Here is a 57,671-nt window from a genome sequence, read left to right as displayed (position 1 = left end):
GCGACCTGACGGTGGAGTCGGGGGTGTCGTTGACGGTGGCGGCCGGAACGGTGGTCAAGTCCTTCGATGCCCGGTTGCGGGTGGAGGGGACCCTGCAGGTCAACGGCACGGCCGACCAGCCGGTGGTGTTCACGTCGTTGCGGGATGACACCGCGGGTGGGGACACCAATCGTGACGGCAATGCGACCACGCCTGCCCCGGGTGACTGGGACGGCATCTACGCCTACGACGCGTCCTCGCCGCTGCCTGTGTCGCTGGACATCGATCGCGCCGATGTCCGGTATGCCAGAGTAGGTTTCGACGTCGACAGCGGCGAGGAGACGGGGCTGGACCCGAACTTCTCGTCGGTGTCGATCACCGACTCGACGTTCACCCATGGGTCGTCCATCTATGGGGACGTGCTCGGGCCGGTCACAATCACGGGCAACACCGTCACGAACCTGGCTGGTGAGTACCAGCCGGAGCTGATTGCGATCGAGCAGCGGGGTGCGCTCGCGTCGGTGTCACCCACCACCGTGTCGGGCAACAACGTGTCGGGCGGGCGCGCCTCGGGCAGCTCGGGGTGGAGTTCCAACGACTACGACCACACGGCGTACGGCCACGGGATTCATGTGCACCATGCGCCTTCGCTGGTCCCAACGTTGCAGCCACGAGTGCAGGACAACGTGGTGGCCAACGTCAACCGTGAAGCGTTGCTGGTGACCTCGCCGCAGTTGAACCCAGCCAGTCTGACCGGCAACGTCGCCCAGGCCAACACCGTCCAGCTGCTCGTGCTGCAAGGGAACCTCGTCGGTGATCTCACGCTGCCATTCGATGGGCCCGATGTCTCTCTAGGTTTCTTCGACCTGACGGTGGAGTCGGGGGTGTCGTTGACGGTGGCGGCCGGAACGGTGGTCAAGTCCTTCGATGCCCGGTTGCGGGTGGAGGGGACCCTGCAGGTCAACGGCACGGCCGACCAGCCGGTGGTGTTCACGTCGTTGCGGGATGACACCGCGGGTGGGGACACCAATCGTGACGGCAATGCGACCACGCCTGCCCCGGGTGACTGGGACGGCATCTACGCCTACGACGGTGGAGTCATCGAAGCCGTCCACTTGGAGGTGCGCTACGCAACCACAGGATTCTCCGCGGCAAGCGACTCCGCCATAGCGGTGGAGTCCGGGTCCGTGGTGAACTCGGACCGAGCGGTCCATGCAGGAAACGACTCGTGGGTCCTGTACCAAGGGGCAGTTCGAGAAGTTGCCGTAGGTGCGGATTGCTCTGGCGAATGCTCCGTAGACATGCGCTACGTGGACTGGAGCGACGACACCGGTCCTGCCCCATATGGAACCGGGCCGGTAGTAGCCGAGGGTGTACGCGTTATCCCTTGGGTCGGCTTCCCCGAGGACCAGGTCTACGGCTTCGATCCCCAGACTCCCGGGGACGGCACCGTGACCACCATTCCAATTGGAGAAGCCAGCCAGGTCACACTATCTGCCTCGACGGAGTTCGACGGCTTCCCCTTGGCCACAATCGACTATGACGCGACCACCGTCGGGGCCGCGGATCCCTCGGAGCTCACGTGTGACCGTGTCGACGAAGCAAGGGTCGACTGCCTCATGCAGCCGGCCAATGGCGGAAGTGGCTTCGTTTTCACGGCAACCATGCGATGGCCGAGCGGAGAGCCCTTTATCCGCTCCTTCCGCTACGAGACCGGCACGTTCACATATGACACCTACATCGCCCTCGGGGACTCCTATAGCTCGGGTGAAGGGGCCGTGGTCGGGTACGACGATAGCGGCGACTACATTGCTGGCACAAATGGGACAAGAAATCGGTGTCATCGTTCACAAAAGTCATACCCACAACTCTTGGCAGAGTCACTGAGTGTGGGGGCGTTCAAATTTGCAGCGTGTAGCGGGGCGGAGATCCCAAATCTGCGAAACGTCGGCTTCTCGAATTCGCCAGACTGCTACGCTGCATTGGGACCCAAATATGAGGAGCGCTGGAGTTCGCTAAGCAGCGAAGAGGCTCTGGAGCCCGAAGTTGACGGACTGGGCGGCCACTGTCGTCAATGGCCGGATGATCCTCTGCTTGACCGAGGAGAGGGGTCACCCGTCAATCAACTATCGCAGTTTGACCTCGTTGATGAGAACACGGACCTTATCACGATGACCATCGGCGGCAACGACTCAGGGTTTGCGGACACGGCGACGTACTGTTTCATCAATAGTTGGGTGGACCTACTTCAACAAGCCTTGGAGAGGGATGCGCTCGGCGCAGTATTCTCCTATCTCGTCAACCAGTGTCCGGAGGGGGAGTTCGACGCCGCTGTGTCGGCCATGCGCGCCCAGTTGTCGGCTGCGATAGTCGATCTCAGGGCGCGTGCGCCCGACGCAACCATTCTGGTCATGGGCTATCCGCGACTGTTCCCTGCAAACCCGTTGAATCACGATTTCTGCGCAGGCCTTAGCCTCGGATCGCGGATGTGGATCAATGACAAGACGCATGAAGTCAACATGGCGATCGCAGATGCCGTCCTAGGTGCTGGGTCTGGAGTGCTCTTCAGCAGCTTCTGGGATGATCTGGAAGGGTACGAAGCGTGCAGGCTCGGTGTCTCTTCCTCTGACGAGGCCCTTCATCTTTTGGTGGCCCCCTTCGACCCAGTGTGGCGCAGCCATACTCTGCATCCCAAGATTGTCGGACACGAACTTATGCACTCTCGGCTTCAGGCGATGCTCGCGCCCCGCGGGACCGGCGCCTCTCCAGCATGACAGTCCGCCTGTCGCGCAAACGTGATTTGGATTGGGGTGTGCCATTTGGCGATCTTCCAGAAGTGACGACAACCCAGTTCGGGAGAACTACCTGCACTTGGCACTCTCGGTGGGGCCGTCGATCCTAAGGAGGGAAGGCCTGGTCTGTGTGACTAGCTTGTTCTCATCGCTCGTTGGGATTGGAGGTCAGGACCGTTGTCGGTCACGACCTTTGACCGGATGCACCGTCCCGTCGGGCCCGGTGACATCGTCGAGCAAGCTGTGGCCCAGCAGCACGTCGACTTCGTCTAGGGCCCGCTGCACCGCCGCGACCGCCTCGGCGGAGTCGGGGCGATATGCCACCGGAACTCGAACTTGGCGCAGGAGTACGCGCAACGGCGATGCGCCGGCTCCCACATAGTGGTGATCTCGAACTCGGTGACGTCCAGCTGCCAGACCTGGTTGCGAGCCGTGGGCGGATCCACGAACGCGGCCCGGCGAGGTGGCGCAGGTCGGTGCGGTAGTCGACCGACTGCATTCCCAACGGCCTCTCTCTCATGGAACCTCATCGGGCGCGATGAGCATTGTGCGGCGGGGTTCCGGGAAGAGGACTATATGAGGCCGTCAGGTGCCCGCCCGTGGGCCGCCGTCGGGGCCGTGTGTGAGGCGTCGACTGCGGGGCCGGATGGCCGAGTGTGGTGAGGAGATGTGCGGCCGTGGTGGCGGTGCTGCCGTGCTGGTGACTGAGGACGATCAGTAGAGCGGCCAACCGGAGGGCGGCGGCCGCGGCGTCGCCTCCGTCGCCCGATCGTCCGGTGCGAACGATCGCTCGTCGGGCGGCCCATAGGCTGCGTGCGGCCGGACCGATCGATGCAGGAGGCCTGCGATGGCGGTCAAGTTCTGCGGCCGCGTGGTGCCATGGGCCCGTGCGTCGACGTTCTTGTGCCCAGGCGGAGGCGTCGAGGAGGTCGGCCAGGGTGTAGGCGATGTCGCCGGCGTGGCTTGGGTCCGCTGTCAGCTCGGCGATGGCCTGGTCGGCTGCGGCGGTGGTGGCCTGCCATGGGTTGCCGTCGGCAGGCTCGATGTCCCAGCGTTGTTGCAGTCGTGGCCAGGACAGGTCCTTGGCGAGTTTGGATCCGCCGTAGAGGATCTGGTGGCCGTCGGCGGTTCGGTCGCCGGGCCAGCCCACGGAGTAGCCGGTGATCTCGTCGTCGTTGACGGTGGAGTAGCGCAGCTTCACGACGATCCCGGCGTTGTCGAGGTGTTCGACGAACCCGTCCGCCGAGGCCGAGGCTGCCGCGGCCATGCGGACCTCCTGACGCAGCGAGACGCGCGGTTCGACGGGGCGGTTGTTGCGGGCTGCCTTTTCAGTCTCACCACGTGTGGGCCGTGACGGGGCGGTCCCGTCTGTCGGACCGGTCGGACGCAGCCCGTAGCGGTCTTCGGCAGCGTGGCGGGCCTTGGCGACGGCCCAGAAGTCGCCCCGGGCCGCCTCGACGGTGCCGTCTTCGTGGACGAGAACCGCGGCGATGTGGATGTGGTCGTCGGCGTGTCGGATGGCGACCCAGGGGCAGGCAGCTGTGCCATCGCCGGCGTCGAGCCCGACCCGTGCGGCGACGTCTGTCGCGATCTGGGCCCATTCGTCGTCGGTGAGCTGGCGGTCTTCGGGTGCGGCGCGCATGGCGCAGTGCCACACATGCTTGTCGGGCGGGTGCGTCGCGAGCGCCAGTGGCAGCCGCATCATCGCCTGGAGCTCCGCCAGGTCGTCGCCGACGTCGGGTCCGAGCCAGGACGCGACCACGTGCGGGTTGTCATGTTCCTCGGCACGTCCCGGGCCGAACAGGTAGGCCAGCAGGCCGCCGAGGCGGGATCCGCGTCGTGCGACCTTGCCGATCATGGCCGTGCTCCGACCCGACCGGCCGCATCTTCCGCGAGCGTCTTGAGGGTGGCGGTGGCGTGGGCCGCATCGACGGCTGCCTCGAGCAGTCCGTCGGGTGGTAGGCCGGTCTCGTTGAGCTTGTGGACAGCCTGGTTGAGGTTGGTCCCGATCCGGATCGCCTGGGTGCGTGCCTGGGCCAGCTCGGTCGCCAACTGCCGGTCTACCCCGGACGGGGCGGCCAGCCGCGAGTCCAGCAGCGCCAGGCAGGCTTGGGCGCACCATGCCGCCAGCGATAGCCCCGACGCGGCGGCAGCCCGGGCGATGGCGGCGTGTTCGTCGTCGGTGAACGACACGGTCAGCCGCCGCCGGAACGGCCCGTGCCGGCGTGGACGACGCGCAGCCGCCGGTTTCACGATCGCCTCTCGGGGTTGGGGTGTTGGGGTGCGCCCGCGCTCGGGCGCACCCGGGTCTTGGTGGTGCCACCCCGCGGGTGGCACCACCCTGCACAGGCGTCGCTGTCGCCCCCGTGGGGCGACAGTGATGCACTGTGCATATCTTGCTGCGCGGCCGTTTCGGAATGTTCGTGCCGGCTGGTGCCTGCGGGCTGGCCGGCCGCGCGGCACCGACGGTTCTGCATGAGGCGTTGCCCTGGCTGGCTGACGGGGATGGTCGAGGTCGTCATGGCCGAAGTCCCCCTCGTCGGGTCGTCTCGGGCGGGCTGGGTTGGGGGCTTGTGGTCCTGGTGAGGAGGTCGTGGATGCTCGGCGCCGGCGGTGGACGGTGGATGGCGACGCGGATGCCGCTGTTGCAGGCGTGTCCGACGGCGCCCGCGACCAGGCCGGCGTTGGTCGCGTCCAGACGCGGGAGCAGGTCGCCGAGGTTGATGTCGTGGCGGCCGGCCAGTGAGGTGGCCACGGCCAGGATTGCCCGTTCGGAGCTGGATGCGGCCGGGCCCTGGGCGCCGTGGTCGGCGAGTCGGTCGGCGACGGCGTCCCAGTCGACGGACGCCATGGCAGGCTGGTCGTGGGTAGCCGGCCAGGTGTCGACGTGCCCGTTGGCCAGCAGGCGTGGCGGCCAGCCACCGTGGCGGATGATCAGCTCGACGGCGGCTTCGGTGGGGACGTGGCCCGTGGCGCCGGCACGGAGCATGGCGGCGAGTTCGTCGGTGGACGGGTCAGAGACGGGGATGGTCATGACGGTTCCTTCCGGCAGTTCGTGGTCGGTTCAGGTGGGCGGTGATGCCGCAGGTCGTCCACATCTGCGTGGACGAGCATGCGCGACGACGGTCTGGGCGGGCATGCTGGGCTCGGCGGAGGAGCGTGTTGTGGGTGAGTTCGACAGTGACGAGCGGCGACGTCGCGAACGAGAGGTGGTCGACTTCCTCGAGCTGCTGCGCCAGGAGGGCGTGACGCTGTCGTCGCAGGTCGCCGCCGAGGGGGACGCGTCGGCGTTGGACCTGGCGGCGGTGGACGAGGCGCTCGAGCTTCATCGGTGGGCCGTGTGGCCGGCGCTACCGCCGGGGGAGTAGGGGCGGGTCTGGGAGGTCTGCAGGCGGGTCACGCCGAGTGCGGGCGGGCGTGGCATGGATCGGATCCGCAACCGCGGTGACATCACGGTGTCGATGACGGGCTGCTGGCCGGTGACGTTGACGCCGACGGAGAGCGGGTGGGTGCGGTCGCCAATGCGCACGGCCGCGGCGATGTCGATGCGGGGGTGGCCGGCCTGGATGTGGCTGGCGGTGATCGCGACGCGGCCGCGTCCGAGCGGTCGGGCGAGCCGGGCGAACTTGTCGGCCAGGCTTGGATGCAGGAGCGGGCCGACCGACCGGGGCGGGCGGATCCCGGCCAGGACCTCGGCGACCGGGACGGCATACAGGTCGATGATCTGTTCGTGGAGCTGCCGAGTCATCGACAGGCCCGGCGTGGTGACGGCGTCGGGGTGGGCGAGTGCGGGTTCGATGCGGGTGGCCCGGTAGGGCAGGTTCGGGTCGCGGACCGGGGAGGTCCAGATGTCGGCGCTGACCGGTTGGCCGTTCGCGGACGCGAGCCGGTCGGCGACTACGACGGCGTTGCGGCCGCGCAGCTCGACGGTGAGGATCTCGGGAAGGGTCGGGTGGTCTTCGACGATCAGGCATGCCCGGACCGCGTCGTCGGGCCCGGTGCGGTCGAGGGTGGGTCTGCCGGCGAGTTCGCCTGCGATGGTCTCCAGCCCCATCACCGCACCGCCCTGGCAGCGGGTGCTGCCGGTGGGAGTGCCCGGGCGATCGGCGCTGACGGGGCCGCCGTCGTCGGGGCCGTTGCGGCCTGGTGGGGTGGGCAGATGGTGTCGACGATCCGTCCGACCCGGTCGGCCAGGCCCGCGAGTCGGTCGGTGTCGTTGCCGACCCAGGACGCGATGTAGTGGCCGGAGGTGGCGGTGAGGTCGAACCCGTACAGCGCCGCGATGGTGTGGGCTGTGGCTTCGGCGACGGCTTCGCAGTCGGCCTGGTGGTGGCGGTAGTACCGCGGGTCGCGGGCGTCGAGCGCGTTCCGGAGCTGCGGGTCGTGACGGTGCGCGAGTTCGTGGGCGAGCGTGGCGACCTGGTCGCCGTGGGAGTCGCCGGCGTTGAGCGTGATCGTGTCGGTGGCGGGGCGCCAGTAGCCGGACAGGCCGGGCGGCATCCCGTCGCGATACTCCACCGCGACCCCTTCGGTGCGGCAGTGGTCGAACAGGTGCGCCGCAAGGTCGTCGGGTGCCCGGTTCGGGGCGGTCGGGCCGTCGTCGAGCGGGTCGCCTTCGGTCTGGGAGATGTCGAAGACGTAGCCCGTCCCGAACGCGATCTTCTCGTGGGCCCCGCCGGGTGGGAAGACGCCGTCACGGGGCGGCTTGATGCGCTTGCCGGCGTGGTTGACCCAGTACGGGCGGGGGACGTTGACGACGATGCCGCGTTCGCCCTTGATGACGGTGCGGCCGAGGGAGTTCCACGTCTTGACGGAAGCCACCCGGGTGGCGTCGGGTCGTTGGGTGGCGATGAGTTGGCGGTTGCCGGGGGAGTAGGTCCGGAACCTGGCCATGCGGGTGCACCAGGCGGCGAAGTCGCCGGACTCGACGATGCGCTTCAGCTCGGCGGTCAGCGTGTCGAGGGCGGTCTGGTGGCGTTGCTTGCGGGTCGCCATGGCGGTCACCTCCTGGGGTTGCGGCGGGTCGGTGTGGTGATGGATGCGAGGACGTCGCCGGCGATGCCGGCGGTGTCTTCGCACAGGCCGGCGAGGAGTTCGAGGTGTTCGGCCAGGTCGACCAGGGCGGACCCGCCGGCCACACCGTTGCGGAGGCGACGTTCGGCTTCGCAGGCGGCCTCGGCGGCGAGGTGGCGGACCTCGAGACACCACGCCGCGGTCTCGCCGGCGATATGGCCGGTGAGCCGGTCGACCCGTTGCGGCCCGGTCATCGCGACACCCCCCGCCGGCGGGCTGGTTCGCCGGCGAACGGCGACGGCCCGGCCGGCTGGGCGGGTGGGGTCGGGGCGTGCGACACGGTTTCGGGCAGTGATCCGAGGGCCTGGTCGTAGCGCTGCCGATACAGAGCCGCCTCGAAGCTCTTTGCCGGCGACAGCAGCCCTTGGCGGGCCAGTGAGGTGAAGCCGTGGTCGCCGATGACGACGTGGTCCAGCAGTGGGACGTCCATGAGCTCACCGGCCGACACCAGCCGGCGGGTCACCGCGATGTCGTCCGCCGACGGGGTCGGGTCCCCCGACGGGTGGTTGTGGGCCACCACTGCGGCTGAGGCGCCCATGGCGATCGCGTCGCGGTAGATCTCCCGGGGCGACATGAACGTGTGGCTCACCGACCCGATCGACACCGTCACCACCCCGAGCGGGCGGTGGCGGGTGTCGACCCCGACCAGCAGACAGTGCTCCCGGTCACGGCCGGTCAGCCGATCCGACAACAGGGCAGCGACCGCGTTGGGCGACGTCAACGCGTCCACGTCAGGTCCGGCGGGGGTGAACCGCTGGGCGAACTGGGACAGATCCGGCGGCATCTGGTCGGTCATGGCGTCACCGCCTGACCGGACGGGTCCACCAGGGCCCGCAGCTGGCCGATCGTGGTGTCGTCGTCCACACCGAGCCACCGCTGCCACACCGCCAGGGCGGCGAGGAAGTCGTCGCGGGGTGGTGGGGCCGGGGGGTGGCCGTCGTAGGGCGGCAGGTCTTCCATGTCAGCTCCTTGCAGACACACCGGCATCGGCCGGTTGGGGGGAACGGCCCGCCGCGACGGCAAGCCGGACATCAAGCGCCGCCGGACTCGCGTCCGGCGACTGATGGGGACACGGCGGCAGCTCGCCAGGCAGCTCGAGGTCGGCCAGACGCGGCCGGGCTGCATCGATCGCGTCGGGCAGCGACAGGTCAGGCCGGGCGAGATGAGCCGCCGCGAGGCGGCCGGCGATCCGGGCGCGCAGCAGCCTGGGGCCAGCCAGGGCAAACCCGGCCAGCGGACCGCGGGTCTCGGCCGCGACGAAGCAGGCAAGCGTCTCGTCGTCGAGCAGCTCGGCGGCAGCAGCAGCCCACACGTCGCCGCGCCGGGCCTGGACGTCCGGGGCCGGGTCGTCGTCGCCCGGCTCGTCGACCGGCGGGGGAGTGGGCCGACGGGGAGGGGAGGGCTGCGGCTCGAGACTGTCGGTGGCCGGGATTTCCCAGCCGCGAGTCAGTGCGGCGACGACCCATCCGGCGGGGCTGCGGACCCCGTCGCCGTGGGCAGCCGCCACGGCGTCAGCGACCCGTGCGGCGCCGTGGTCGTCGACTAACTGGCGGGCGCGGTCGGCAGGGATGCCCAGGGCGACCAGGTCGTCACGCAGCCGGGCGGTGTCGCCCGCGTCTTCGTCGACGTCGGATTCGGCCTGTTGTTGTTTCTCTTCAGGAACAACAACTTCTTTGTTGTTGTGTCCCAATCCACGGTGTCCCACAGATTGGGACACGGTCGCGGCCACCGTGTCCCAAGAATTGGTACACGGTCCGAAACCGTCGTCTGAGGCCGTTTCAGTCCGATCCGTCGATCCGGAGTTTTCCACAGGGCTGTGGACAACATCGGTGGTGGGGGTGTGGGTGAACCGCTCGAGACAGGCCGACGGGTCCAGGACGTACCGCGACGTGGAGTAGTAGCCAGAGTCGTCGGCACGGTGCTCCTCGTGCAGCACGAACCCGTTGTCGCGCAGCCTGGCGAGATGCTTCGCCACGGTGTTCTTCGACAACCCCACGTTGTCGGCGATACGGCGGACGTGGGTGTCGGCCACCAGCCGACCCTCGACATCCAGCCGGGCATCCAGCGCGATGTCTTCCAGGATGGCCCAGGCCATCACCCCAACCGCACGCTTGACCCCCCGCGACGACGCAAACACCTTCGCGAACGGCTCAGCCCGCCCAACGATCTGACCGTCCGACAACACCCGGCCAAACTCCTGGCCGAACGCCACCACGTCCCGCGCCTGGAGCCTCTGGTTCGCTGCGTCCGGGGGGCTCACGATGAGCCCCCGAGTCGCTCTCGCGTGGGCTGTCGTGTCAGCCGTGCTTGGACCCCACTAGTGATACACGACTGATACACGGTGACGTGAGGCGTGCGTCTGAGGGCGCCACCGCGCGGCACGGCCGATCCATGTATCCCCTGCTCAAGGGCACTTTGGGCTACTGGCGATAACGGGGCGGCACGGGCCACACCGCCCTCGAAAGCGGGTAGGCCCTTACGGGTCTCGAGGGTTCAAATCCCTCTCCCTCCGCCCACGACCGGGGCGTCCATTGGGCGCCCCGGTCTGTCGTTGCCTCTTGCCTCCGGCCCTGTGTGGGACTCGCGCACACCACGCCTGGACTCGGCCCCAATCCGGACGTCGATTCTTCGGAGTGCGGCCTTCGAGTTTGGGAGAGCACGGGACATCGACACCATGGGGTGACCCCCGAAACCCCCGGGGATCGTTCGGTATCGACACCTCCTTGGACGGCTTGGAACGACACGGGCCACCGGTTGACGTGAACGGGCCGGTGTGCCGATGCGGCCTCAGCACGTCGTCCGTGCCCGCCTTGGGCGCCGTGGTTGTTGATGATGGGTCGTTCCGCTCGGCCGTGTGGCCCCCTGAGGACCAACGCACGGGCGGTACCGGGTTCCGAGTGCCGCGCGGGGGACGAAGGCGTGGCACTCCAGGCGGTCTGGTCGCCTGCAACCGGACTGCTTCCGAGGGTGTCTAGGGTGAGACGATGCCGTTGGGGCAGCAATGGCGTCCGTGTGACGTTCTGCAGGGGGTCGGGGCGCCCCGGGGCGGTGGTCGTCCCACGGGTTGCAGGGAGTCGCGATGGACGTGCAGATGTTGGGGACGTTGCGGGTCCTGGAGGGTGGCGTCGAGCTGAGCCTGGGTGGTCCTCGTCAGCAGCTGGTGCTGGCGGTGTTGGTCCAACGGGCAGGCACGACGGTTGCGACGTCGACCGTTGTCGACGGCGTGTGGGGGCAACGGCCGCCGTCGACGGCACGCAAGACGGCCCAGGTGTACGTATCGCGGCTGCGTGGACAGCTGGGGGCGGACCGAATCGTGAGCGAGCAGGGGGGATACGTCCTGGTGTTGGCCGACGAGGAGGTCGATGCACACCGGTTCGAGAAGCTGGCAGAGCGAGGACGGGACCGGATGGCATCCGATCCGAAGGGCGCCCGGACGCTGTTGGAAGAGGCGCTGGGGCTGTGGCGGGGGATGCCGTGGGGTGAGCTGGGCGACGAGCCGGTGCTGCAGACGGACGTCGTGCGGCTGTCGGAGCAGCGACTCGTGGCGCTCGAGGACCGCATCGAGGCCGATCTCGAGCTGGGGCGGGCTCGCGCGATCGTGGGGGAGTTGGAAGGGTTGGTAGCGGGCCGGCCGCTGCGTGAGGGGCTGCGGGGTCACCTGATGGTGGCGCTGCACCAGTCTGGCCAGTCCGCACGGGCCCTGGAGGTCTACGAGGAGGGGCGACGGGTCCTGGGTGACGAGCTCGGGGCCGATCCCTCGCCGCTACTGCAGGGCCTGCATGCCCAGATCCTGCGCCAGGACCCCGGGCTGGCAGCGCCCGGAGGGTCCCGGTCCGTGCCGTCGGTAGGAGCGGTCGCCAACCCCTACCGGGGTCTGGAGCCATTCCGCCGTGAGGATGCGGCGTTGCTGCACGGCCGCGACGGGCTGGTCGAAGAGATCCTGGTTCGACTGGAAGAACAACGCCTGGTCGCGGTCGTGGGTCCCAGCGGCAGTGGCAAGTCCAGCGTGGTCCGAGCTGGGGTGCTGCCGGCGCTCGACAACGCGTCGTCGGACTGGGAGGTGGCGACGTTGGTGCCCGGCAGCGATCCGTTCGCTGCCCTGGCCCGCGCGCTCGCCCGGGTCTCGCCTGCCGGGGCCGACGACCTCCTGCGGGCCATGAACGGTGACGTGCTGGACGTGCTGCGGGTCGTGCTGGCCACGCGCCACCACAGGCGGTTGTTGCTCGTCGTGGACCAGTTCGAGGAGCTGTTCCTGGTCACCGACGAGGCCATTCGCGAGCGGTTCGTGCGGGGGCTGGTCGAGGCCGTGGACGACCCGGCCAGCGACGTCTCCGTCCTGGTGACCCTGCGGGCGGACTTCCTGCACCGGCCGCTGGCTGACCCGGCCCTGGGTGGACGCATCCGGGCTGGGCTGGTCACGGTGGCCCCGCTGTCGGCTGCCGGGGTCGAGCAGGCCTGCACGGCCCCAGCGGCAACGGTCGGCGTGAACGTCGAGCCCGAACTGGTCGCCGAGTTGGTCGCGGCGGTCACCCACCAGCCCGGCGGGCTGCCGCTGTTCCAGTACGCGCTGACCCAGGTGTTCGACGAACGCGCCGGTTCCCTGCTCACCAAGTCCGCGCTGGATGGCCTGGGCGGCATGCAGGGCATCCTGGCCCGCCGTGCCGAGGACGTCCACGACGGCCTCGACGAGCCGCAACGCGCCCTGGCACGACAACTGTTCCTGCGGCTGGTCGTCCTGGGCGAGGGAGCCGAGGACACGCGACGGCGGGTTCCCCGCCGCGAGCTGGGGCGACTCCCGGCCGGCCGGCAGGCGGTCGACCTCGTGCTCGAACGGTTCGGCCGGGCCCGGCTGGTGACCCTGGACCGCGACGACGCGACCGGGGAACCGACCGTCGAGGTCGCCCACGAGGCGCTCCTGGAGGCGTGGCCGCGCCTGCGCCGGTGGATCGACGACGCCCGCGACGACCTGCGACTGCACCGGGCACTGTCGACGGCCAGCGCCAGCTGGGAGGCCGCCGACCGCCACCCCGACTTCCTGCTCACCGGCGCCCGCCTCATCCAGTTCGACGACTGGCAACCGGAGTCGCGGGTCGACACGACCGTCGACGAGGATGCGTTCCTCGCGACCAGCCGCGCTCATCGTGACGACCTCGCCCGCCAGGAGGCGGACCGTCGCGACCATGAGCACGCCCTCGAACGCCGCAGCGTCCGCCGCCTCCGCGCACTGGTCAGCGTGCTGGTCGTCGCGCTGGTCATCGGGGCCGGGCTCACGACGGTCGCGCTGGCCCAGCGTCGCGACGCCCGCCAGGCCCAGGGCGCGGCTCTGCAGGCTGAAGGCGCGGCCAACATCGCGGCCGAGCTGGCGCACGCTCGAGAGTTGGCGGCCACGGCGGTGGCCAACCGGCAACGGGACCCGGACCTGGCGCTCAACCTCGCCCAGCACGCCGTGAACATCGTGGCCCTGGCGGGCGAGACCGTCCCGACTGACGTGATCGCCGCCCTGCACTGGGCGCTGCAGTCCGCCGACGCCCCCTACCCCGACCCGCACGCTCCCGTGGCGGTGCTCGAGGGACCCGACGGTCCTCGTGGCGTGTTCGACGTGGGGCCGGCTGCCACGGTGGCGATGGCCGAGGCGGCGACAGCTCGCGACCTCCGCCCCGACGAGTGCGTGGAGTACTTCGACGACCCGAGCTGTCCCGACCTGGACACCGCCGAGATGGCGGCGGTGGACTGGGCGCCGCTGGAGACTCCGGGCGACCCGACCCGGCCGCTGGCCGGCACGACCGTGCGGGTGCTCTCGAACAGCGACGACGAACTGTTCGCCGAGCATGGCATCCATGCCGTCCTGGCCGCGACCGGGATCCAGGTCGAGTACGACTTCGAGTTCTCGTTCTTCGACGTGGCCCTCGAGACAGGCGCCATCATCGAGCCCGACATCGACCTGGGCGCCGTCCCCCAGCCTGGCGCGGCCGTCGAACTCGGAAGGAACGGCCTGCTCATGGACCTGTCCCAGTGGTTCGACGTGTCCCAGCTCCACCGGGACCTCTCCGAACACCTCGTCGCCGTGGCGAGCGACGGGGCCGACAACGCACGGGCCACCGACGATCACGTGTGGGGCGTGCCCCACGAGCTCGCCAGCAAGAGCCTCGTGTGGTACCCGGTCCCGGAATTCACTGAAGCCGGCTACGAGGTTCCCACGACCTGGTCCGAGCTCGAGGCGCTGGTCGAGCAGATCCAGGCCGATGGGCGCACGCCCTGGTGCCATGGTGAAGAGGACGACGAATTCAGCGGCTGGCCGGGGACGGACTGGATCGAGGAAATCCTCCTGCAGACCGAGGGCCCCGAAACCTACGACGCCTGGGTCGCCGGTGAACTTGCCTTCTCGGACCCCCCCGTCCGGCGGGCGTTCGAGCGCTTCAACCGGCTGGTGCTCGCCCCGGGACGTGTCTGGGGCGGCCGCGACAATGCCGCGGAACGGTCGCACGTCGACGCAAGCAAGGCGCTCCTGGACGATCCGCCACCCTGCTGGCTGGTGCACAAGGGCACCTTCACCTACGACATCGAGGACTGGGGATCCGACGTTGCGTCGTTCGCGGTCCCGCCCCTGGGGGAGGAAGCAACCAGACGCGTCCTGACCGGCGGGGACTACTTCGTGGCGCTGTCCGATCGGCCCGAAGTCCGCGCAGTCCTGGAATTCGTCATGGGCCCTGAGTGGTCGAACGCGCGCCTCGCCGACGGCAGGTTCCACCTGTCGCCGCATCGCGACGTCGACACCTCGCTGTACGCCGACGAAGCCCGCCCCGTCGCGGAGGCCCTGCGGGCCGCCGTGGCCGACGGCAACGGGGTGCGCTTCGACGGCTCGGACCTCATGCCGGCAGCGGTCAACGACGCCTTCTGGGACGGGATGGTCACCTTCGTCGGCGACGGGCCCGACAACCTCGACGAGGTGCTCGCAGGCATCGACGCCGCATGGGCGGGACTCGATGACCGCGGCCAGGACCGTCGTGGCTGACCGCCGGAACCGCGGCGACCGCGGTGACACCGACACGGCTCCCCGTCCCATCTGCTGCCCGCCTGCAGCCTGGCAGCGACGCCCTGCTGCCCTCCTGCAGCCGCGCGCTCCCGCATCGCTCCGATCTTGCTGCCCCCGGTGTGCACGGTGGTCTCGCACTCGACACCACGACAAGGCGAAACCATGCAAACCACCACGACACGACCCACCACACCCACCGGCGTCGCGACGCCGGACCCCGGACGCCGCGCCCGCGACGTCACGACCGTCGGAGCACCAGACCCCTCGCGAGACCGCTGGTTCCTTCGCACGACGGCGATCGCCGCCGTGCTGACCATCGCCGTCGCCACGCTGTGGGTGGCGGTGCGTCCAGACACGAACGACCCGTCCACCGGAGCTGCCGAGACGGCCCAGGTCACCCAGGACGAGGCGCTGCGACGCCTGGTCGCCCGGGGCTACCTCCCGCAGCAAGCGCTCGAGCCCAGCGTCGGGACCACGACCCTCGGCGCCACCGGCGCCGGAGCACGTGCACCCCTGTACACGCCCGAAGAGGAGTGGGTCATCCACCTGGTGCGTACCGGGCAGTTGCCCGCCGAGTTGCTCGACAGCGAGGTGTTCGTCACCAAGCAGCTCATCAATCGCGGCCTGGTCCCGGCCGGATCCGCGCGCTGAAGATCCCCGCATCCAATGGGCCGACCGGCGCTGCAGCGGCCAATGCAACGCCCATGCTCCAGGGGTTGCCCGCCCGTCAGCCAGGGGGCACATCCCACTCCTTCCGACGTCCTTCCCCCAGCTCAGCCCGACGGGCTGCTCGAAGGCGTCTTCCGCCCGGAAGGCGCCTTCGTGGATTCCCGGGTCACGTCATGGCCACCACGAGTCGAGCCAACAGCGAGGTCAGGGCCGGCCGGTGACAGCCCGGACCTCGAGCGTCCGGCCGGACAGTCGCCCGATGATCACGCGTGGTGTCGTGGTCCAGGTCGTGTCACCGGTGGTGGCGGTGCCGGGCAGCGTGGAGAGCTCGATCCCGGACACCGGGATGGTGGATCCGCCTGGCTGGGGTGGGAAGGTCTCGCCGAGGCGATCGCAGAGCACGGTGTGTCCGCCCTCGTCCACCAGGTGGCCACGCACCGTGACGTCCTGGTCCGGGGTCGGCGGGTCGGCGAGGAGGCCTCGGACGGTCCGGGCCTGGTCGTTCACGGGTGGGCGCTCTTCCATGCCCGGTAGTTGTCGAAGGCCGGCCGCGTGATCCGCGTGGCCGAGTTGAACGGGCTGGGCCCGGTCCCGTAGGCATGGATGCCGAAGGCGGTGCGGTTCCCGGACGAGATCCGGTACACCGCGCTGCCGCTCTGCCCGCCGAACGTGTCGATGTCGTAGTACACCTTGCGGGTTCCGACGTCGGTGACACGTCGCGCCATGTACCACTGGGTCCCGGAGGGCTTGTCTGCCGGGTACCCGGCGAGGTTGCCGTACAGCCCGTCCAGGGTGCTGTCGCTGTAGGCGCCGAAGCCCAACCACCCGGTCTGGGACCCCAGGGGGTCGGGCAGCACGATCGCGCCGTAGTCGAACTCGTCGTCGCCGTCGCGGGTCCAGCCCCGCACGCTGTGGAAGCGGGTCGAGGTCGACGACCCGTACGGGAGGTCGGACCCGTCACGGCCGGGCATCACCTGGATGGAGCGTGCCCACCCGTGCCGGGCGGGGTTGGACGACCGGATGAAGACACAGTGGCCCGCGGTGGCGAGGACGCGTGGCCCGATGAAGAATCCCGTGCCCACGTAGCGGGTGCCGTCGCGGGCAGTGATGAGCAGGCTGGCGTGCGCTCGCCAGGGGAAGCTGCTGGCCGGCGAGATCTGGCGTCGTTCATCCTCGCCGATGACGGACTCGGCCCGCACCACCGGGACGTCGAACGACGCCTCGGCGACGTCCGGGAGTCCGTCCAGGTTCGGTGCCGTCTCGACCGCTTCGGCGCTGGGCTCCGGGGTGGGCGGCTCGTAACCCTGGACGACTTCGAGTCCGTCCTCGCCCGCGGTCTCGACCCCGTCGGCGTTGCCGGTGTCGGACTCCGCCTCCACCTCGTCGAGCAGCAGGTCGCCGTTGGAGACGGGTTCGTCGCCGGCGAGTCGGACCGTGTCCTCGTGTGCCGTGTCACGCATCGATCTGCCTGTCCGTCGTTTCAGGGCTGCCTCGGAAACTGTGGAGTTGGCGGGCGGTGTCGTTGATACCTGCACGGAGGCCTCGACCTCGACCACCGACGAGATCGGTCCACGGGATCAGCGAGTATCGTCCGGTGGTCCCGTCGGTCCGACTCGGTGGTGGCCGACGGTCGGAGCCCGGCGCGTCCTCGAGGAGTCACCCACGATGGCACGATCCACCCGCTCGACGTCGACGAAGAAAGCCGGGTCGAGCACGAAGGCCACGTCCCGGCCCCGTCGACCCTGGTGGCGGGCGCGCCTGCCGCTGTGGAGCCTGCTCGCGGCCGTCGCCGTCGGCGCCCTGGTCACCTGGCTGCTGATGCGGCCGACGGGCATCGAGGCGCGGGTCGCCGAGCTGGAGGCCGAGCAGGCCGCCAACGACGCCACGGCCACCCAGGAGCTGTTGGCCGCGGCGGACGAGTCGGCCCCCCGGATGCAGGCCGTGCTCGACGAGATGGCACCGACGCTTCCACAGGTGGCCGACGGGCCGTTGGGGCCGGCGCCGGACGACAGCGCCACCACCGCGCCGGAAGCGGCCCCGGCCACCGAGGAGGACATCCAGAGCTGGCGGGACGAGGTGGCGTCGATCCGCGATCGCATGGCCTCGATCGGCTCGGCCGGCAACGAGGTGAACATCGGCCGGACCGCCCTGGTCAGTGCCGTGGACCAGCTCGGCGACGCCGTCGAGCTGTACGCGGTCGCCCTGACCCTGGACGAGGACCAGGCGGCTGCGGTGCTCTCCCGGGTCGCGGCTGCCCGGATCAACGTGGTGGAGACCTGGGTCAGCGGTGCGATCCAGGTCGACATGCTGGCCATCGACACCGGCAACGGTCACCTGCACGTGTCGCTGTCGGCCGTGCCGGGCCAGGAACCGCCGGACGACGGGGGCGAGGGATGAGCCGGGCCGGCGGGTCGGCGGACCGAACCGACGAGGGTCGGGACAGCTGATGCGCATCGTCAGCTGGAACATCGAGTGGATGAACGACTGGTTCGTCGGGGGCGGCGCGGTCGCCTGGCGTGACCGGCACACCGGCATCGCCGACGTCCACGCGCTGGCCGACCGGGTCGCCGGTGTGGTCGCCGACCTCGAGGCCGACGTCGTCGCCATCCAGGAGGGCCCGTCCGATCGCCGCGAGATGCAGCTGTTCCTGGACGACCACCTCGCCCCGGTCACCGGGACGGGCTGGCACCAGGTCGGCGGGCTCGACGGGGGCGCGCAGAAGCCCTACCTGCTCGCGCGCGACGGTGGGCCGTTCGGGGTCCCGATGCTGGCCGTCGACCCGGCGACGCAGGCGTTGTTCGAGCCGTGGCTGGTCGACGTCGACGGCGACCTGGCCCTGGCCGACTACCAGTTCACCCGTGACCCGCTGGTGGTCGACGGTGGTGACGGGCACGGAGGCGAGACGCGTCTGGTCGTGGTGCACGCCAAGTCCAAGTTCGTCAACCAGGCACGGGCCCTGTGGGAGGATCCGGCGCGACGGCCGATCTTCATCTCGGCCGCGGTCACCAACCGGCGCCGGATCTCGGCCGAGGCCATCCGTCTCCGGGACTACCTCGACGAGATCTTCGACACCGACCCGGACCACCAGGTCGTCGTGGCCGGCGACCTCAACGACGGGCCGGGCTTCGACTACTTCGAGCGCCACTACCTCACCCACGGCGTGGCGGACCTGGTCCTGGGATCGGTGTTCCGCAGCGAGACCCAGTACCGCCACGCCGTGGTGGACCGCTACCCGGCCGACCTGGCCTGGACCGCGATCTTCGACGACTTCGTCGACGAGATCCCCGACCGTCGCGTCCTGCTCGACCACGTCATGGTCTCGCCGTCCCTGGTGGCACGGCTCGGCGACGCGGGCATCGCCCACGACGCCTGGGAGGCGGCGATCGACCCGTCCCGGCCCGTCGAGGATCGCGACCACGTGGCCTCGGACCACCGCCCGGTGGTGGCCGACCTGGCCTGAGCCGGGCATGCGAGCCACCAGCGCGCGTCGCGACCTCGCTGGTGCCGCCCCTGCCGGTGATCGGGCTGACCCTCGAGTTCGTCCCCCGCGCGACCGTCGGTGGTTGACGAGTCGACGGGCCGAACGTCGCGGGCAGAGCAGGCCCTTCGCCCCTGCTGCGGGGCAGCTGCCCCCGCGACCATGGCGGTCGCCGGCAGGAGCTGTCGTCATGTCCAGGCCCTCGGACCGTCGACCACCCCGTGTCACCGCGCTGGTCGTGGTGCTCACGTTCCTGGGTCGACCTCGACGGCCTCGACACGGGCGAGGTGTCGACGGACCGGCGCCGCCCGGACGCGGGCCAGCCACGGCGGGATCGGGTAGGGCACATGTCGCGGGGAACTGAGGCCGTCGCGCGCCGTCGCACCTCGACGGACGCCACGGACGCCACGGCCGCCGACGTCGCGGCCGCTCGGGAGGTCGATCCCACGCGCGGGCTCGGCGTCGACGAGGCCGCGCGTCGGCTGGCCCGCCACGGCCCCAACACCCTGCCCGACGTCCGGCCGGTCTCGACGTGGCGCCGCCTGCTCGCCCAGGTGCGCTCGCCCCTGGTGCTGTTGCTGCTGGTGGCCGTGGTCGTCTCCCTGGTCGTCTGGCTGGCCGAGGGACGGCCGGGCGTCCCGGTCGACGCGGTCGTCATCACCGCGATCGTCGTGGCCAACGCACTGCTGGGACTGGTGCAGGAGCTGAAGGCGGGCCGGGCGGTCGCGGCCTTGCGACGACTCGCCAGCCCGACGGCGACCGTGGTCCGCGCCGGGGTCCGCGTGCGGGTCCGGGCCGCGGACGTGGTCCCGGGTGACGTGCTCGTGGTGTCGGGCGGTGACGTGGTGGCCGCCGACGCCAGGCTCGTGGGCGCCTCCGGCCTGCGGGTCGCCGAGGCCGTCCTGACCGGCGAGAGCGCGCCGGTGGACAAGGACGCGACGTCCGCTGAGCCGGCCACCCAGGCCAACGCGCCACTCGGTGAGCGGCGGGACATGGTCTTCGCCGGGACGGCGGTGGTCGAGGGTGACGGCACGGCCGTCGTCACGAGGACCGGCAGCGACACCGAGATGGGTCGGATCGCGGACCTGTTGCACCGCACGCCCAGCGTCCCCACCCCGTTGGAGGCGGAGTTGGCGAGGCTCGGGCGGATCCTCGGGGTCGGCGTGGTGGTCGTGGCGGCGATCGTGGTCGGGACCGTGTCGTGGTCGACGCCGCCGTCCGGCACCGAGGACCTGGTCGAGGTCCTGCTGCTCGGCGTCTCGTTGGCGGTCGCCGCCGTCCCGGAGGGGTTGCCGGCGGTCCTGTCCGTGGTGCTCGCCCTGGGGGTGCGGCGGATGGCCGCGCGCAACGCGATCGTCACGCACCTGTCGTCGGTCGAGACGCTGGGCTCCGCGACCGTGGTCTGCACGGACAAGACCGGGACCCTGACCCGCAACGAGATGGCGGTGGAGCGCGTCGTGACGCCCTCGGGGGAGGTGGTGGTCACCGGCAACGGGCTGGTGCCCGACGGTGCGTTCCTGCTCCCGGACGGGGCGCCGCTCGGTGCCGGAGCCCTGTTCGACGAGGTCGCCACCCTGCTCGGGGCGGCGGGCCTGGCCAGTGACGCCGACCTGCACGAAGACGACGGCCGCTGGGTGCTGGTCGGCGACCCCACCGAGGGTGCGCTCCTGGTCGCCGAGCGCAAGCTCGGGACGGCGGACGGTCGCCGGCAGCGGTTCGACCGGACCGACACGATCCCGTTCTCGGGTGCCCGCAAGCGGATGTCGGTCATGGCCCGTGACCGCGAGGGCGACGACGAGCGCCCCCTGCTGGTGACCAAGGGCGCACCGGACGTGCTGCTGGACCTGTGCACCCATGTTCGGGTCGGGGGCGCGGTGGCGGTGCTCGACGACCGACGGGCCGAACGGATCCGCGCCGAGATCGACCGCCTGGCCTCGGCTGCCTACCGGATCCTGGGCGTCGCGGCCCGGCGACTCGACGAGCCACCCGACCGGCTCGGCGATTCGCTCGAGCACGACCTGGCATGGCTCGGGATGGTCGGGATCATCGACCCGCCGCGGGCCGAGGCAGGGCCGGCGATCGCGTCGGCGAGGGCCGCCGGCGTGCGGGTCGTCATGATCACCGGTGACCACCCGTCGACCGGTCGGCGGATCGCCCGCGACCTCGGGATCGTGGACCGCGACGGGCCGGGCACCGGGTCCGGGCGACCGGTCGTGCTGACCGGGCCGGAGCTCGACCGGCTGGACGATGACGGGCTGGCCGACGCTGTCCGCGAGGTCGCCGTGTTCGCCCGGGTCGCGCCCGCGCACAAGCTGCGGATCGTCCACGCCCTCCAGGCGGACGGCGAGGTGGTGGCCATGACCGGGGACGGGGTCAACGACGCCCCGGCCCTCAAGGCAGCCGACCTCGGGGTCGCCATGGGTCGCTCCGGCACCGACGTCGCCCGCGGAGCGGCACGGATGATCCTGGCGGACGACGACTTCGCCACCATCGTCGCGGCGATCCGCGAGGGCCGGGGGATCTTCGACCACGTCCGCAGCTTCCTGCGCTACCTGCTGTCCTCCAACACCGGCGAGGTCCTGGCCCTGTTCGTCGGCGTGGTCGCCGCCGGATGGCTCGGCCTGTCCGGCCACGGCGACGGGATCGCCGCCCCGCTCCTGGCCGTCCAGATCCTGTGGGTGAACCTGCTCACCGACCTCGCGCCAGCCCTCGCCATGGGGCTCGACCCCGTGTCCGACGACGTGATGGATCGCCCGCCGAGACGTCGTGGTGACCGGGTGGTGGACGGACCGATGGTCCGCGACGTGCTGGTCATCGGCGCCGTCATGGCGCTGGTGACGCTGGCCGCGGTGGACCTGTACCTCCCCGGCGGGATGCTCCCCGGGACGGAGGACCTCGCCACCGCGCGGACGGCCGGGTTCACGGTGTTGGTCCTGGCCCAGTTGTTCAACGTGTTCAACGCCCGCAGCGCGCGACATGGCCCGTTCCACGGCCTGTTCACCAACCGGTGGCTGTGGGTCGCGGTCGTCGCGTCGGCGCTGGCCCAGGTCGCGGTCGTCCACGTGCCGGCACTCAACGTGGCCTTCTCGACGGTGCCGCTCACCGCTGGCCAGTGGATGGTCTGCGTCGGGCTGGCCTCGCTGGTGCTGGTCGTCGGTGTCGTGCGGCACGCCACCAGGTCGTGGCTCCACGGGTGACCGGCTGGCCCGGCCCGCGGCGGGTGTAGGGTTCGGGAACGGTCCGGTCGCCCCGTTCGGGGCCTCCCGGCCGTACGGCAGCCATGGCTGTCCAACGTCGATGCCGGGTCCCCGGTCGAGGCGTGGCCCGACGTGGGTCGCTCGCTCGGGAGGGACCCGCATGGTCGACCACGATGCACTGTTCACGGCGATGACCGCCTATGCGGACGCGATGTTGGGGCCCTACCGCGTGGGCGAGGTCCTGTACCGCCTCAGCGACCAGGCCGTCCGCGTGCTGGGCGTCGAGGGTGCCGGTGTCCTGGTGGTGGGCGAGGACGGGTCGTTGGGCTTCGCCGCCGCGACCGACGAGCGCGTCGCCCACATGGAGGCCACCCAGGAGGCGGGTGACCAGGGACCCTGCCACGACGCGTTCCACCAGGGCGCACCGGTGGTGGTCCCTGATCTCGGCGACGAACAACGGTGGCCGGTCTTCCGCCGGGTGGCGTTGCAGGAGGGCTGCCAGGCGGTGGCGGGGCTGCCGATGCCGGCCCGGGCCGACCGCGTCGGGGCCCTGAACCTCTACCACCTCCGGCCGCATGCCTGGACCGACGAGGAACTGCAGGTCGGCCAGCTCCTCGCCAACCTCGCCTCGGGCTACATCCTGCACCACGTCGAGATGTCCGACAGCAGGGACGTCGTCGGCCAGCTGCGACAGGCGCTGGACAGCCGCGTGGTCATCGAGCAGGCGAAGGGGATCGTGGCAGCCCGTCGTGGAGTTGCGCCCAGCGCGGCGTTCGACCTGCTGCGCACGCGCGCTCGCTCGACCCAAACCGTGCTGCACACGCTGTGCCAGCAGGTCGTGGACGGGGTCGACCCGGGGCCGCCGGCGACATGAGCCGCGCCTGCCGCCCCCACCGCCACGCCCCCCACCACCTCGCCCCGACGTCGGCAGCGCCGCGCCACGGCCGTTCGGGGGGTTGACCCCGAGGCCGGCGCGACGCATGATCGACGTGCTCCTTCTGGACCCCGAGGAGCGTCCTCCCAGACCTCGGGGATGTTCGTGTCGAGTTGGCGGAGCCTGCTCGACATCCGTGTCCAGAGCAGGAGTTGCATGATGTGTTGTCGTTTCCCCCTCTCCCCACGTCGCGCGCGTGTGCGCGACCTCCCCGCGCGGACGAGCGCCATCCCGGCGTCCGTCCGATGCCTGCACCCCGGCGTGGGAGGGCTCGCATGAGTGTCCTCCCCGGTGTCCGATGGGCCTTCGCCGACTGGATGGTCAACCATCGCCCCCATGACCACGTCGAGGTGCCGCTGCCGACGGTGATGTCGCGCCAGCGCACCGGTGCGTCCGTCGACCCCGCCGTCGAGTGCTGGACGGTCGACGAGGTCCTGCGTGCCCTCTGGGACGACCCCTCCCCGGCCCCCCAGAAGGTCGCGGTCCTGCTCGGCCTCCCGGCGGGGACCAGCCATGGACGGGTCGCTCGATTGCTCGCGCAGGCCCGGGCCGAGGATCCTCGCCGCAGCTGGCCCGACGTGGTGATGCAGGTGGCCTGTCGTCCGCTGCGGGCCGTGGCCGGTCGCCACGTCGGCGCGCCCCACGCGACGAGCGGCACCCGCTCGTCCACCGGGGCGACACGCCGACGGAGCCTGGAGGCGAGGCAGTGACCGCCATCGCCGAGGCCGACGAGGATTCCGACCTCTCCCGACGTCGGACGGTCGCAACACCCCGGCGCGACGACGCGCTGTGGACCTTCGCGGACCGGGACGGCGCGGCGCACTGCCTGCTGGGCTACACCGTGCTCGGCACCGACCGAAGGATCGGCCGTGTCACGGCCGTGGTGTACCCCGCGGGCCGTGCCCGCCTCGAGGTGACCGTGCGACGCCGACCCGCCACCGGCGTGCGGACCATCCCGGCCGGCGTCGTCGCCACGATCGACCATGCCGCCCAGCTGGTGCTGCTCAACCTCCCCCGGGCTCACGTCGAGCAGGCGCCGCGCGGCGTCCTGGCCCCTGACGGGGACCCCGGACGGGGTGTGCTCGGCGCGGGCCTGCGGGACCACTACCGGGACCACCTCCACCGGCCGACCTGGCCCGCCAGGTCGTGACCGGACCGGCCCCTTCGTTCGGCCACCGACCGAACGTTGGTACCTGTTCCGCAGATGATTCGTAGCGTGCAGGAGAAGACGGGGCCCGTGCGGCGCCCCGGACGGAGCGCGACGACGGCCGCCCGCCGCCTCGCGATCCGGGATGAGCAGGACCCGACCGAGCGAAGGACATCTCGTGCACACACGACGAACACTCACCTCCACCGTGCTGGCCGGTGCACTGGCCCTGGGCGGCCTCGGACTGGCCAGCGGGGCCTCCGCGGCGCCACCGGACGACGTCGGCAACGCCGACTGTGCCGGGCGTGGCCTGCCCGAGGCCAAGATCGGCGTCCAGCAGTACACGTACGGCCCGGTCCTGTTCAGTGAGGACCCGGCGATCGAGGACGTCATCGCGCACATGTCCGAGTTGGGCATGCGCAACGTCGAGCGCTTCGGCGGCACCTTCGGGCTGTCCATGGAGGAGTACGGCGACCTGTGGGACGACTACCAGGTCCGGCCGGTGGCGAGCCACAGCAGTCTCGACCTCGACACCTGGGACCAGACCCTGGCCGACGCGAAGGCCCTGAACCAGAAGTACGTCGGGTCCGGCGGCTTCGGTGGACCCGGGTTCGGCTCGCTCGAGGACACCCTGCAGACCGCCGAGAACCTGAATGAACTCGGTGAGCGTGCCCTCAAGCAGGGCCTGCGGCTGTACGTCCACAACCACGACCGCGAGTTCACCACCACCTACATGTACGACCTCGACGGTGACGGCGACCTCGAGGAGACGCCGGTCATCGAGATCGTCCTGGCCGAGACCGACCCGCGCTACGTGTCGCTCGAGCTGGACGTCCACTGGGCCCGCATCGGGCTGGCCGGCGGCCGTGGCAGCGACGACCTGGCCGACAACCTCGCGGACCCGTCGAACCAGGAGATGCTGGTCGACTTCATCGAGCAGTACGAGGACCGGATCGTGTTCCTGCACGTCAAGGACACCACGACCGATGGTGGCTTCGCGGACGTCGGTGAGGGCACGACCGACTGGGGCGACGTGTTCCGGGCGGCGACGTCCGTCGAGCACTACTTCATCGAGTACGACTTCCCGCCGGATCCCTACGCCTCGGTCGAGGACAGCTGGGAGTACCTCACCTGCCTGACCTTCTGAGGCAGCTGGGTCGGTTCGCCGTGATCAGCGGCGGGTCGGCAACGACGCACATGACGGGGCACCCGGCGACGGCGGGTGCCCCGTCCGGTGTGCTGTTCCCGTGCCGGCGCGGGATCCAGGACGTTGCTGCGGCGTGCCGCCGCGCTAGCGTGCCGACACAGTTCGCACGGCCCACGGTGGGGCGGGCCCCCAGCCTGCGCAGCCGAGCGCTCGACCGCCTGCAGAATCCCGCGAGGACGACCCATGCTCGACGACGACGCCACGATCCGACACACGGTCAGCTTCCGGCTGCGTCCGGAGGCCGACGAGGACGCCTTCCTGGCCCGGTTGGCCGCGCTCGCCGACATCGACGGGGTCGAGGACTTCCAGTTGCTGCGGGACGTGGGCGACAAGAACGACTTCAGCCACGGCGCGACGATGGTGTTCGCCGACCGGGCCGCCTACGACGCATACAACGACCATGCGGACCACCAGGCCTTCGTGGCCGACGTGTGGATGCGGGATGTCGAGGACTTCCTGGAGGTCGACCACCAGCGCCTGGGCGGCTGACGGGCCACCGACGACGGGCGTCGGTCGTCCAACGGACACCCCGCGATCGATCCGCGGGGGTTCGGCGATGCGGCATGCTGGGGTCGTCGGGACCCACCAGAGGCGAGGCATGACCATCCGCGTGTTCGTGGTCGAGGACCATCCGGTCATGCGCGAAACCCTGCGGGACTACCTCGGACTGGTGCCCGACATCGAGGTCTGTGGCATGGCCGGCAGCGCCGAGGCAGCGTTGCGCGACCTGCCGGACGCAGGTGCGGAGGTGCTGCTGCTCGACCTGGCCCTGCCGGGTCGCAGCGGACTGGAACTGCTCGTGGACCTGGGTGACTTCGCCGATGCGCCGGCCTCGGTCGTGCTGTCGGGTCACGCGGAGCGGAGCCACGTCGCACGGGCGCTCGAGGCCGGCGCGAACGGCTACGTCGTCAAGGGCGACCCGGCCCAGATCCCGGTCGCGATCCGCCGGGCGGCGGCCGGCGAGCGCTACCTCGCCGCATCGCTGGAGACCGGGGCCGCCGGTACGACCACCACGACGCGTGACCCCTGACCGACCTCCGGGACGCCGACCTCCAACGCGCCCCCCAACAGCCGCAGGCGTTCGCGCGCACTCGCGAGACCCAACCCGTGGCGTCCGTCCTGGTCGAGCTCGACCACGGTCGGGTCGATCCCGCGTCCGGCGTCGACGACCGTGACCCGCACCGTCCCGTCGTGTTCGTCGACGTGGACCTCTGCCCGGTCCACGCCAGCGTGCTTGGCCACGTTGAACAGCAACTCCCGCACGATCTGGAACACCACGATGCGTCGTGCCGTCGGCGTCACGTCGACGTCCCGGTCGGCGGTGATCGCGACGTGGAGGCCGTGCAGGTCTCGCATCTGGCTGCGGAGCCACTCCAGCGCGTCGGACAGCCCCTCGTCCCGAAGGAACGGCGGGGAGAGGTCCACGGTGAGCTCACGGGTCCTGCGGATCGCGTCGTCGAGGTGGTCCAGCGCCCGAGACGTCGCCCGGCGCACGCCGTCCAGGTCGTCGACGTCCGCCCGGTCCTGGACGAGGGTCATGCGCATCTGGATGCCGTAGAGCAGTTGCTGCAGGTCGTCGTGGAGCAGTCGTGACAGTCGCTCGCGCTCGCGCTGTTCGGCCATCGTCATGGACTCCGACAGGCGTCGGACCTGGCGGGTTCGGCGCTCCACCCGGTCCTCCAGCTCTTCGTGGAGCTCGGCCAGGCGGTCCTCGGCGCGACGTCGCTCGGTGATGTCCCGGAAGATGGCGGCGACCCGATGGTGTTCGGGCTCGTCGACCGGGAACGCATAGACCTCGAACCATCGGTCGCCCAGCTCACCGCTGTGCTCGACGAACCGTTCGGGCTGTCGGGTGCGGGCGATCCGACCGTAGATCGTGAACCAGTGGGACTCCATGTCCGGCTGGAACTCACGAATCGTGCGCCCGGCGGCGTCGTGCAAGCCGGTGTGGTTCGCGAATGCCGGGTTCACGTCGAGGAAGCGGTAGTCGACGGGCTCACCGTCGTCGTCGTACAGGACCTGGAAGACGCAGAAGCCGTCGTCGATCGCGTCGAACAGGGCACGCCGGCCCTCGCTCGGGGCCAGGGGAGGATGCTCCGACCTCATCGCGACCACCGATCGCGCGGGTGCGCCCTCACGGGCGGAAGTCGGTGTCGACGATCGCGCGGGCGACGTCGTGGAGGCGTGCCTCGTGCGCTCGCGCCCAGCCTCGCAGCACGCAGAACGCCTCCTCGACCCCGATGCCGCGGTCGGCGGCCACGAACGCCTTGGCCTGTTCGATCACGACCCGGCTGTCGAGGGCCCGCTGGAGCTGCTCGGTCAGCCGCTCGGTGTCCTCGAGCCGATCGCGCAGCGTGGAGGCGTCACGTCGCCTCCCCGCGAGGTTGGCGATCCGGGCCCGGAGCTCGGCGACGGCGAACGGCTTGGTCAGGTAGTCGTCCGCGCCGTGGCGCAGCAACCGGACACGGAGTTCTTCGTCGGTGCGTCCGGTCAGCATCACGACCGGGACGTCGGCCAGGTCGGGCTGGTGGCCCAGCGCCTCGACCAGCTCCTCGCCGCTGGCCCCGGGCAGGACGACGTCGCACACGACGAGGTCTGGCTGGACCAGTCGCACCCGTTCGAGCGCCTCCTCGGCCGTCCCCACCGACTCGACCCGGTACTCCTCGGCCAGGACGGCATCGAGGAGGGCACGCAGCTGGTCGTCGTCCTCGACCATCAGGACGACCGGCCGATCCGCAGGACAGGTCGTGTCGACCCGCGCCGGCGCCGGGCCCTCCGCGCCGTCCCGTCGGGCTGCGCCGCCCGCTGCCGCGTCGCGCGAGGTCCGGGCTGGTCGTCGTGACGACGCGACATCGCCATCCAGGACCGGGTCGGGTGACGTCGGGCCCGTCGGCGACGAGGGGGACGTGATCGGCAGGCACAGCTCGACCCGACCCGGAGCCATCGTGACGGAGCCGGCCTGGGCCGTGACGACCTCGTGTGCAGCCGCCACGAGTGGGCCGGCGGGCTCGGCCGCAGCGTCGCCCGGGCCTGAGCCGTCGCCACATGGTGTCCGGACCACGACCCTGAGCATGCCGTCGCTGTCGGCCGTGGTGGTGATGTCGATGCGCGCGCCGGGCTCGGTCCGCGCGGCGACGTCCTCGACCAAGACCTCCAGCGCCCAACCGACGGTCGCGTGGTCCAGCGAGGACTCGCCGGTGACGGGCAGGTCGACGGCGAGGCACCGGTCGTGGAGCCGGCACTGCAGGGGTGTCACGACCGTCCGGACCAGCGTGGCGACGTCGGTGGGCCTCGGTCGCAGGACCGACGGCCAGCAGGCCACCTCCGCGAGACGCTCGAATTCGTCCCGGACCCGCGCGACGTTGTCGCGCGCGATCGCCAGGTGGTGTCGCTCGCGATCACCCAACTCGGTCGCGGCGTCCAGGAGTTCGAGTGGGGCGGCCACGAGGCTCAAGGGTGTGCGGACCGCGTGGGCGACGGCACGCACGGCCCGTCGACGGACCTCGGCGAAGGGAACGGCCGGCCCGTGGTCGGCTCGGTCGGATCCTCCGTCCGGGCCGGGGACGGCGGTCGGGGGAACGACGTCGCCCATGATGTCACGGAGGTTCATGGCAGGCTTCCTCCAGCAGCGGAGTGCAACACGATGACTGCCCCAGTCGTACCCACCGGGGCGGCCTCGGGGTCCGGGAGGTCGCTTCCCCTTTCGGGGAGGATGATGATTCCCGATCCCGGCACGGATTTCAAGCCGGAGGACGGACCCGAACGCCCACCCGGCGCACGATCGCGGACGGGCAGGAACGAGGCGCCACCCCTACGTGGTCCGGGTCAGGACTTGAAGCCCTCGAAGGGCTGGCGACAGTCACGGCAGTAGCGCACGTCGCGACACGGCGTGGGCCCGAACATGCCGTCGCGCTCGGTGTCCGTCGAGCCGCAGTACGGGCAGGGTCGGGGCAGGTCCGGCGGAGCACCGACCGACGGCAGGACCGGCAGGCTCGGCAGGGACGGTCGGTCTGCAGGAGGCGCGATCCCGAAGCCTCGCAGGGCCTCGTGGCCCGCCGGCGTGATGCGATCGGGGGTCCAGGCGGGGGCGTGGAGGAATCGCACCGTGACCTCGGCCACGCCGGCCACCGCCGACACGGCCGCGCGGACGTCGTCGCCGATCACGTCGATGGCGGGACAGCCGGAGAAGGTCGGGAGCAGGTCGACGTGGACGGCCCGGTCGTCGAGGTCGACGGCGTGGACCATGCCGAGCATCCCCAGGGTCACCGCCGGCAGCTCCGGGTCGGGCACGGCCTCGACCGCCGCACGCACGTCGGCGAGGTCGGGCGCGGTCGCACGTCCCCCGGACGCGGCGGAGCGGCTCGACCGGTCGGTTCGATGGGTGCTCGTCGTGGTCACCACTGTGCTCCGGGGTGGGAACGGTAGAGGGTGGTCATCTCGGGCCAGACGTCGGCGGTGAAGTCGTCGGAGTGGACTCCGTGGCGGCCGCCGGGCCGGTCGAACAGCCCGTCGGCCGAGCCGGTCCGCAGGGAGCCCGGCGCGATGTCGCCCAGCCCGACCGCGTCCAGCGACGCGGCCACGAACTCCGCCCAGCGCGCGAACATCGTGGCGAACGACTCGGGCAGCAGCCCGGACTCCCGTGCGACGTCGGCCCCGACCGAGGGCTCGAACAGCCACATGGCCTCGGGCAGTGCCAGCTCCAGGCCAGCACGGAACCGGCGCCGCGGCTCGTCCCCGCCACCGGTGAGCCGACGGAACCACAGGTCCGCGTGCTCGAGGTGGTAGCGCTCCTCGTGGAGCAGCTTGGCGGCCACGGCCGCGACGTCGGGATCCGACGAGTCGACCAGGGTGGCGAGCCGGACGGTGTCGGCGTGGTCGTACAGCCAGTGGCGGGCCAGCGTGTAGGCGAAGTCCCGGGGAGGTCGCTCGCACAGCACCGCGTGGCGATAGCCGTCGGCCGGGCGTCCCAGCCCGAGGGCGTCCACCTCGGCGCGGTCGACCTCGCCGTTGTCGGGGGTCAACAGCACCTGGTACCAGACGTCGGCGTGGTTGACCTCGTCCTGGGCGATGGTCGAGAAGGCCAGGTCCTCCTCGATCGACGGCGCGACGCCGGTCCAGTGGCTGGACCGGTGCCCGGTCACCAGTTCGTCGTCGGCGATCGCCAGCAGCAGCTCCCGCCGCGCCGTCGTCGCGTCGACCTCGCCATCTCGTCGAGTGTGCTCACCACGGCCGTCGACGGCCGCGATCCGCTCACTCGACTGGGTCGGAGGCTGTCGGTCAGGGGTCCGGTCGGGCATGTCAGCTCCGTCCCGGGGCGGGTTGGTCGGCCAGGTGGCCGCGGCCGCGGGCACGGGCGGCCTCGCGGGCACGCTCGCGCTTCTCGCGGAAGCCCGAGTAGCCGGCCTGGAGGCGGTAGGTCATGTCGACCTTGCGGTCCAGGGTGGTGGGGTCGCTGACGAGGTGGAAGGCCTCGGACGCGACCACCGCGTACTCCACGCCCTCCTGGTGGCGGACGTGGGTCTCGCGGGCCAGCACCAGGGCGGACTCGGGGTCGGCGGCATGGATCGTGCCGGCGTGCTCCAGTCGGCTCTGCCAGTTGCGACGGGTGAACACCTCGAAGCTGGCGTGGGTCGTGGGCGCAGGGGACGCGGCAGGGTCGTCGTGGTGGCTCATGCGACCGTCACCACCCCGTCGTCGGCGCCCATCAGGACGTCTCGGATCCAGTCGTGGTTGTCGTGCATCAGCTGGCGCCACCACAGCCGGGTGCGGGTCGCCTCGGTGCCCTCGCCCTTGACGATCGCCTTGAGCCGGTCCCAGTCCGGCTCGGTGTAGATCCAGACCTCCTCGTCGGGGTCCCAGCGAAGTTGGTCGTCCGGCAGCTCGAGGCCCATGTCCCACATCTTGGGGATGTACTGGCTCATCCACGACTGACGCGAGGTCTCGTTGGTCTGCGGCTTGATGCCCCAGTGCATCGAGGGGTCGTCCTCGGCGGCCACGTCGGTGCCGAAGAAGTGCATGATCGGCTCCCACCAGCGCGTCACCGCCTCCTGGAGCATCGCGAACTGCTCGTCGGTGCCCGACGCCAGTGCGAGCATGATGTCCTCGCCGTGGCGGTAGTGCAGCGACTCCTCGGCGACGACCCGCTTCATGACCCGCACGTAGGGCCCGTAGCTGGTGTCGAGCAGGGCCCGCTGGGTCACGATCGCCGCCCCGTCGACCAGGAAGCCGATGCAGGCCACGTCCCCCCACGTGTGGGTCGGGTAGTGGAACACGTTGTGGAACGAACTGCGTCCGTGGACCAGGTCGTCGTACATCTGGCGACGTGGCTTGCCCAGCGACTCGGCGACCCGGTAGATCAACTGGCCGTGCCCGACCTCGTCCTGGACCTTGGCGGCCAGCGAGCGCTTGCGCTTGAGCGTGGGGGCCCGTGCGATCCACTCGCGCTCGGGCAGGGCACCCATGATCTCGCTGTTGGCGTGCATCTCGATGAACTTGAGGTTCAGGCGTCGGTAGGTCTCGGGCATCCAGTCGTGCGGCTCGACCAGTCGCCCGTTGTGCACCTGCTCGAGGAACTCCTCGACGCGCTTCGGATCCTCCTCCTCGGGGATGGCCGTCGCCCCGTTGCCTCGTCGAGTGTGCGCATCGCGGTCACCCGTGGCCGCGTTCGGCACGCTCGACGTGTTGTCGTCGGGGGTGCGGGTGTCGGGACGGGTGCCGGAGTCGGCGCGGGCGGCGGTCGGGACGGGCTGGTGCGTCGCGTCGAGGTTGGAGCGGTGCGGCGGCACGGTGCCGTCCGGGTCGGCGTCGGCGACGAGGCGGTCCCAGTGGGCCCACGCCGGGGCCTCGAGCGCCCGGTAGCGCGACAGGAAGACGTTCGCGGCCCGGTCACCGAGCCAGTCCTCGGGCAGCAGCGCGTCGGGCAGGCCGGGGTCCAGGAACAGGAACTTGCGCCACTGGTGCACCAGTTCGACCCGGGCGCGGAAGGCGGCCTGGTCGTCGCCCTCGTCGACCTCGGGCGGGGCTGCCGACAGGAACGCGGCGTGGGCCGTGCGCAGGTCCGACAGGTCGTAGGCGCGGGCGGCCAGGGCGGCGTCCTCACCCTCATGCTCGGCGGTGAACACCTCGACGTCGCCGGCCACCTTGTGGGCGTCGAGGACGACGTCCAGCCGGGTGCCGAGGTCCCACGGGCACACCCACGTGCCGCTGCCCAGCGACCCGAACCCGAGCCACTCCAGCTCGCGGCGCAGGGCCTCGCGGGCGCCGCGCTCACGTTCCGGGAAGGTGTACATCAGCATGCGCCACTGGCCGTCCCAGCCCAGGTCACGCTGGAGGTAGATCCGCTCGGCCGCGTCCTGGAAGCGTTGCTGCCCGACGTCGGTCAGGCGGTAGCGCGCGAGCCGGCCGTGGCGCGAGGCGGTGACGAGGCCCTCGTCGGACAGCCGTCGCAGTGCCTGGCGGACCGTGGTGTCCGACACGTCGAAGGCGGCCATGGCCTCGGTCAGTGCGCCGAGCCACGCCTGTCCACCGGACGGACGCACCACGTCGCCCAGGACCGTGATCAGCAGCGAGCGGGTCGAGGAGGTGGCGGACACGCGGGGGCGATCGGGCACCGGGCAGCCATCGGTCGGGACGGGGGTGGACGTCCCCAGCGTGTCGCGTCCTGTGACGCCTGTCAATCCCTCCCTCGGATTGGTGTCACACATTTGCGGGAGTGGGTTGGCGCCCTCGACCAGTCTCCGGTGACACCACCACCGTTCGTACACCGACCGTCCGCGTTCTTCGTCCGGTGATCGGCAGAACAGAAGGGGTCCCGGTGGGAATATTTGGACTTCTGTCGATTTGTGACCAAACCCCTTGAAGGTGTGGGAAGAAGTTCCTAGCGTGGAGAGTCGACCGCATCCCCCGACCGAGGTTGTCCCCCCGTGTCACGACGCATGCCCCTGCGCCTGTCCCTGTTCATCGCACTCGTCGTCGGGATGGTCGGGGCCCTGGTGGTCGCCGCGCCGGCGCCCGCCGCGCAGGCGCAGGACGCCGATGCGAGCGTGCTGGTGTTCTCCAAGACCGCCGAGTTCCGCCATGCCTCCATCCCCGACGGCATCGCGATGATCGAGCGCCTCGGCGAGGCCAACGACTTCACGGTCACCTCGACCGAGGACGCCGCGGTCTTCAACGACGACGACCTCGGCTCCTACGACGCGGTCGTCTTCCTGTCGACCACCGGGGACGTGCTCGACGGTGACCAGCAGGCCGCGTTCGAACGCTACATCCAGGCCGGCGGGGGCTACGCCGGCATCCACGCGGCGTCCGACACCGAGTACGACTGGGCCTGGTACGGCGACCTCGTCGGGGCGTACTTCGAGGACCACCCGGCGATCCAGGAGGCGACGATCGTCGTCAACGACCGCGTGCATCCCTCCACCGAGCACCTTCCGCTCCAGTGGACGCGCACCGACGAGTGGTACAACTTCCAGTCCAACCCGACCGGCGACGTCCACGTCCTGGCCGGCCTCGACGAGGGCAGCTACGACGCCGGTGCCGGGGCGATGGGCTTCGAGCACCCGATCGCGTGGTGCCAGGACTTCGACGGCGGTCGCTCCTGGTACACGGGGATGGGCCACACCACCGAGTCGTTCACCGACCCCGCCTTCGAGGAGCACGTGCTGGGCGGCATCCAGACCGTCGCCGGGTTGGTCGAGTCCGACTGTGGCGCGACCGTCCCGGAGAACTACGAGGCGGTCAAGCTCACCAGCGACATCGGTGAGCCGATGACCATGGACATCGCCCCGGACGGACGGGTGTTCTACACCTCGCGTCGCGGTGCGCTGCAGGTCTACGACCCCGACACCGGCCAGGTCACCGACGCCGCCAACCTCGAGGTCTTCAGTGGCCTGGAGGACGGCCTGATCGGGATCGCGTTCGACCCCGACTTCGCGACCAACCAGCAGATCTACATCCACTACTCGGTGCCGCCGGCCGACACCGACACCCGCCGCATCTCGCGCTTCGAGATGGACGGCAACACGCTCGACCTCGACTCCGAGATCCCGATGCTCGAGTGGTTCACCCAGCGCGACGTGTGCTGCCACACCGCCGGGGACATGGCGTGGGACTCCGAGGGCAACCTCTACGTCTCCACCGGTGACAACACGAACTCGATGGCCTCCGACGGGATGACCCCGATCGACGAGCGGGAGGGCCGCTCGGCGTTCGACGCCCAGCGCACCTCCGGCAACACCAACGACCTGTCGGGCAAGATCCTGCGCATCCACCCGGAGGACGACGGCACCTACACGATCCCCGAGGGCAACCTCCAGGACCTCGACTGGGCCGCGGACAAGGACCAGTCGCTGATCCGTGACGAGATCTACGTCATGGGCCTGCGCAACCCGTTCCGGATCTGGGTCGACCCCGAGACCGACTGGCTGTACTGGGGCAACGTCGGGCCGGACGCCACCAACGCGATCGGTGACCGCGGGCCCGCCGCCTACGACGAGTGGGACGTGGCCAAGTCCGCCGGCAACTACGGCTGGCCGTACTGCTCGGGCCCCAACACCCCGTACCACGACTACGACTTCGCGACCGGTGAGTCCGGTCCGGAGTTCGACTGCGAGGGTGGCCCGACCAACGACTCGCCCAACAACACCGGCGTCACCGAGCTGCCGCCGGCCATCGGTGCCGACATCTGGTACCCGCGCAACAACCCGCCGGAGCAGTTCCCCTGGATCGAGGCCGGTGGCGGCAACACCGCGATGGGTGGCGTGATCTACGACTACGACGCCGACAACGCCAACGAGACCAAGTTCCCCGAGTACTTCGACGGCAAGTGGTTCGTCTACGAGTGGTCACGCGAGTTCTTCAAGGTCCTCACCATGGACCCCGAGACCGAGTTCCCGATCCACGTCGACGACTTCCCCCAGGCCGACCCGCTGGTCCGGGGCATGGACATGGAGTTCGGCCCGGACGGCCACCTCTACATCCTGGACTACGGCACCGGCTACTTCTCGGGCAGCCCCGAGGCCGGACTGTGGCGCATCGACTACACCGGCGGCCGGGTCTCGCCCGTGCCGAGCATCGACGCCGAGCCGACCTCCGGCCAGGCACCGCTCGAGGTGTCCTTCGACGGCACCGGCAGCAGCGACCCCAACGGTGACGACCTGACCTACGAGTGGGACTTCGACGACGACGGCACGGTCGACGCGACCGGCGCCACCGTCACCCACACCTACACCGAGGCCGGCGAGTACGACGCGCGCCTGACCGTGACCGACCCCGCGGGCAACGACGGGACGATCACGACCAGCATCGTGGTCGGCAACACCGCCCCCGAGGTCACCATCACGACCCCGCCCGAGGGTGGGTTCGTGGCCTGGGGTGAGGACATCCCGTTCACCATCGAGGTCGACGACGCCGAGGACGGCTCGACCGCCGACGGCACGATCGACTGCTCGCGCGTCGAGGTCAGCTTCGTGACCGGCCACGACGCCCACGGCCACCCCCAGTCCACCGTCACCGGGTGCGAGGGCACCCTGTCGACCGGGGACCCGGGTGACGGCCACGGGCTCGACGCCAACGTATTCGGCATCGTCGCCGCCTCCTACACCGACGACGCCCAGGGCGAGGTCGGTGCGATCACGACGACCGAGACCATCCAGCTGCAGCCCAAGCACCGCCAGGCCGAGCACTTCGACGAGACCGGCTCGATCGACGGCGACACCACGGCCGCGATCATCGGGGCCGGTGGCGCCGAGGGCGACGCCCGCGTCGGTGACATCCAGGACGGCGAGTGGATCCGCTTCTCGCCCGTGAACTTCCAGGGCATCGAGTCCATGGACTTCCGGGTCTCCTCCGGTGGCGCCGGCGGCGACATCGAGGTCCGCGTCGACGCGCCGGACGGTCCGCTTGTCGCGACCGTCGCGGTCACCGACACCGGCAGCTACGACACCTACGAGATGGTGTCCGCCGACGTCACCGACCCCGGTGGCACGCACGACATGTACCTGGTCTTCACCAACCCGGACGCCGACGGTGCCCTGTTCGACGTGGACGCCTTCTGGGCCCGTGGCAAGGGCATCGCCGAGGATGCACTGCCGACCGTCGAGTCGGTGACGGCGAGCCCCGAGGTGGGTGCCGCACCGCTGGAGGTCGCCTTCGAGGCGGTCGCGACCGACCCCGAGGACACCACGCTGACCCATGCGTGGGACTTCGGTGACGGCACGACCGGCGACGGCGCCACGCCGACCCACACCTACGACTCGGGTGGCATCTTCGACGTGACCGTGACGGTCACCGACGAGGCCGGACTGAGCGCGACGGGCTCGACCACGGTCGAGGTCTACGCCCCGGCGGACGAGTGCCTGCGCACCGAGGACGGCTTCTGCGTCCTCGACGTGTCGGCCTACACCAACAACGACGGCATCGCCAGCGCCGAGGCGCCCGGCGACGGCAACTTCGACGGCGGTGGCTGGAGCTACCCGGCCGAGGAGATGCCCGGCGCCGGTGCCGTGACCCTGGCCGGTGTGCCGTGGGAGTTCCCGACCCTGGACGACGCGGTCACCCAGAACATCGAGGCGCGGGGCCAGACGATCGGCCTGCACCCGGATTCGTACGGGCAGCTGCACCTGCTCGCCTCGGCCCACAACGGGTCGGTGGACACCACCGCGACCGTCATCTACACCGACGGCTCGAGCAGTGAGGTGCCGATCCAGTTCACCGACTGGGCCCAGTCGCCCAGCTTCGGCGAGGACGTCGCCGTCGCGGCCGGCTACCGCTACAACTCGTCGGGCGAGACCACGCCACCGGTCAACATCTTCCACCAGTCCGTGCCGCTGGACCCGTCCCGCGAGCCGGCCCTGCTGACCCTGCCCGGTGACGACCGGTTCCACGTCTTCGGCGTGACCCTCGACACCGCGACGCTCACGCCCAACCTCGACCTGGCACCCGCGACGGGCGAGCCGGAGTTCGGTGACGACTACACCCTGACGGCCGAGCTGGCCACGGGTGGCGTCCCGATGGTCGGCAACGACGTGCGCTTCGAGGTCTACCGCCTCGACGAGGACGCGACGCCCCCGGCCGGCACCGATGGTGACGTCTACACACCGGTGACCGACACGACGTCGGCGACCGGCGACGACGGCACCACCACGTTCACCTACAGCCACGACGCGGCGGCCGACGACATCGTGGTCGCCTGCACCGGCACCGACGACTGCGTCACCGACGACGTGCTGGTCGTCGACGACGCCGGTGATCCCGTCAACCTCGCCAGCGACGCCGAGACGGTCGACACCGCCACGGTGACCTGGAGCGAGGGCCTCGAACTCGAGGAGGGCTTCGCATGGCTCTTCGACGGCAGCCAGGAACTGTTCGACGTGTGGCAGCAGGCCGGACCCGGCAGCTTCACGCTGGAGAACGGCGCGATGGTCAGCCAGGGCGGCCTGGGACTGTTCTGGTACCCCGAGCAGGAGTACGAGAACTTCACCCTCCGCCTGCAGTGGAAGGCCGAGGAGGCGACCGACAACTCCGGCGTCTTCGTCCGCTTCCCGGACCCGGGCGACGACCCGGGCGTGGCGATCGACGAGGGTCACGAGATCCAGATCTACGACGCGACGACGGGTGAGCCCCAGCGGACCGGCTCGATCTACAACGCCGACCGCGAGGACGACTTCAACTCCAACCCGCCCGGCTCGTGGAACGACTACGAGATCACGGTCGAGGGTCGTGAGTACACCGTCAGCATCAACGGCGAGGTGATCAACACCTACACCGACACCCAGGGCAAGGGGCTGCAGGGCTTCATCGGCCTGCAGAACCACGGTGACGCCGACGTGGTGTCGTTCCGCAACGTGCGGATCGCCGAGCTCGAGCCCAGCGAACCCGGACCGGTGCTGGACGCGGTCGGGATCACCGACCACGACCACCTCGGCAACGGTGCGATCCCGGGCACGACCAGCTTCGCGGCCGAGCTCGTGCCGGACGCGGACTCGTCCGAGCCGGCGCCCGACGACACCTACGACGACGTCGTGCTGCGCATGCCGGCCGACACCAGCGGTGCCGTGCCGAACGTGGCGGGCACCAACGGCCAGGTCCTGGAGCTGTCCGAGGAGGAGCAGGGTGTCTACGACAGCCTGCACGTCTTCGGCACGGCGACGGACGCCGGGCAGGGCACCGTGTCCGGTGACTTCGTCCTGGAGTTCGCGGACGGCTCCACCGAGACGGTGACGGTGACGCAGTCCGACTGGGGCTACCCGGCCCTGGACGACGCGTCCAACCATATCGCGATCGGACCGATGGAGTACCGCCACAATGCGGACGGCGACCAGTACGCACCCGTCCCGTTCTACGTCTACGACGCGGTCGTGTCGGTCGAGTCCGACCAGCCGCTGGTCTCCATCACGTTCCCGACCGACATCACCGCCACCGAGCCGGGTGGCACGCCCGAAGAGTTGTGGACGCTTGGCATCACCGGTGTCGACGGCGACACCCAGGTCGGCTTCGACCTGGCGGAGGACGACGGCGAGGAGCCCGACGAGACGGCCCCGACCGTCGAGGGCGCCCTCCTGGGCACCTTCAGCGGCGAGTTCACGCCCGAGCCGGGCGAGAGCATCTCCGGCACCGGTCAGCTGGTCGTCGCGGATGACGGCACCCAGATCAGCGTCGACCTGGCGGGCCTCGAGCCCGGCGCCAGCTACGCGGGCCACCTCCACGAGGGCACCTGCGAGGCCATGCCGATGGGCGGCCACTACCAGGACGACCCCGACGGGGCGGAGGCGCCCCCCAACGAGCTGTGGCTGGTCGACGACCAGTCGGACCCGGAGGCCGGTTTCACCGCCGACGGGTCGGGCGAGGCGCAGCTGAGCGGCCAGGCCACCTGGACGGCACGGGTCGAGGCCCGGTCCACCATGATCCATGGTGGGGACGCCGGGCTGCCGATCGCCTGTGTCACCCTCGACACCTCGACCGAGCCGGTCGAGATCGTGGTCGACGCGACCGACGACGTCGGCGTGGAGACCGTCGAGTACCGCCTGGCAACGTCGGGCGAGTGGGGTGACTGGACCATGTACGACGGCACGGTCACCGTCACCGAGCCCGGCGAGTACACGGTCGAGTACCGCGCGACCGACGCCGCGGGCAACGTCTCGGCGGTCGGCGACGCGAGCTTCGTGATCGCCGAGGTCGACGACGAGCCGCCGACGGTGGACGTCACGCTGGACCCGGCCGAGCCGAACGGCGACCCGGTCGGTGACTTCGAGGGGACGTACAACACCCCCGTGACGGTCACCGTGGAGGCCGACGACGGCGACGGCAGCGGGGTCGAGACCATCGAGTACGCACTCGATGGAGGCGACTGGACCACCTGGGACGGACCGATCACGGTCGAGTCGGAGGGTGAGCACACGGTCGAGGCCCGCGCGATCGACGCAGCCGGCAACACCAGCGAGGTCGAGGCGGTGTCCTTCACGATCCGTGAGGACGCCTGCCCGGGCTCGGACCTGTCCGACACCGTGACGGTCGGTGACGTCGACTCCGGCGTCGACAACCACCACGACGAGGACGGCTGCACGGTCGAGGACCTGCTCGACGACGAGGACCAGGACTTCGCCAACCACGGCGAGGCCGTCCGCCACGTGCGGGACCTCACCGCCGACCTCGTCGACGACGGGCTCCTCACCCGCAGCGAGAAGCGCGACATCGATCGTGCCGCTGCCAGGTCCGACCTCGGGAAGTGACCCGCGCCGCCGGTCCCGGTCCGGGGCCGGCGCACCGAGCCGATCGGCCCCGCGCCGATCGGCTCGGGTCGTTCCGGCCCCCCCGCGGCCCGGCCGTTCGGCGGTGCCGCGACCAGCCGGGCACGCCCCACCCTCGCACTCACGCGAAGGACCACTGATGATGACCGCACGACGCGCCACCCCTGCCCTGGCACTCGCCGGCGCCATGCTGCTCGGCGGGTGCACGTCCGGACCCGCGGCGGAGCCGTCGCCGGACTCGGCGTCGTCCGTCGCGGCCCCGTCCGCATCACCGTCGGCCGCCTCGCCGAGCCAGGCCCCCTCGGCGTCGCCGTCCGAGGCCAAGACGATCCCGCTCCCCAACGCGACCACCGGCGGTGGTGCCGGTGACAGCGACGACACCGCGACCGCGACGCCGGCCCCGGCGCCGACGTCGACGGCGTCGGCCAGCCCGTCGTCGGGCGCGTCGGCACCGGAGCGCTCGCTGGCCATCGAGGCACCGGCCGACGGCGACGAGGTGTCGTCTCCGTTGACGCTCGAGGTGGCGTTCGACGGCTTCGAGCTGGTCGAGCTCGGCACCAGCATGGAACCGGCCGAGGGGCACCTGTGGGCGTTCGTCGACGTCGAGCCACCCGACGAGCGGGTGCGGCTGCCCGACTCGACGTCGATCGTGAAGTCGGCCGAGCCCACGATCGAGCTGGGCGCGCTGGAGCCCGGCGAGCACACCGTCACGGTGCTGGCCTCGCACGGCTACCCGGTGCCCTTCGAGCCCCGGATCACCGACACCGTGACCTTCACCGTCACGGAGTGACGGGCGGGCCGACCGTCAGGCCGACCCGACGGCGTGGCTGACCGCAGGTTCGTCCCGTGCCTGCTCGGCGAGGCCCTCCAGTCGGCTCGCGACCTCGTTGACGAAGCGGTGGCAGGTCGCCTCCGCGATGCCGTGGGCGGCAACGGCATCGATCGCCGCGCCCAGGGGTCCCAGCGGCGGTCGGTAGGTCCCGACCAGCGCGACCTGGGTGAGCGGTGGGACCGTCGACAGGGCGGAGACCTCGAGGGTCGCGTCGAGGGTCGGGAACCAGGCGTGCCCACGGGCGGCGCGCCAGTGCACGGGCACGATGCTGCGCGTCAGCTCCACCGGGTCGAACTCCCCGAGCTCGATCACGACGTCGCGGTCGACCTCGATGCCAGCGACGTCGTGGTGCAGCTGACCGAGGACGGCATCGCCGTGGGCCGACGAGACGTCGGTGGCGTCCTGCAGGAGCAGTTCGGGATCGCCGGCCAGCAGGGCGACGGCATCGTCGAAGGCGACCCCGGCATAGGTGTAGACGTAGATCGGGCGGTCCATGGCGTCCTCCTCGTCCATGCGCGCGGGTGGATGTCCCGCTGGAGCCACCGTGCCGTGTCGACGCGGCCAGGGGCAGGGGACAACGGGGCGGCACGACCGGGCCGAACGGACCGACACGATCGGGCCCGACCGGAGGGGAGGTGGGTCAGCCCGTCGGCGCGGCACAGAAACCGCGTGCGGTCGCCGCGAGGACCCTGGCGCAGTCGACCGTGGATTCCACGTCGACCCACTCGACGGCCGCGTGGGCACCGTCGCCCACGGGGCCGAAGACCACCGTGGGGATCCCGGCCGCGGCCAGGAACGCCGAGTCCGCCCAGTAGCTGACGCCACCCACCTCGGCCGGGTGGTCGAGGACCTCGGCGACGTGGGTCGCGAGGACGTGGGCGATCGCGGTGTCGGGATCGGTGTCCAGCGGGTCCCTGGCCACCAGCGTGCGGTGCGAGACCTGCACGGTGGGGTCGTCCCGACGGCACCCGTCCAGCAGCTCGTCCAGCTCGCGCTCGACCGTCTGGAGGGTCTCGCCGGGCAGGGTGCGTCGCTCGACCGTGATGTGGCACACGGCCGGGATGGTCGAGGCCTCGACCCCGCCCAGCACCATCGTCGGATGGATGCTGGCGGGTCCCAGCAGGGGGTGCGTCCGGTCGGCGAGTCGGCGGTCGAGCTCGGCGAGGGCGACCAGCACCGGGCCGGCGTCGAGGTTGGCGTCCCGGCCCAGCTGTGGTCGCGACCCGTGGGCGGCCTGCCCGACGACCTCGATCTGGCTCCACACGAAGCCCTTGTGGGCGACGGCCACGGCCAGCTCGGTGGGCTCGGTGACGATGGCCGCGTCGGCGTGCAGGTCGGCCAGCAGCCCCCGGATGCCGAGGCTCGCGTGCTCCTCGTCGGCCACTGCCGCGACCACGACCTCGCCCCCGTCGTTGTCGTGGGCGAAGTCCCGGCACGCCACCAGCGCCGCGGCCAGGCCGGCCTTCATGTCGTAGGCGCCCCGTCCGTGGAGGCGCTGCCCCTCCCGGCGGGCGCCGAACGGGTCGTCCATGCCCTCGACCCCGACGGTGTCGAGGTGGCCACACAGCACCAGGGTCCGACCGCGACCGGGATCGTCACCCGGGCCGCTGCGGACCAGGACGCTGGTGCGACCTGGCGCGTGGGGCACCGCGGTCGCCCCCAGCCCCTCGGCCGCGGCCCACTCCACCACGAACTGGGCGATCTCGTCCTCCCCGGCCCCGTCGGCGGCCAGCGCAGGGTTCACCGAGTCGATGGACACCAGCGTGCTGGCCAGGTCGACGACGTCGGTGTCGGAGCGGGTGGAACGGGCCATGCACCCATGGTCGTGGACGGACGCCAGCCGGTCCAGTGAGAGTTTCCGATGGGAACCGTTCAGATCGTCGAACGGGTCCCGGGCAGGCGGAGCGCCGAGGCGACGTCGGCCATGGCCGCATCGTCGACCCGGAACCACGCCCACTTGCCCCGTTGTTCCCGGTGCAGCAGCCCGGCGTCGACGAGCTGCGACAGGTGGTGACTGACCGTGGACTGCGACCGGTCGACCGCCTGGGGCAGGTCGCAGGCACAGACCTCGCCGGCGGCGGCGGTCGCGACCAGGGAGAGCAGCCGCAGCCGGACCGGGTCCGCCAGCGACTTGAGCACGGCGGCCAGTCGCTCGGCGTCGTCCGTGGACAGGACGCCGCCGGCCAGCGGCGGGCAGCACGGTGTCGCAGGCATTGGCGGTCGTGTCGTCGGGGGTGGTGGGCTCGGCCATCGTATCGACAGTCGTCGATTCGTTCGATACGGTCTCGTATCGACATCCATCGAAACGAGGGCGGACCGTCCTCACGGACCACACGGAGTACGACCATGCGACTGCAACTCGCACTCGACGTCACCGACCTGGACGCGGCGGTGGACTTCTACCGCCGGCTGTTCGCCACCGAGCCGACCAAGCGCAAGCCCGGCTACGCCAACTTCGCCATCGCCGACCCGCCGCTGAAGCTCGTGCTGTTCGCGGGGGACGAGGACGGCCGGATCAACCACCTGGGGGTCGAGGTCGACCACGCCGACGACGTCGACGTCGCGGCCGAGCGACTGGCGGCCGCCGGGCTCGATCCCACGACCGTGGCCGAGACGACCTGCTGCCACGCCGACAAGGTCGAGACCTGGGTCCACGGCCCAGACGACACGCGCTGGGAGTGGTACGTCAAGACCGCGGACGTGGAGGAGGAGACCGGCACGTCCGGGACCTGTTGCGCGGCCTGAGGCGCAGCCCGGGGATCCGACGGGTCGCGGCGATCGTCCGTCCACGGCGGCCGGGATCGGCCTAGCGTTCGGGCCACACGCGGACGAAGGGACCGACGGTGGCGGACGGGGTCGAGCGCGGCGGTGAGCGGGTCGGTGCGGGCAGCGTGTCCGCCGCCCGCACCGGGACACGGACCTACCTGGGTCGCAACGACCGTGGTGACGAGGTGCGGATCGGGCCGGCCGACGCTCCCGGTCACTTCACCCCGGGAGAGCTGTTGAAGCTGGCGCTGGCCGGGTGTTCGGGCATGAGTGCGGACCGGGCGCTGTCCCGCAGGCTGGGCGACGACGTGGAGGTGACGGTGTGGGCCCACGGGACGTCGGACCCCGACACCGAGTCGTACCGTGCCATCGACGAGGAACTGGTCGTCGACCGTTCGCCGCTGGACGACCAGGCGGCCGAGCGCCTGGTGGCGGTCGTTGCACGGGCGATCGCCTCGAGCTGCACGATCGCCCGCACGGTCGATGGCTGCGTCACCCTCACCACGACCGTGGACGGCGTGGCGAGGTGACGGACGTCCCTCGTTGCACGACGGGCCTCGTCGACGGCTGAGTGCCTCGTCGTCGACGAGGCACTCAGCCTGGCATGGTCACTCGAGCAGTGCGCGCGCCCGCGACACGACGTGGTCGACGTTGATGCCGAGCTTGTCCAGGACCTCGGCGCCCGGTGCGCTCGCCCCGAAACGGTCGATCCCGATCGAGTCGTCGGCCCAGCGGGCCCAGCCGAGTGTCGCGGCGGCCTCGACCGACAGCACCGGGACGTCGTCGGGGAGGATCTCGTCCTGGACCTCGGCGTCCTGCGCGGCGAAGCGCTCCCACGACGGCATCGAGACCACCCGTGCGTCGACCCCGTCACCGGCCAGGACCTCGGCGGCCTCGACGCACACCGACACCTCGCTGCCGGTCCCCAGCAGCACGACGTCGGGCTGGCCCTCGGTGTCGACGACGATGCCGGCGCCGCGCTCCACGGCGGAGCCGTCGGTGGTCACCTTCACGCCCTGGCGGGTCAGCACCAGGACGCTGGGACCGTCGTGCTCGACGATCACGCGGAAGGCCTGGCTGACCTCGTTGGCGTCGGCCGGACGCAGGACCTGCAGGTCCGGGACGGCCCGCAGCGTCGCGAGGTGCTCGACCGGCTGGTGGGTCGGCCCGTCCTCGCCCACCCCGACCGAGTCGTGGGTGAACAGGAAGATCGCCTTGACGCGGGACAGCGATGCCAGCCGCACCGGGGGGCGCATGTAGTCGAGGAACACGAAGAACGTGGCACCCAGTGGCAGGACGCCACCGTGCGCGGCCATGCCCACCAGGGCGGTACCCATGCCGTGCTCGCGGATGCCGAAGTGGAACTGGCGCCCCTCGGGGTGGTCGGGGCCGTGGATGCCCCCGACGGGCAGGGCCGTCCCGGTCGAGCCGGTCAGGTCGGCCGATCCCGTCAGCAGGCCCGGGACGTCCTCGGCGACGGCGTCGAGCACGGCCTGGATCGCCTTGCGGGTGGCCAGCTCCTCACCGAGCTCCCACTCGGGCAGCAGCGCGGTCCACTCGGGCATGCCGGCCTGGTCCCAGCAGGCGGTCCAGCGTGGGTCGTCGGCCAGCTCCTCGTTGCGCTCGGACCAGGCGTCGTGGGCCTCCTCGCCCCGCCGACCGGCGTGCTCGCGGTAGGCCTCGACCAGTGCGCCGGGCACGAAGAACGGCTCGTCGGGGATGCCGAGGACCTCCTTGGTCCGGCTGATGTCCTCCTCCGAGAACGGGTTGCCGTGGGCCGAGTGGTCGTCGGTCCACTCCGGCGACGGGGTGCCCACGTGGGTGCGCAGGCGGATGAGGGTGGGCCGCTCGGTCTCCTTGGAGGCCAGCAGCAGTTCCTCGAGCCGGTCGAGGTCGTCGCCGACGTCGCCGGCGTCCACGACGTCCCAGCCGTAGGCCTCGAACCGGCCCGTGATGCTGGAGCTGCGGGCCAGCGAGGTCTCGCCGTCGATGGTGATGTGGTTGTCGTCGAACACCACGGTGAGGTGGCCCAGGCGGAGGTGGCCGGCCAGCTCGGCGGCCTCGTGGCTGACCCCCTCCATCAGGTCGCCGTCACTGGCGATGACCCAGGTGTGGTGGTCGATCGCGTCGGATCCGAAGGTCGCTCGCAGCCAGCGCTCGGCGATCGCCATGCCGACGGCGTTGCCGAAGCCCTGGCCAAGCGGTCCGGTGGTGACCTCGACACCGGCGGTGTGGCCGGCCTCGGGGTGGCCCGGGGTCTTGGACTCGAACTGCCGGAAGTCGCGCAGGTCGTCCAGCTCGAGCCCGTGACCGGTCAGGTAGAGCATCGAGTACTGGAGGATCGAGGCGTGGCCGGCGGACAGGACGAACCGGTCGCGGTCTGCCCAGTGCGGGTCGGACGGGTCGTACTTCATGACCCGGCTGTAGAGCACGTGGGCGAGCGGGGCCAGGGCCATCGCCGTGCCCTGGTGGCCGCTGCTGGCGGCGAACGGGCCGTCCATCGCGAACCCACGGATGATCGGGACGGCGTCGGCGAGGTCGACGTTGGAGGTGGCTGCAGACACTTCGGGGCCTCGAATGGTCACGGGGACGGGGGTGCAGGTCGATCGTCGGGGCCAGACTACGCGGCGAGGCACGCCCACAATGCGGCCGAACGCCTACCGTGGGACCCTGCCACCGGCCCACGGTGGCTGGAGGGGGACACTGTCATGGGTGCGGACCGACCAGCGGCTGGGGATGCGCCGGCCCGCCGGCTGCGTGGCCGCCTGGTCGCGCCGTTGTTCTGGGCGACGTTCGGGGCCACGCTGGTGCGCTACGAGATCGCCGGCCGGTGGGCACTGCGAGGCGGGCTGCGCGACTTCGAGTGGTCCATGGCCCGCCTGCAACGATCGCTGGGGCGGTGCTTCACGGCGTTCGGGCTGGACATCGACGTGCAGCGCGACCCGGCCGTCCGGGAGCACACGCCGTACCTGGTGATCTCCAACCACCAGTCGTTGCTGGACATCCCGTTGATCGGCGGCGCCCTGTTCACCAACCTGCCGAAGTACGTCGCGAAGAAGGAACTGTCGTCGGGCATCCCGGCGATCTCGCTGAACCTGCGCGAGGGCGAGCACGCGGTGATCGACCGGTCGGACCCGAGGCAGGCCGTCGCCGAGATCGTGGCGCTCGGTGAGCGCTCGGCGGCGCGCGGAACGTCGGCCGTGATCTTTCCCGAGGGCACGCGCGCTCGTGACGGACGGCTCGGACGGTTCCGCCGGGCCGGATCGCAGACCCTGCTGGACGCCGCGCCCGAACTGCAGGTCGTGCCGATCGCCCTGAGTGGCTCGTGGCGTCTCAACGCCCTGTCGCCCTTCCCGGTGGGCGAGACCGTGCGCCTGCGGATCGGGGCGCCGATCGCCCGCGACCGCCCGTCCGGCGAGGTGTTCCGGGAGGCGGTCGCCTGGATCCGTGCCAACGTCGACGACCCCCAGGACGTGTCTGCCTGACCCCGTCCTCAGCGGCGCGCCGTGCGCCCGGGCCGACCGGCGTCGAGGAAGGGTCGTTGTGCCCTTCCGATCCCGCGCCGGTCGATGCACCATCGTGGGTGTCGACGATGCCACGAGGTGCATGATGATTGCCATGGACGAACTGCTCGACAGGGCCCAGGACACCCTCTCGGGCCGGCGCGTGTTCGGCGAGCCGGTCCACCAGGACGGGGTCACGGTGCTCCCGGCAGCCGCGGTGTCGGGTGGCGGCGGGGGTGGCGGGGGCCAGGGCGAGGACGGCGAGGAGGGCCAGGGTGGCGGCTTCGGGATGCGCGCCAAGCCCGCGGGGGTCTACGTCATCCACGACGGCCACGTGCAGTGGCAGCCGGCCGTCGACGTCAACCAGCTCGTGGGGACGCTGGCGTTCGTCGCGGTCGTGGCGTTCCTGACCCGGTGGCGCACCACGGCGATCCGCGCCAAGGCGACGGTGGCCGCAGAGCTGCTGTCGGACGACTGACCGGTCTCGCCCGGGCGACGCCCGTCGGGCAGGGGCCGAGCTCCCGCGCCAGCGCGTCGACGCTGGCGGTGCCGCGGACGTCGAGGACGACGGCCGTCCTACGATCGTCCTTTCCGAGGCGGGAGGCGGCAGGTGATGGTCCCACGAGCCCGGTCGGCGTGGTTCGCGCTCGTGGTCGTCGCCATGTTCCTCGCCCTGGGCTCGGCCCAGGGCGTCGCCGGTGCGCAGACGGTCGACCCGTCGGTCGGGCCGGCTCCGCTGGATGCGACCGCCAGCGAGGGCGTGGCCACCCCCAGCCCGCCGGACGACCCGGGGGTGGGCACGGAGCCCGGTGCGACGACCTCGCCGCCCGGAGAGGCGGACGAGGACCCGGGCGACGAGCCGTCCGACGGCCAGGAGCAGGAGTCGGAGGCCGAGCCGGTCCCGTCCGAGGAGGCGAGCCCCGGCGACGGTGCGTCCGTGGACCGGGGATCCGGGGTGTCGCCGAGCCTGCGTCGGTCGTCGATCCCGGTCGGGACGATCGTGCTGGCCGTCGGGGTCCTGCTTGCCGCCGGAACGGCGGCGTTCGTGATCGGGCGACGCTCGGGTCGACCCGGCGCGGGGACGTCGACCGGCACCGCGGACCGTGCCCCGGCACCTGGGGCGACGACTCCGGCACCGGTGTCCCCGCCGGAGGAGCGGCGTGCCCGGTCGGGTCGTGGGGCCGCGGCCGACCGGGAGGCCGTCGCGTTCCTGCTCGAGCTCGGCGAGGCCCTGGTCGACGCCGGCGACGCGGTGAACCGGGTGGAGGACACGCTCCAGCGCATCGCCCGGAGGGCCGGACTGGCACGGGTCGGCGTGATCGTGCTGCCGACGGCGATCATCATCTCGGTACCCGGCCACGACACCGTGCAGACCGAGGTCACCACCGCCGGCGCCGGCCGGCTCCGCCTCGACCAGACCGAGGCGGTCCTGCGCCTGGTCGACCGTGCGGTCGCCGGCGAGGTGGACCCGGCCGTGGGACGTGCCGAGCTGGCCGACGTGCGCGCGGCCCCGTCCCCGATCCGGCTCCCCCTGTCGCTGGTCGGGCACGCCGTGGCCGCCGTCGGGTTGGCCCTGATCATGCAGGGCAACCTCCTCGAGATCGCGCTTGCGGGGGCCCTCGGAGCGGCCGTCGGGGTCCTCCAGGTCGTGCAGTCACCCCGACGGTCCCAGTTCCATCCCTTCCTGCCCCTGATCGCGGCGTTCTCCGTCGCCACGGCGGTGTTCCTGGTCGCCCGGGTCGCGCCGGACCTGGCCATCCTGCCCCCGTTGGTCGCCCCGTTGATCCCCTTCCTCCCCGGCGCGCTCCTGACGATGGGCACGCTGGAGCTGGCGACGGGACAGGCCGTGTCGGGCGTCGCCCGGCTGGGCTCCGGTGGCCTGCAGCTCGTGCTGCTGGCGGGGGGCATCCTCGGCGCGGCGCAGTTCGTGGGCATCCCGGCTGCCAATGACGTGGTCGCGGACACCGCGGTGACCGGGTGGGGTGGTGCGCTCGGCGTGGTCGCCCCCTGGGTCGGCGTCGTCGTGTTCGGGCTGGGGATCACCTGGGGCCGGTCGGCCCGCCGGTCGGCGGTGCCCTGGATCCTGCTCACCCTGGCCGTGGCCTACGCGGGCCAGGTCGTCGGGGGCCTGTTCTTCGGCAACGCCGCCTCGGCGTTCTTCGGCGCCGTCGCGATGACCCCGGTCGCCGTGTACGCCTCCCGGCAGCCGTCGGGGCCGCCGTCCCTGGTGACCTTCCTGCCCGCGTTCTGGCTGCTCGTGCCGGGTGCGCTCGGGCTTGAGGGCGTCACCAGGATCCTGAGCGAGGGCGGGGTGCGCGGCATCTCGACCCTGTTCACGACCGGGGCCGCGATGGTCGGCATCGCCCTGGGCATCCTGCTGGGCCTGCTGGTGACCACGCCGGAGCTGTGGCGCGGGCACCGGCCGGGACGGACCTCGCCCCCGCACGCGTGATGCCGAGCCCTTCGGGCGCCGCGGGTGCGGCCCGGCTGGCCGCCCGCCGGGCCGGGGTCAGGCCGGGGGTCGAGTCCGCACGGCGACGGTCTTCGTCCGGGTGTACCCGACCAGGGACTCCATGCCCTTCTCGCGCCCGTGTCCGGAGTGCTTGACGCCACCGAACGGGAACGCCACACCGCCGCCGGCGCCGTAGGAGTTGACGTAGACCTGCCCGACGTCCAGTTGGTGGGCCAGCCAGTGCGCCCGGTCCACGTCGCGGGTCCAGATCGCCGCGATCAGGCCGTAGTCGGTGCCGTTGGCGATCCGGGCCGCGTCCGCCGGGTCGTCGAACGCGGTCGTGGCGAGGACCGGCCCGAACACCTCCTCACGTGCGACTGTCGCCCCCGGGTCGACGTCGGCGAACAGGGTCGGTGCCCAGTAGAAGCCGCCGGCCAGTCCGTCACCCTCCGGAACGGTGCCGCCGGTGACCAGCCGGGACTCGCGCGCCGCGTCGGCCACCATGCCCGCGACCCGGTCCCGCTGGTCGGCCGAGATCAGGGGACCGAGGTCCGGGTCGTCGGGTCCCGGCCCGATCCGCGTCGACGCGAAGGCGGTCCGCACCCGGTCGACCAGCTCGTCGTGGCGCTCGCGCGCAACGAGCAGGCGCGACCCGGCCGAGCACGTCTGGCCGGCGTTCTGGAGGATCGAGCCCACGATCGTGGGGACGGCGTCGTCCAGGTCGGCGTCGGCGAACACGATGTTGGGCGACTTGCCACCCAGCTCGAGGGTGAGCGGCGTGAACGTCTGGGCCGCCGCGGTGCCGACCAGTCGCCCGACCGCCACCGAGCCCGTGAACGACAGGTGGTCGATCCCGGGATGGGCGGCCAGCGCCGCGCCCGCGACCTCGCCGATCCCCGGCACGGCGTTGAACACCCCTGGCGGGAAGCCGACCTCCAGCGCGGTCCGGGCCAGGCGCATCGGGGTGAGCGGGGCTTCCTCGGCCGGCTTGAGCACGACGGTGTTGCCCGTCGCGACGGCCGCGGAGACGGTGCGACCGGTGATCTGGAGGGGGTAGTTCCACGGGATGATCACCCCGGCGACGCCATGCGGCTCCCGCCGGGTGTAGGCAAGCGTGTCCGGGCCGGTGGGGATCACGTCGCCGTGCAGCACCCGGATCGCGCCGGCGGCGAACTCGAAGTACTGGGCGCACTGCTCGACGTCGACGGCGGCCTGCGAGCGTGGCTTGCCGGTGTCGTGGCTCTCGAGGTCGGCCAGCTCGTCGGCGTCGGTCCGGATCCGCGTGGCGAAGGCGCTGAGCAGCCTGCTGCGCTCGGCCACCGGCGTGTCGCGCCATCCCGGCAGCGCGGCGCGGGCGGCACCGACGGCGGCGTCGACCTGGTCGGGGCCGCAGGCAGCCAGCCGCGCGAGCACCTCGCCGGTGGAGGGGTCGAGCGTCTCGAAGTGGTCGTCGGCGTCGACCGACTCGCCGGCCACGAACGCGGGGATGGTGGGGATGGACACGGTGGCCTCGATCTCGTCGGGTCGGTCCACCGACCGAGTCTAGGCTCGCCGGACGGGCCGTCCTCCGGGGGCGACCGCGCGTCGCGGGAGGCAACCCGATGGGACTGGACGAGGCCCTCGCCACCGCCGTGGCGCGCTACGTCGAGCGACGACCCCGCAGCCAGGCCATGGCCGAGCGGGCCGCCCACGTCCTCCCCGGCGGCAACACCCGTTCGGTCCTCCACGTGGACCCGTTCGCCTTCCGGGTCGACCACGCCGACGGCGCCTGCCTGGTCGACGTGGACGGCCACGCGGTCGTCGACCTGCTCGGTGACTACTCCGCCGGACTGCTGGGCCATCGCCCGGAGGCAGTGGAGCAGGCCTGGAGGGCGCGGCTGGAACGCGGCTGGTCGCTGGGCACGATGGGGACCGACGAGACGGCGTTCGCCGAGGCGATCGTCGATCGCTTCCCCGCCATCGAGCAGGTCCGGTTCACCAATTCGGGGACCGAGGCCAACCTCATGGCGATCCAGGCGGCCCGCCATGCCACCGGGCGCGACCGGGTCGTGGTCTTCGACGGGGCCTACCACGGCGGACTCCTGTACTTCGGACCCACCGGGGCCGCGCTGCGGGCCCCGTTCGACTGGCTCGTGCTGCCCTGGGACGACCCGGCCGCGATCGAGGAGGCGTTCGCGGCCCACGGCGACGAGATCGCGTGCGTCCTGCTCGAGCCCATGCTCGGCGCCGGCGGGTGCATCCCGGCCAGTCCGGCGATGCTTTCGGCCGTGGTCGAGGCGACGACGGACCACGGCGCACTGGTGGTCCTCGACGAGGTCATGACGTCCCGCATGGCACGGGGTGGCGCCCAGGAGCGCCTGGGGATCACCCCGGACCTGGTCACGCTCGGCAAGTACCTCGCCGGCGGGGCGTCGTTCGGAGCGTTCGGGGGCAGCCGGCAGGTGATGTCGGCCTTCGACCCGACCGTCGGCGGGTTGACCCACGGCGGCACGTTCAACAATGACGTGCTGTCGATGGTCGCCGGCACGGTCGTGGCGGACCTGCTGGCGGACGGGCGGCTGCTCGACGACCTGTTCGCGCGGGGCGAGCGGCTGCAGGCCGACCTCGCCGCGGTGTTCGCCGAGGCGACGATCCCGATGACGGTGACCGGGTGGGGCTCGCTCATGACGATCCACCCGGTGGCCGGACCGGTGCACGGACCGGCCGACCTCGCCGACGCGGACGAGCGCTGGCGGCTGCTGTTCTTCCACGACCTGCTCGAGGCCGGCTTCTACCTCGCCCCGCGCGGGTACCTGGCGCTCAGCCTGGACGTGACCGACGACCACCTCGCCGCGTTCGTCGCCGCGACCGCCGAGTTCTGTCGTCGACACGCCCACCTGGCGACCTGACGTCTCCACCTCCCTGACCTCGGGACCCGACGGGCCATCACGAGCGTGGCGGTTGCGGACTGACTGACCGGTCAGGTAAGGTCGTTCCCACCCGGCGAGGAGACCAACGGTGCCCAACCTTGCACAGGTCGACCCCCTGACCCCGCAGCTCAGCAACGAGCAGGTGATCGAGCGGTTGCAGGCCGACCGGATGGTGGAGGGACCGCAGCACGCCTCCGAGGACTACATCAAGGCGTTGACACGGACCCTGATCGTGTCGGCGGACACCGAGCTGATCTCCGCCCCCAGCTACCTGGGGGCCGCGGCCGACGCGCCCGACACCTCCAGCTACATGTCGGTGATCTCGATCGTCCAGGACGAGCTCGGCCACGCCCACATCGCCTACCGGATGCTGCGCGACCTGGGCGTGGACGTCGACGAGTTGGTCTACGGGCGCTCGCCCGGGGAGTTCAAGTATCCCTACGCGTTCGACGTGCCACTGGAGTCGTGGCCCGAGATGATCGTGGCCAACGCCTTCTACGACCGGGCCGGCTTCGTGCTCCTGTCGGACGTGTTCGACCACACCAGCTACGTGCCGTGGAAGCGCGCACTGGTCAAGGTCGACCGCGAGGAGACCTTCCACCTCCGCCACGGCGAGCGCTGGATCGCCAAGCTGGCCCGTGACGAGGACTGGCACCGCCGGATCCAGGCGGCGATGGACTGGATGTTCGTCCTGACGCTGGAATGGTTCGGGCTGCCCGACGACCTCAAGAAGCACGGGGGCCAGTTGTCGTACGGCCTCAAGGGCCAGACCAACGACCAGCTCCGCCAGACCTGGATGTCGGCCACCGTCCCGTTCGCCGAGAAGCATGACTTCGACGTGCCGGCCCACCTCGACGAGGAGTCCGGCGAGTACGTGATCGACTGCGCCTTCCCGATGGCCTTCGACCCGGAGAAGAAGGAGTGGGACCACGGCAAGGGCGAGGTCTCCTGGGACGACGTGATCGACCGGTGGCGCGCCAAGGGGCCTGCCAACGAGCGCTTCGTGACCTCGCTCCAACGGGGTCACGCCGCCCTGGCGGGTGCGGCATGACCGCCGTGCTGACGCCACCGGTCGACGCTGACCAGGCCGCGTCGGTCGACGACGACGTCCTGGCCGAGCGCGTGCTGGCGGTCCTGGCGGAGGTCGAGGACCCGGAGCTGCCGGTCGGGCTGGTCGACCTCGGGCTCGTCCGGCGACTGCACGTCGTCGACGGCCACGTGACCGTCGGACTGACCTACACCTCGCTGGCATGTCCCTGTGTCGAGATGATCCGCGAGGACGTGGTCGAGGCCGTCGGGGCGCTCCACGGCGTCACCGAGGTGGTCGTGGAGGACGTCCTCGAGTCGTGGTCGCGTGACGACCTGACGCCGACCGGTCGAGCGCTGCTGGCGACCGTGGCGGTGGTGTGACCATGGCCGAGGCGACGACCGGAGCGACCAGCCAGCGCGGCCGCGAACGTGCCTGGGAGGTCTTCGCCCGCCACGGCCGTGAGCCCGCCCTGCACCACGTCGGCGAGGTCCAGGCCGCGACGTCCGACGACGCGACCGTGTTCGCCTACACGCTGTACGACGAGCGCCGCTGGGCCGAGATGTTCGTGGTCGAGGCCACGTACGTCACCGTCCTGCAGTCGCCCGAGTAGGCCACCCCGGGGTCGGGGGTCCCCTCGACGACCCGGCCCGACCCGCCAGACCGACACCCGCGACCGACGACGGAGGGACCACCGCCATGGGCCAGCCCACGACCGTCCACGTGTACGCCCGCACCGAGTTCGCCGAGCCGCTGGAGCACCTGCGCGACGTCGACGCGGACGACCCCGCCGACCTGTCCGTCGAGGACGCGACCGGTGGCGGGGACTGGCTGGAGGTGGCCGTCGTGCCGGCCGATCGCCTGGTCTGGGTGATCCGCGACGGCGAGCTGGTCGACCGTGCCCACGAGGAGGTCCCGGCATGAGCGCACCCGGCATCGACACGGGCACCACGGATACCGACGTCACCGGCCCGCTGGACGACGATGCGGTCGTGCAGGGGCTGGTCAACCTCCTGGTCGTGATCGGCGACAACAAGTACTTCCTGGGACGGCACCTCTCGAAGTGGTCGGTGGGGGCGCCGGGGCTGGAGGCGGCCGTGGCGGTCGCGGCAATCTCGCAGGGCCACCTCGGCCAGGCGCGGGCGCTGTTCCCGTTCGTCGACGAGCTGGCCGGTGAGTACACGATCATCGGCACCCCCGACACCGGGCGCGAGCGGCGCTACAACATGGCCTGCCTCGACGACGAGTTCGCGTCGTGGCCCCGGGCCGTCGCGACCCTGTTCCTCGTCGACCCCGCCCTGGACATCATCCTGCGGGCACTCAACGAGACCCAGGAGGAGCTCGCACGCCGGATCGGTCGGGTGCTGGAGGAGTCCCGTTTCCACGCCGACTTCGCCCGCGGCCGGCTGGCCCACCTGCTGGCCACCTACCCGAACGCCCGCGACGAGTTCCTGGGCGACCTGCGCACCGTCCTGGTGGAGGTGCTGGCGTGGTTCGGCCCGCCCGGCGAGGCCGGCGTCGAGGCGATGAAGGACGCCGGGGTCCTGGCACTGGACAACGACCAGATGCGGACCGCCTGGCTCGACCACGTCGGACCCGTCCTGGTCGAGCAGGGCCTGGCCGACGCGTTGGGGATCGGCGGCGGTCCGGGGGACTGGACCCACCCGGAGGTCCCGTGGGACCGCTTCGACGCCCTGCAACGGCGGCTCGAGACATGACCGACCGCGGCAGCTCCGCTCCCGACGGCACCGACCCCTCGGTCGGACGTGCGTGCCCGTGGTGTGGGGAGCGCGACACGTCCCGGATCGGGGACGCCGGATCGTTGTTGATGACCGAGCAGTGGTTCTGCGCGAGCTGCTCGTCGGCATTCGAGGTGATCCGCAAGCGTGGCTCGGACACGGCCGCGCCGTCGGTGCCCCGCGGCCCCGTCGTCTCCACCGGCCGCGACGGCCCGTCCGAGGACTGAGGCCCGGGGCTTCTGCGCAGGAACGGCTTCCGAGGTGGCCGTCGTCAGGTGTCCTGGCGCGCTGCCGTCGCCCCGGGTGGGGCCGTGACCAGCGGTGCCAGCCGCTGCATCGCGAGCGTGCCCAGGACGGGTCCGGGCACCAGCAGGAGGAACCCCCACCGCCAGCCGACCGCGTCCACGACCAGGGGCACCAGCCAGATCGTCGCCACCGTCAGGGTGAACCCTGCGGCGAGCTGGAGGGTGACCGCCGTCCCGACCCAGCGCTGGTCGGCGAGCTCGGTGACCAGCGTGGAGAACTGGGCCGAGTCGGCCACGACCCAGAACCCCCAGAACAGCACCAGCGCCAGCACGACCAGCGGGGGACCGCCCCAGGCCGGGCCGGCCAGCGCCGCGGCCCCGCCGGACGCGACCATGGCCAGCGAGGTCGCGAACGTGCGACTGCGCCGGTCGGCGACGATCCCACCGACCACGCAGCCGGCGGTGCCGATCCCGATGGCCGCGAACGCCCCGAACGCCGCCAGGCGGGCGGCGTCATCGACCCCGGCCGCGGTGAACGAGGTGGTGAGGTAGGTGCCGATCCAGGCCCACATCGCGTACAGCTCCCACATGTGCCCGAAGTAGCCGTACGAGGCCAGCCGCACGCGACGGTCGGCCGCGACCTGCAGTGCCTGGCCCGGGCGGAACGGGGCCCGGGGGAACGGGAACGGCCCGCCGGGTGTCGTGATCGCGATGATCCCGCCGACCACGGTGAGGACCGAGGTGGTCACGATGACGATCGTCGGGTCCAGGCCGCCCAAACCGTTGACCAGGTGCGGCATCGACGATCCGAGGGTCAGGGCGCCCACCATCACCCCGAGTGCGGTGCCGCGACCTCGTCGGAACCAGGTCGCCATCGCCTTCATCGCCGGTGGGTAGACCCCGGCCAGGAACATTCCCGTGAGGAACCGCAGCGCGATCGCGGGACCGAGCGAGCCGACGACCACCAGGCCGAGGTTGACCGTCGCGGCTCCGAGCGCCCCGAACAGGATGACGCGGGTCGGTCGGGCGCGGTCGGCGAGGCCCAGTGCGGCCGACACCACCGCCCCGGCCACGAACCCGACCTGCACCGCGATGGTCAGCATCGCCGCGCCGGAGCTGTCCAGGTCCCAGGCGTCACGCAACTGCGGGACCACCGCCGAGGCCGAGAACCACGTCGTCATCGCGAGCAGCATCGCGGTCGCCAGCCGCGCCAGGGCACGCCAGCGGCCATCGGGGTCGTCGGTGCCGGGCCGGGCGGGATCCATGACGGCGAGGATGCCCGACCACCCGCGGGCTCGTCCGCTCGCGCCGCCCCGGATCTGCCGCCGGGAGCGGGTGGCTCGCCGCAGTAGGGTCGTCCGACCGTCGGACCGTGCTCGGGGGGTGGTGACCGGATGCTCGACGCAGTGCTGGTCCGCCCCACGGCGGCCCAGGTGGCCGCCACCCTGCCGGGCGACGAGTTGGTCGCCCGCCCCGACGTGGTGATGGATCGCGCCTTCGACCTGCCCGGGCCCCCCGAGGCGGCCTGGCCCTGGTTCAACCAGCTCGGGAAGGGCCGCTCGGGGTGGTACCTGCCCCGCTGGTGGGAGGCGGTGCTCCCACGCCGACGGCGCGCACTCCGGCACCTCGACCCGGCGTTGCAGGACCTCGAGGTCGGTGACGTCATCGCCGACTGGGGCGGGCGCGACGCGACCTTCGAGATCTGGCGCCACGAGCCACCCCACGTGCTCGTGCACCGCTCCACGCGGGGGACGATCGGGGTGAGCTGGGCGATCGTGCTGGGAGCCGTCCCGGGTGGCACCCGGGTGCACCTGCGGTTGCGACTCGAGGGCGTGCGGCGTCGACGCCTGGTCGAACTGGCCGGTGGGCTGTTCGACCTGGCGACCATCAGCGGGCTGGCCGCGGGCATGCGGGAACGACTCGCCGGGCCGGGGGCGTCGGGGGC

General features: G+C 71.4%; 51 protein-coding genes (1 of these 51 running past the window's edge). 28 read left to right on the top strand and 23 right to left on the bottom strand.

What is annotated here, in order from left to right; translation table 11 throughout:
- Positions 1-2,753, top strand: part of the annotated coding region (locus KR546_RS12450) for an SGNH/GDSL hydrolase family protein (protein ID WP_238445035.1) (this coding region is incomplete at its 5' end). The annotated region extends 5 nt beyond the left edge of the window; 2,753 of its 2,758 annotated nt are in view.
- A gap of 544 nt (positions 2,754-3,297) precedes the next feature.
- Here KR546_RS12450 and KR546_RS12445 read toward each other — a convergent pair.
- From KR546_RS12445 to KR546_RS12435, 3 genes are all read right to left on the bottom strand, one after another.
- Positions 3,298-4,629, bottom strand: a complete 1,332-nt coding sequence (locus tag KR546_RS12445; RefSeq protein WP_238445034.1) for a relaxase/mobilization nuclease domain-containing protein — start codon at positions 4,627-4,629, stop codon at positions 3,298-3,300.
- Positions 4,626-4,964, bottom strand: coding sequence for a plasmid mobilization protein (locus KR546_RS12440; RefSeq protein WP_238445033.1), 339 nt, complete (start codon positions 4,962-4,964; stop codon positions 4,626-4,628). The genes KR546_RS12445 and KR546_RS12440 overlap by 4 nt, the downstream gene beginning before the upstream one ends.
- Before the next feature lie 325 nt (positions 4,965-5,289).
- A complete protein-coding gene (locus KR546_RS12435; protein WP_238445032.1) occupies positions 5,290-5,805 on the bottom strand; it encodes a hypothetical protein in 516 nt (171 codons plus the stop codon).
- Positions 5,806-5,935: 130 nt separating this feature from the next.
- Between KR546_RS12435 and KR546_RS12430 the strand changes: the two genes are divergently transcribed.
- The gene (locus tag KR546_RS12430; RefSeq protein ID WP_238445031.1) at positions 5,936-6,139 is read left to right on the top strand and encodes a hypothetical protein; all 204 of its coding nucleotides are present in this window, start codon (positions 5,936-5,938) and stop codon (positions 6,137-6,139) included.
- Here KR546_RS12430 and KR546_RS12425 read toward each other — a convergent pair.
- Genes KR546_RS12425 through KR546_RS12400 form a run of 6 tightly spaced genes read right to left on the bottom strand, consistent with a single transcriptional unit; the run spans position 6,097 to position 10,059 of the window.
- Entirely contained in the window at positions 6,097-6,825 is a 729-nt protein-coding gene (locus KR546_RS12425; protein WP_238445030.1) for a hypothetical protein, read from the bottom strand. The genes KR546_RS12430 and KR546_RS12425 overlap by 43 nt on opposite strands.
- Positions 6,825-7,766 carry an ArdC-like ssDNA-binding domain-containing protein gene (locus KR546_RS12420; protein ID WP_238445029.1) on the bottom strand — a complete coding sequence of 314 codons (942 nt, stop codon included), beginning with the start codon at positions 7,764-7,766 and terminating at the stop codon, positions 6,825-6,827. Before KR546_RS12420 ends, KR546_RS12425 begins: the two co-directional genes overlap by 1 nt.
- 5 nt (positions 7,767-7,771) lie before the next feature.
- Positions 7,772-8,038, bottom strand: coding sequence for a hypothetical protein (locus tag KR546_RS12415; protein WP_238445028.1), 267 nt, complete (start codon positions 8,036-8,038; stop codon positions 7,772-7,774).
- Positions 8,035-8,640 carry a JAB domain-containing protein gene (locus tag KR546_RS12410; protein ID WP_238445027.1) on the bottom strand — a complete coding sequence of 202 codons (606 nt, stop codon included), beginning with the start codon at positions 8,638-8,640 and terminating at the stop codon, positions 8,035-8,037. Before KR546_RS12410 ends, KR546_RS12415 begins: the two co-directional genes overlap by 4 nt.
- Complete coding sequence (locus KR546_RS12405) at positions 8,637-8,804, bottom strand: hypothetical protein (protein ID WP_238445026.1); 168 nt, start codon at positions 8,802-8,804, stop codon at positions 8,637-8,639. Before KR546_RS12405 ends, KR546_RS12410 begins: the two co-directional genes overlap by 4 nt.
- A 1-nt stretch (position 8,805) precedes the next feature.
- Positions 8,806-10,059: a winged helix-turn-helix domain-containing protein gene (locus KR546_RS12400; protein WP_238445025.1), complete on the bottom strand. Its 1,254-nt coding sequence runs from the start codon at positions 10,057-10,059 to the stop codon at positions 8,806-8,808.
- Positions 10,060-10,923: 864 nt separating this feature from the next.
- Between KR546_RS12400 and KR546_RS19320 the strand changes: the two genes are divergently transcribed.
- Entirely contained in the window at positions 10,924-14,856 is a 3,933-nt protein-coding gene (locus KR546_RS19320) for an extracellular solute-binding protein (RefSeq protein WP_274388030.1), read from the top strand.
- A 183-nt stretch (positions 14,857-15,039) separates the two neighbouring features.
- Complete coding sequence (locus KR546_RS12385) at positions 15,040-15,528, top strand: hypothetical protein (RefSeq protein WP_238445024.1); 489 nt, start codon at positions 15,040-15,042, stop codon at positions 15,526-15,528.
- Between the two features lie 222 nt (positions 15,529-15,750).
- Here KR546_RS12385 and KR546_RS12380 read toward each other — a convergent pair whose 3' ends face one another.
- Both KR546_RS12380 and KR546_RS12375 read right to left on the bottom strand, forming a co-directional pair.
- Positions 15,751-16,053 carry a hypothetical protein gene (locus tag KR546_RS12380; RefSeq protein ID WP_238445023.1) on the bottom strand — a complete coding sequence of 101 codons (303 nt, stop codon included), beginning with the start codon at positions 16,051-16,053 and terminating at the stop codon, positions 15,751-15,753.
- Complete coding sequence (locus KR546_RS12375) at positions 16,050-17,006, bottom strand: trypsin-like serine peptidase (RefSeq protein WP_238445022.1); 957 nt, start codon at positions 17,004-17,006, stop codon at positions 16,050-16,052. The genes KR546_RS12380 and KR546_RS12375 overlap by 4 nt, the downstream gene beginning before the upstream one ends.
- Positions 17,007-17,211: 205 nt before the next feature.
- Between KR546_RS12375 and KR546_RS12370 the strand changes: the two genes are divergently transcribed.
- From KR546_RS12370 to KR546_RS12330, 9 genes are all read left to right on the top strand, one after another.
- The gene (locus KR546_RS12370) at positions 17,212-17,943 is read left to right on the top strand and encodes a hypothetical protein (RefSeq protein WP_238445021.1); all 732 of its coding nucleotides are present in this window, start codon (positions 17,212-17,214) and stop codon (positions 17,941-17,943) included.
- 49 nt (positions 17,944-17,992) lie between these two features.
- A complete protein-coding gene (locus KR546_RS12365) occupies positions 17,993-19,006 on the top strand; it encodes an endonuclease/exonuclease/phosphatase family protein (protein WP_238445020.1) in 1,014 nt (337 codons plus the stop codon).
- A gap of 365 nt (positions 19,007-19,371) precedes the next feature.
- Positions 19,372-22,221, top strand: a complete 2,850-nt coding sequence (locus tag KR546_RS12360; RefSeq protein ID WP_238445019.1) for a cation-translocating P-type ATPase — start codon at positions 19,372-19,374, stop codon at positions 22,219-22,221.
- Positions 22,222-22,381: 160 nt separating this feature from the next.
- A complete protein-coding gene (locus tag KR546_RS12355) occupies positions 22,382-23,095 on the top strand; it encodes a GAF and ANTAR domain-containing protein (RefSeq protein WP_238445018.1) in 714 nt (237 codons plus the stop codon).
- A 335-nt stretch (positions 23,096-23,430) separates the two neighbouring features.
- A complete protein-coding gene (locus KR546_RS12350; RefSeq protein WP_238445017.1) occupies positions 23,431-23,865 on the top strand; it encodes a hypothetical protein in 435 nt (144 codons plus the stop codon).
- A complete protein-coding gene (locus KR546_RS12345; protein ID WP_238445016.1) occupies positions 23,862-24,305 on the top strand; it encodes a hypothetical protein in 444 nt (147 codons plus the stop codon). Before KR546_RS12350 ends, KR546_RS12345 begins: the two co-directional genes overlap by 4 nt.
- Before the next feature lie 175 nt (positions 24,306-24,480).
- Positions 24,481-25,449 carry a sugar phosphate isomerase/epimerase family protein gene (locus KR546_RS12340; RefSeq protein WP_238445015.1) on the top strand — a complete coding sequence of 323 codons (969 nt, stop codon included), beginning with the start codon at positions 24,481-24,483 and terminating at the stop codon, positions 25,447-25,449.
- A gap of 243 nt (positions 25,450-25,692) precedes the next feature.
- Entirely contained in the window at positions 25,693-25,998 is a 306-nt protein-coding gene (locus KR546_RS12335; RefSeq protein WP_238445014.1) for a Dabb family protein, read from the top strand.
- 109 nt (positions 25,999-26,107) lie between these two features.
- Complete coding sequence (locus KR546_RS12330; RefSeq protein WP_238445013.1) at positions 26,108-26,539, top strand: response regulator; 432 nt, start codon at positions 26,108-26,110, stop codon at positions 26,537-26,539.
- Here the strand turns inward: KR546_RS12330 and KR546_RS12325 are convergent.
- From KR546_RS12325 to paaA, 6 genes are all read right to left on the bottom strand, one after another.
- Positions 26,476-27,615: a PAS domain-containing sensor histidine kinase gene (locus KR546_RS12325; RefSeq protein WP_238445012.1), complete on the bottom strand. Its 1,140-nt coding sequence runs from the start codon at positions 27,613-27,615 to the stop codon at positions 26,476-26,478. The genes KR546_RS12330 and KR546_RS12325 overlap by 64 nt on opposite strands.
- 28 nt (positions 27,616-27,643) lie before the next feature.
- Positions 27,644-29,119, bottom strand: coding sequence for a response regulator (locus KR546_RS12320; RefSeq protein ID WP_238445011.1), 1,476 nt, complete (start codon positions 29,117-29,119; stop codon positions 27,644-27,646).
- 215 nt (positions 29,120-29,334) lie between these two features.
- The gene (paaD, locus tag KR546_RS12315; RefSeq protein WP_238445010.1) at positions 29,335-29,907 is read right to left on the bottom strand and encodes a 1,2-phenylacetyl-CoA epoxidase subunit PaaD; all 573 of its coding nucleotides are present in this window, start codon (positions 29,905-29,907) and stop codon (positions 29,335-29,337) included.
- On the bottom strand, positions 29,904-30,806 hold the full coding sequence (gene paaC / locus KR546_RS12310; protein WP_238445009.1) for a 1,2-phenylacetyl-CoA epoxidase subunit PaaC: 903 nt from the start codon (positions 30,804-30,806) through the stop codon (positions 29,904-29,906). Before paaC ends, paaD begins: the two co-directional genes overlap by 4 nt.
- A gap of 1 nt (position 30,807) precedes the next feature.
- Complete coding sequence (locus tag KR546_RS12305) at positions 30,808-31,182, bottom strand: hypothetical protein (RefSeq protein ID WP_238445008.1); 375 nt, start codon at positions 31,180-31,182, stop codon at positions 30,808-30,810.
- Positions 31,179-33,119, bottom strand: a complete 1,941-nt coding sequence (paaA, locus tag KR546_RS12300) for a 1,2-phenylacetyl-CoA epoxidase subunit PaaA (RefSeq protein ID WP_238445007.1) — start codon at positions 33,117-33,119, stop codon at positions 31,179-31,181. The genes KR546_RS12305 and paaA overlap by 4 nt, the downstream gene beginning before the upstream one ends.
- Positions 33,120-33,431: 312 nt before the next feature.
- On the opposite strand from paaA, the gene KR546_RS12295 reads away from it, so the two are divergent.
- The gene (locus KR546_RS12295; protein ID WP_238445006.1) at positions 33,432-40,235 is read left to right on the top strand and encodes a ThuA domain-containing protein; all 6,804 of its coding nucleotides are present in this window, start codon (positions 33,432-33,434) and stop codon (positions 40,233-40,235) included.
- A gap of 157 nt (positions 40,236-40,392) precedes the next feature.
- Entirely contained in the window at positions 40,393-41,043 is a 651-nt protein-coding gene (locus tag KR546_RS12290) for a DUF4399 domain-containing protein (protein WP_238445005.1), read from the top strand.
- 15 nt (positions 41,044-41,058) lie between these two features.
- Here the strand turns inward: KR546_RS12290 and KR546_RS12285 are convergent, their stop codons facing one another.
- The 3 genes from KR546_RS12285 to KR546_RS12275 all read right to left on the bottom strand — a co-directional run bounded on the left by KR546_RS12285 (position 41,059) and on the right by KR546_RS12275 (position 43,299).
- On the bottom strand, positions 41,059-41,580 hold the full coding sequence (locus tag KR546_RS12285; protein ID WP_238445004.1) for a hypothetical protein: 522 nt from the start codon (positions 41,578-41,580) through the stop codon (positions 41,059-41,061).
- Between the two features lie 145 nt (positions 41,581-41,725).
- On the bottom strand, positions 41,726-42,898 hold the full coding sequence (locus KR546_RS12280; RefSeq protein WP_238445003.1) for a M20/M25/M40 family metallo-hydrolase: 1,173 nt from the start codon (positions 42,896-42,898) through the stop codon (positions 41,726-41,728).
- Positions 42,899-42,957: 59 nt separating this feature from the next.
- Complete coding sequence (locus KR546_RS12275) at positions 42,958-43,299, bottom strand: ArsR/SmtB family transcription factor (protein ID WP_238445002.1); 342 nt, start codon at positions 43,297-43,299, stop codon at positions 42,958-42,960.
- Between the two features lie 132 nt (positions 43,300-43,431).
- Here KR546_RS12275 and KR546_RS12270 point away from each other — a divergent pair, with 132 nt between their 5' ends.
- A complete protein-coding gene (locus KR546_RS12270; protein WP_238445001.1) occupies positions 43,432-43,830 on the top strand; it encodes an ArsI/CadI family heavy metal resistance metalloenzyme in 399 nt (132 codons plus the stop codon).
- 98 nt (positions 43,831-43,928) lie between these two features.
- Positions 43,929-44,381 (top strand): OsmC family protein, encoded by a 453-nt coding sequence (locus KR546_RS12265; protein WP_238445000.1) that lies wholly within the window; start codon positions 43,929-43,931, stop codon positions 44,379-44,381.
- A gap of 78 nt (positions 44,382-44,459) precedes the next feature.
- Here KR546_RS12265 and tkt read toward each other — a convergent pair whose 3' ends face one another.
- Positions 44,460-46,415, bottom strand: coding sequence for a transketolase (gene tkt, locus KR546_RS12260; RefSeq protein WP_238444999.1), 1,956 nt, complete (start codon positions 46,413-46,415; stop codon positions 44,460-44,462).
- A 144-nt stretch (positions 46,416-46,559) separates the two neighbouring features.
- Here tkt and KR546_RS12255 point away from each other — a divergent pair, with 144 nt between their 5' ends.
- From KR546_RS12255 to KR546_RS12245, 3 genes are all read left to right on the top strand, one after another.
- Positions 46,560-47,336, top strand: coding sequence for a lysophospholipid acyltransferase family protein (locus KR546_RS12255; RefSeq protein ID WP_238444998.1), 777 nt, complete (start codon positions 46,560-46,562; stop codon positions 47,334-47,336).
- Positions 47,337-47,457: 121 nt separating this feature from the next.
- Complete coding sequence (locus KR546_RS12250; RefSeq protein WP_274388028.1) at positions 47,458-47,832, top strand: spore germination protein GerW family protein; 375 nt, start codon at positions 47,458-47,460, stop codon at positions 47,830-47,832.
- A 135-nt stretch (positions 47,833-47,967) separates the two neighbouring features.
- Positions 47,968-49,806 carry a threonine/serine exporter family protein gene (locus KR546_RS12245; RefSeq protein ID WP_238445050.1) on the top strand — a complete coding sequence of 613 codons (1,839 nt, stop codon included), beginning with the start codon at positions 47,968-47,970 and terminating at the stop codon, positions 49,804-49,806.
- Between the two features lie 57 nt (positions 49,807-49,863).
- On the opposite strand, the gene KR546_RS12240 is transcribed toward KR546_RS12245, so the two are convergent.
- Positions 49,864-51,309, bottom strand: coding sequence for an aldehyde dehydrogenase family protein (locus KR546_RS12240; protein ID WP_338019150.1), 1,446 nt, complete (start codon positions 51,307-51,309; stop codon positions 49,864-49,866).
- A 98-nt stretch (positions 51,310-51,407) separates the two neighbouring features.
- Between KR546_RS12240 and KR546_RS12235 the strand changes: the two genes are divergently transcribed.
- The 7 genes from KR546_RS12235 (at position 51,408) to KR546_RS12205 (ending at position 55,708) form a co-directional block, all read left to right on the top strand.
- On the top strand, positions 51,408-52,694 hold the full coding sequence (locus KR546_RS12235) for an aspartate aminotransferase family protein (RefSeq protein WP_238444997.1): 1,287 nt from the start codon (positions 51,408-51,410) through the stop codon (positions 52,692-52,694).
- A 109-nt stretch (positions 52,695-52,803) separates the two neighbouring features.
- Positions 52,804-53,766 (top strand): Phenylacetic acid catabolic protein, encoded by a 963-nt coding sequence (locus tag KR546_RS12230; RefSeq protein ID WP_338019149.1) that lies wholly within the window; start codon positions 52,804-52,806, stop codon positions 53,764-53,766.
- Positions 53,763-54,125, top strand: a complete 363-nt coding sequence (locus KR546_RS12225; protein ID WP_238444996.1) for a metal-sulfur cluster assembly factor — start codon at positions 53,763-53,765, stop codon at positions 54,123-54,125. Before KR546_RS12230 ends, KR546_RS12225 begins: the two co-directional genes overlap by 4 nt.
- Positions 54,126-54,127: 2 nt before the next feature.
- On the top strand, positions 54,128-54,355 hold the full coding sequence (locus KR546_RS12220; protein WP_238444995.1) for a hypothetical protein: 228 nt from the start codon (positions 54,128-54,130) through the stop codon (positions 54,353-54,355).
- Between the two features lie 86 nt (positions 54,356-54,441).
- Positions 54,442-54,666 carry a hypothetical protein gene (locus KR546_RS12215; protein WP_238444994.1) on the top strand — a complete coding sequence of 75 codons (225 nt, stop codon included), beginning with the start codon at positions 54,442-54,444 and terminating at the stop codon, positions 54,664-54,666.
- A complete protein-coding gene (locus KR546_RS12210) occupies positions 54,663-55,460 on the top strand; it encodes a Phenylacetic acid catabolic protein (protein WP_238444993.1) in 798 nt (265 codons plus the stop codon). The genes KR546_RS12215 and KR546_RS12210 overlap by 4 nt, the downstream gene beginning before the upstream one ends.
- A complete protein-coding gene (locus KR546_RS12205) occupies positions 55,457-55,708 on the top strand; it encodes a PaaD-like zinc ribbon domain-containing protein (protein ID WP_238444992.1) in 252 nt (83 codons plus the stop codon). The genes KR546_RS12210 and KR546_RS12205 overlap by 4 nt, the downstream gene beginning before the upstream one ends.
- Positions 55,709-55,752: 44 nt before the next feature.
- Here KR546_RS12205 and KR546_RS12200 read toward each other — a convergent pair whose 3' ends face one another.
- Positions 55,753-56,991, bottom strand: coding sequence for an MFS transporter (locus tag KR546_RS12200; protein WP_238444991.1), 1,239 nt, complete (start codon positions 56,989-56,991; stop codon positions 55,753-55,755).
- A gap of 129 nt (positions 56,992-57,120) precedes the next feature.
- On the opposite strand from KR546_RS12200, the gene KR546_RS12195 reads away from it, so the two are divergent.
- On the top strand, positions 57,121-57,671 hold a 551-nt coding region (locus KR546_RS12195; RefSeq protein ID WP_238444990.1), incomplete at its 3' end, for an SRPBCC family protein.

It is taken from the genome of Salsipaludibacter albus (genome assembly GCF_019798055.1).
GTDB classification, from domain to species: Bacteria; Actinomycetota; Nitriliruptoria; order Nitriliruptorales; family Nitriliruptoraceae; genus Salsipaludibacter; species Salsipaludibacter albus.
The sequence above is the reverse complement of the archived record's forward strand: the minus strand, read 5'-3'. Positions and strand labels throughout refer to the sequence as shown.

Coding starts and splice junctions, on each gene's coding strand:
- KR546_RS12270 (WP_238445001.1), top strand. CDS start 43,432: ATGCGACTGCAACTCGCACTCGACGTCACCGACCTGGACGCGGCGGTG.
- KR546_RS12255 (WP_238444998.1), top strand. CDS start 46,560: ATGGGTGCGGACCGACCAGCGGCTGGGGATGCGCCGGCCCGCCGGCTG.
- KR546_RS12445 (WP_238445034.1), bottom strand. CDS start 4,629: ATGATCGGCAAGGTCGCACGACGCGGATCCCGCCTCGGCGGCCTGCTG.
- KR546_RS12375 (WP_238445022.1), bottom strand. CDS start 17,006: ATGCGTGACACGGCACACGAGGACACGGTCCGACTCGCCGGCGACGAA.
- KR546_RS12350 (WP_238445017.1), top strand. CDS start 23,431: ATGAGTGTCCTCCCCGGTGTCCGATGGGCCTTCGCCGACTGGATGGTC.
- KR546_RS12385 (WP_238445024.1), top strand. CDS start 15,040: ATGCAAACCACCACGACACGACCCACCACACCCACCGGCGTCGCGACG.
- KR546_RS12275 (WP_238445002.1), bottom strand. CDS start 43,299: ATGCCTGCGACACCGTGCTGCCCGCCGCTGGCCGGCGGCGTCCTGTCC.
- KR546_RS12250 (WP_274388028.1), top strand. CDS start 47,458: ATGATGATTGCCATGGACGAACTGCTCGACAGGGCCCAGGACACCCTC.
- KR546_RS12205 (WP_238444992.1), top strand. CDS start 55,457: ATGACCGACCGCGGCAGCTCCGCTCCCGACGGCACCGACCCCTCGGTC.
- paaC (WP_238445009.1), bottom strand. CDS start 30,806: ATGCCCGACCGGACCCCTGACCGACAGCCTCCGACCCAGTCGAGTGAG.
- KR546_RS12360 (WP_238445019.1), top strand. CDS start 19,372: ATGTCGCGGGGAACTGAGGCCGTCGCGCGCCGTCGCACCTCGACGGAC.
- KR546_RS12355 (WP_238445018.1), top strand. CDS start 22,382: ATGGTCGACCACGATGCACTGTTCACGGCGATGACCGCCTATGCGGAC.
- KR546_RS12365 (WP_238445020.1), top strand. CDS start 17,993: ATGCGCATCGTCAGCTGGAACATCGAGTGGATGAACGACTGGTTCGTC.
- KR546_RS12290 (WP_238445005.1), top strand. CDS start 40,393: ATGATGACCGCACGACGCGCCACCCCTGCCCTGGCACTCGCCGGCGCC.
- KR546_RS12410 (WP_238445027.1), bottom strand. CDS start 8,640: ATGACCGACCAGATGCCGCCGGATCTGTCCCAGTTCGCCCAGCGGTTC.
- KR546_RS12325 (WP_238445012.1), bottom strand. CDS start 27,615: ATGAGGTCGGAGCATCCTCCCCTGGCCCCGAGCGAGGGCCGGCGTGCC.
- KR546_RS12280 (WP_238445003.1), bottom strand. CDS start 42,898: ATGGCCCGTTCCACCCGCTCCGACACCGACGTCGTCGACCTGGCCAGC.
- KR546_RS12415 (WP_238445028.1), bottom strand. CDS start 8,038: ATGACCGGGCCGCAACGGGTCGACCGGCTCACCGGCCATATCGCCGGC.
- KR546_RS19320 (WP_274388030.1), top strand. CDS start 10,924: ATGGACGTGCAGATGTTGGGGACGTTGCGGGTCCTGGAGGGTGGCGTC.
- KR546_RS12420 (WP_238445029.1), bottom strand. CDS start 7,766: ATGGCGACCCGCAAGCAACGCCACCAGACCGCCCTCGACACGCTGACC.
- KR546_RS12320 (WP_238445011.1), bottom strand. CDS start 29,119: ATGAACCTCCGTGACATCATGGGCGACGTCGTTCCCCCGACCGCCGTC.
- KR546_RS12330 (WP_238445013.1), top strand. CDS start 26,108: ATGACCATCCGCGTGTTCGTGGTCGAGGACCATCCGGTCATGCGCGAA.
- KR546_RS12435 (WP_238445032.1), bottom strand. CDS start 5,805: ATGACCATCCCCGTCTCTGACCCGTCCACCGACGAACTCGCCGCCATG.
- KR546_RS12200 (WP_238444991.1), bottom strand. CDS start 56,991: ATGGATCCCGCCCGGCCCGGCACCGACGACCCCGATGGCCGCTGGCGT.
- KR546_RS12220 (WP_238444995.1), top strand. CDS start 54,128: ATGGCCGAGGCGACGACCGGAGCGACCAGCCAGCGCGGCCGCGAACGT.
- KR546_RS12370 (WP_238445021.1), top strand. CDS start 17,212: ATGGCACGATCCACCCGCTCGACGTCGACGAAGAAAGCCGGGTCGAGC.
- KR546_RS12405 (WP_238445026.1), bottom strand. CDS start 8,804: ATGGAAGACCTGCCGCCCTACGACGGCCACCCCCCGGCCCCACCACCC.
- KR546_RS12335 (WP_238445014.1), top strand. CDS start 25,693: ATGCTCGACGACGACGCCACGATCCGACACACGGTCAGCTTCCGGCTG.
- KR546_RS12305 (WP_238445008.1), bottom strand. CDS start 31,182: ATGAGCCACCACGACGACCCTGCCGCGTCCCCTGCGCCCACGACCCAC.
- KR546_RS12245 (WP_238445050.1), top strand. CDS start 47,968: ATGGTCCCACGAGCCCGGTCGGCGTGGTTCGCGCTCGTGGTCGTCGCC.
- KR546_RS12215 (WP_238444994.1), top strand. CDS start 54,442: ATGGGCCAGCCCACGACCGTCCACGTGTACGCCCGCACCGAGTTCGCC.
- KR546_RS12425 (WP_238445030.1), bottom strand. CDS start 6,825: ATGGGGCTGGAGACCATCGCAGGCGAACTCGCCGGCAGACCCACCCTC.
- KR546_RS12225 (WP_238444996.1), top strand. CDS start 53,763: ATGACCGCCGTGCTGACGCCACCGGTCGACGCTGACCAGGCCGCGTCG.
- KR546_RS12210 (WP_238444993.1), top strand. CDS start 54,663: ATGAGCGCACCCGGCATCGACACGGGCACCACGGATACCGACGTCACC.
- KR546_RS12285 (WP_238445004.1), bottom strand. CDS start 41,580: ATGGACCGCCCGATCTACGTCTACACCTATGCCGGGGTCGCCTTCGAC.
- KR546_RS12235 (WP_238444997.1), top strand. CDS start 51,408: ATGGGACTGGACGAGGCCCTCGCCACCGCCGTGGCGCGCTACGTCGAG.